This is a genomic window from Candidatus Poriferisodalis sp. (assembly GCF_965198245.1).
Classification (GTDB): Bacteria; Actinomycetota; Acidimicrobiia; order Acidimicrobiales; family Poriferisodalaceae; genus Poriferisodalis.
Genome location: NZ_OZ240249.1, coordinates 4,251,104 through 4,308,774, shown reverse-complemented (window position 1 = coordinate 4,308,774; position 57,671 = coordinate 4,251,104). Strand labels below are relative to the sequence as shown.

General features: G+C 67.0%; 52 protein-coding genes (2 of these 52 running past the window's edge). 33 read left to right on the top strand and 19 right to left on the bottom strand.

Going from position 1 to position 57,671, the window contains the following annotated elements; genetic code table 11:
- The 4 genes in view from ACOCMM_RS19115 to ACOCMM_RS19100 are tightly spaced (at most 51 nt apart) and all read left to right on the top strand, a layout consistent with a single transcriptional unit that may run on beyond the window.
- A protein-coding gene (locus ACOCMM_RS19115; protein WP_419554715.1) for an N-acyl-D-amino-acid deacylase family protein crosses the window boundary here: on the top strand, positions 1-204 show its 3' portion. The gene continues 1,554 nt to the left of window position 1, outside the view; 204 of the gene's 1,758 nt are visible here — the last part of the coding sequence; the start codon falls outside the window, past its left edge; it ends in the stop codon at positions 202-204.
- A gap of 51 nt (positions 205-255) precedes the next feature.
- Positions 256-702: a 50S ribosomal protein L13 gene (gene rplM / locus ACOCMM_RS19110; protein ID WP_419554714.1), complete on the top strand. Its 447-nt coding sequence runs from the start codon at positions 256-258 to the stop codon at positions 700-702.
- A 26-nt stretch (positions 703-728) separates the two neighbouring features.
- Positions 729-1,121 (top strand): 30S ribosomal protein S9, encoded by a 393-nt coding sequence (gene rpsI / locus ACOCMM_RS19105; protein ID WP_419554713.1) that lies wholly within the window; start codon positions 729-731, stop codon positions 1,119-1,121.
- Positions 1,122-1,143: 22 nt separating this feature from the next.
- Positions 1,144-2,538: a phosphoglucosamine mutase gene (locus ACOCMM_RS19100; RefSeq protein WP_419554712.1), complete on the top strand. Its 1,395-nt coding sequence runs from the start codon at positions 1,144-1,146 to the stop codon at positions 2,536-2,538.
- Between the two features lie 34 nt (positions 2,539-2,572).
- On the opposite strand, the gene ACOCMM_RS19095 is transcribed toward ACOCMM_RS19100, so the two are convergent.
- Positions 2,573-3,496 carry a catechol 2,3-dioxygenase gene (locus tag ACOCMM_RS19095; RefSeq protein ID WP_419554711.1) on the bottom strand — a complete coding sequence of 308 codons (924 nt, stop codon included), beginning with the start codon at positions 3,494-3,496 and terminating at the stop codon, positions 2,573-2,575.
- A gap of 116 nt (positions 3,497-3,612) precedes the next feature.
- Here ACOCMM_RS19095 and ACOCMM_RS19090 point away from each other — a divergent pair, with 116 nt between their 5' ends.
- From ACOCMM_RS19090 to groL, 10 genes are all read left to right on the top strand, one after another.
- Complete coding sequence (locus tag ACOCMM_RS19090; RefSeq protein WP_419554710.1) at positions 3,613-7,410, top strand: SIS domain-containing protein; 3,798 nt, start codon at positions 3,613-3,615, stop codon at positions 7,408-7,410.
- A gap of 12 nt (positions 7,411-7,422) precedes the next feature.
- Positions 7,423-7,791: a holo-ACP synthase gene (locus tag ACOCMM_RS19085; protein WP_419554709.1), complete on the top strand. Its 369-nt coding sequence runs from the start codon at positions 7,423-7,425 to the stop codon at positions 7,789-7,791.
- 48 nt (positions 7,792-7,839) lie between these two features.
- A complete protein-coding gene (locus ACOCMM_RS19080; protein WP_419554708.1) occupies positions 7,840-9,297 on the top strand; it encodes an NAD(P)H-hydrate dehydratase in 1,458 nt (485 codons plus the stop codon).
- The gene (gene alr / locus ACOCMM_RS19075; protein WP_419554707.1) at positions 9,294-10,520 is read left to right on the top strand and encodes an alanine racemase; all 1,227 of its coding nucleotides are present in this window, start codon (positions 9,294-9,296) and stop codon (positions 10,518-10,520) included. Before ACOCMM_RS19080 ends, alr begins: the two co-directional genes overlap by 4 nt.
- A 12-nt stretch (positions 10,521-10,532) precedes the next feature.
- Entirely contained in the window at positions 10,533-11,036 is a 504-nt protein-coding gene (gene tsaE, locus ACOCMM_RS19070) for a tRNA (adenosine(37)-N6)-threonylcarbamoyltransferase complex ATPase subunit type 1 TsaE (RefSeq protein WP_419554706.1), read from the top strand.
- Positions 11,030-11,728, top strand: a complete 699-nt coding sequence (tsaB, locus tag ACOCMM_RS19065) for a tRNA (adenosine(37)-N6)-threonylcarbamoyltransferase complex dimerization subunit type 1 TsaB (RefSeq protein WP_419554705.1) — start codon at positions 11,030-11,032, stop codon at positions 11,726-11,728. The genes tsaE and tsaB overlap by 7 nt, the downstream gene beginning before the upstream one ends.
- On the top strand, positions 11,725-12,342 hold the full coding sequence (gene rimI, locus ACOCMM_RS19060; protein ID WP_419554704.1) for a ribosomal protein S18-alanine N-acetyltransferase: 618 nt from the start codon (positions 11,725-11,727) through the stop codon (positions 12,340-12,342). Before tsaB ends, rimI begins: the two co-directional genes overlap by 4 nt.
- The gene (gene tsaD, locus ACOCMM_RS19055; RefSeq protein WP_419554703.1) at positions 12,339-13,346 is read left to right on the top strand and encodes a tRNA (adenosine(37)-N6)-threonylcarbamoyltransferase complex transferase subunit TsaD; all 1,008 of its coding nucleotides are present in this window, start codon (positions 12,339-12,341) and stop codon (positions 13,344-13,346) included. The genes rimI and tsaD overlap by 4 nt, the downstream gene beginning before the upstream one ends.
- Positions 13,347-13,503: 157 nt before the next feature.
- On the top strand, positions 13,504-13,794 hold the full coding sequence (groES, locus tag ACOCMM_RS19050; RefSeq protein WP_419554702.1) for a co-chaperone GroES: 291 nt from the start codon (positions 13,504-13,506) through the stop codon (positions 13,792-13,794).
- 34 nt (positions 13,795-13,828) lie between these two features.
- A complete protein-coding gene (groL, locus tag ACOCMM_RS19045) occupies positions 13,829-15,484 on the top strand; it encodes a chaperonin GroEL (protein WP_419554701.1) in 1,656 nt (551 codons plus the stop codon).
- Positions 15,485-15,597: 113 nt separating this feature from the next.
- Here groL and ACOCMM_RS19040 read toward each other — a convergent pair whose 3' ends face one another.
- Positions 15,598-15,861 carry a hypothetical protein gene (locus tag ACOCMM_RS19040; RefSeq protein ID WP_419554700.1) on the bottom strand — a complete coding sequence of 88 codons (264 nt, stop codon included), beginning with the start codon at positions 15,859-15,861 and terminating at the stop codon, positions 15,598-15,600.
- Between the two features lie 57 nt (positions 15,862-15,918).
- Entirely contained in the window at positions 15,919-16,452 is a 534-nt protein-coding gene (locus ACOCMM_RS19035; RefSeq protein WP_419554699.1) for a RelA/SpoT domain-containing protein, read from the bottom strand.
- A 352-nt stretch (positions 16,453-16,804) separates the two neighbouring features.
- On the opposite strand from ACOCMM_RS19035, the gene guaA reads away from it, so the two are divergent.
- Entirely contained in the window at positions 16,805-18,382 is a 1,578-nt protein-coding gene (gene guaA, locus ACOCMM_RS19030) for a glutamine-hydrolyzing GMP synthase (protein WP_419554698.1), read from the top strand.
- Positions 18,383-18,448: 66 nt separating this feature from the next.
- Here guaA and ACOCMM_RS19025 read toward each other — a convergent pair whose 3' ends face one another.
- The 4 genes from ACOCMM_RS19025 to ACOCMM_RS19010 all read right to left on the bottom strand — a co-directional run bounded on the left by ACOCMM_RS19025 (position 18,449) and on the right by ACOCMM_RS19010 (position 22,287).
- Positions 18,449-19,120, bottom strand: coding sequence for a helix-turn-helix domain-containing protein (locus tag ACOCMM_RS19025; protein WP_419554697.1), 672 nt, complete (start codon positions 19,118-19,120; stop codon positions 18,449-18,451).
- Complete coding sequence (locus tag ACOCMM_RS19020; protein ID WP_419554696.1) at positions 19,117-20,616, bottom strand: AAA family ATPase; 1,500 nt, start codon at positions 20,614-20,616, stop codon at positions 19,117-19,119. The genes ACOCMM_RS19025 and ACOCMM_RS19020 overlap by 4 nt, the downstream gene beginning before the upstream one ends.
- Before the next feature lie 67 nt (positions 20,617-20,683).
- Positions 20,684-20,941, bottom strand: a complete 258-nt coding sequence (locus ACOCMM_RS19015; protein ID WP_419554695.1) for a hypothetical protein — start codon at positions 20,939-20,941, stop codon at positions 20,684-20,686.
- A gap of 62 nt (positions 20,942-21,003) precedes the next feature.
- Positions 21,004-22,287, bottom strand: a complete 1,284-nt coding sequence (locus tag ACOCMM_RS19010; RefSeq protein WP_419554694.1) for an ATP-binding protein — start codon at positions 22,285-22,287, stop codon at positions 21,004-21,006.
- Between the two features lie 417 nt (positions 22,288-22,704).
- Here ACOCMM_RS19010 and ACOCMM_RS19005 point away from each other — a divergent pair, with 417 nt between their 5' ends.
- The 3 genes from ACOCMM_RS19005 (at position 22,705) to ACOCMM_RS18995 (ending at position 28,214) form a co-directional block, all read left to right on the top strand.
- On the top strand, positions 22,705-24,348 hold the full coding sequence (locus ACOCMM_RS19005) for a thiamine pyrophosphate-dependent enzyme (protein WP_419554693.1): 1,644 nt from the start codon (positions 22,705-22,707) through the stop codon (positions 24,346-24,348).
- 128 nt (positions 24,349-24,476) lie between these two features.
- Positions 24,477-25,697 (top strand): bifunctional glutamate N-acetyltransferase/amino-acid acetyltransferase ArgJ, encoded by a 1,221-nt coding sequence (argJ, locus tag ACOCMM_RS19000; RefSeq protein ID WP_419554692.1) that lies wholly within the window; start codon positions 24,477-24,479, stop codon positions 25,695-25,697.
- A gap of 150 nt (positions 25,698-25,847) precedes the next feature.
- A complete protein-coding gene (locus ACOCMM_RS18995; protein ID WP_419554691.1) occupies positions 25,848-28,214 on the top strand; it encodes an ATP-dependent helicase in 2,367 nt (788 codons plus the stop codon).
- Positions 28,215-28,247: 33 nt separating this feature from the next.
- Here the strand turns inward: ACOCMM_RS18995 and ACOCMM_RS18990 are convergent, their stop codons facing one another.
- The gene (locus tag ACOCMM_RS18990) at positions 28,248-28,373 is read right to left on the bottom strand and encodes a hypothetical protein (RefSeq protein ID WP_419554690.1); all 126 of its coding nucleotides are present in this window, start codon (positions 28,371-28,373) and stop codon (positions 28,248-28,250) included.
- Between the two features lie 113 nt (positions 28,374-28,486).
- Complete coding sequence (locus tag ACOCMM_RS18985; RefSeq protein WP_419554689.1) at positions 28,487-28,972, bottom strand: hypothetical protein; 486 nt, start codon at positions 28,970-28,972, stop codon at positions 28,487-28,489.
- 195 nt (positions 28,973-29,167) lie between these two features.
- On the opposite strand from ACOCMM_RS18985, the gene sucC reads away from it, so the two are divergent.
- Positions 29,168-30,316 (top strand): ADP-forming succinate--CoA ligase subunit beta, encoded by a 1,149-nt coding sequence (sucC, locus tag ACOCMM_RS18980; RefSeq protein WP_419554688.1) that lies wholly within the window; start codon positions 29,168-29,170, stop codon positions 30,314-30,316.
- An 86-nt stretch (positions 30,317-30,402) separates the two neighbouring features.
- Positions 30,403-31,287, top strand: coding sequence for a succinate--CoA ligase subunit alpha (gene sucD / locus ACOCMM_RS18975; RefSeq protein ID WP_419554687.1), 885 nt, complete (start codon positions 30,403-30,405; stop codon positions 31,285-31,287).
- 123 nt (positions 31,288-31,410) lie between these two features.
- Here sucD and ACOCMM_RS18970 read toward each other — a convergent pair whose 3' ends face one another.
- The gene (locus tag ACOCMM_RS18970) at positions 31,411-32,727 is read right to left on the bottom strand and encodes a glycosyltransferase (protein ID WP_419554686.1); all 1,317 of its coding nucleotides are present in this window, start codon (positions 32,725-32,727) and stop codon (positions 31,411-31,413) included.
- 145 nt (positions 32,728-32,872) lie between these two features.
- Between ACOCMM_RS18970 and ACOCMM_RS18965 the strand changes: the two genes are divergently transcribed.
- Positions 32,873-33,037, top strand: coding sequence for a hypothetical protein (locus tag ACOCMM_RS18965; RefSeq protein ID WP_419554685.1), 165 nt, complete (start codon positions 32,873-32,875; stop codon positions 33,035-33,037).
- Positions 33,038-33,041: 4 nt separating this feature from the next.
- Here the strand turns inward: ACOCMM_RS18965 and ACOCMM_RS18960 are convergent, their stop codons facing one another.
- Positions 33,042-33,380 (bottom strand): hypothetical protein, encoded by a 339-nt coding sequence (locus ACOCMM_RS18960; protein ID WP_419554684.1) that lies wholly within the window; start codon positions 33,378-33,380, stop codon positions 33,042-33,044.
- A 127-nt stretch (positions 33,381-33,507) separates the two neighbouring features.
- On the opposite strand from ACOCMM_RS18960, the gene ACOCMM_RS18955 reads away from it, so the two are divergent.
- From ACOCMM_RS18955 to ACOCMM_RS18930, 6 genes are all read left to right on the top strand, one after another.
- On the top strand, positions 33,508-34,494 hold the full coding sequence (locus ACOCMM_RS18955; protein ID WP_419554683.1) for a lysylphosphatidylglycerol synthase transmembrane domain-containing protein: 987 nt from the start codon (positions 33,508-33,510) through the stop codon (positions 34,492-34,494).
- Between the two features lie 33 nt (positions 34,495-34,527).
- Positions 34,528-35,799, top strand: a complete 1,272-nt coding sequence (locus ACOCMM_RS18950; RefSeq protein WP_419554682.1) for a geranylgeranyl reductase family protein — start codon at positions 34,528-34,530, stop codon at positions 35,797-35,799.
- Positions 35,800-35,836: 37 nt separating this feature from the next.
- A complete protein-coding gene (locus ACOCMM_RS18945) occupies positions 35,837-36,682 on the top strand; it encodes a bifunctional 5,10-methylenetetrahydrofolate dehydrogenase/5,10-methenyltetrahydrofolate cyclohydrolase (RefSeq protein ID WP_419554681.1) in 846 nt (281 codons plus the stop codon).
- Positions 36,683-36,905: 223 nt separating this feature from the next.
- Positions 36,906-37,499 (top strand): hypothetical protein, encoded by a 594-nt coding sequence (locus tag ACOCMM_RS18940; protein WP_419554680.1) that lies wholly within the window; start codon positions 36,906-36,908, stop codon positions 37,497-37,499.
- An 18-nt stretch (positions 37,500-37,517) separates the two neighbouring features.
- Positions 37,518-38,063 (top strand): PIN domain-containing protein, encoded by a 546-nt coding sequence (locus tag ACOCMM_RS18935; protein WP_419554679.1) that lies wholly within the window; start codon positions 37,518-37,520, stop codon positions 38,061-38,063.
- Between the two features lie 57 nt (positions 38,064-38,120).
- Positions 38,121-39,125 (top strand): malate dehydrogenase, encoded by a 1,005-nt coding sequence (locus ACOCMM_RS18930; protein ID WP_419554678.1) that lies wholly within the window; start codon positions 38,121-38,123, stop codon positions 39,123-39,125.
- 391 nt (positions 39,126-39,516) lie between these two features.
- Here ACOCMM_RS18930 and ACOCMM_RS18925 read toward each other — a convergent pair whose 3' ends face one another.
- The 3 genes from ACOCMM_RS18925 to ACOCMM_RS18915 all read right to left on the bottom strand — a co-directional run bounded on the left by ACOCMM_RS18925 (position 39,517) and on the right by ACOCMM_RS18915 (position 41,890).
- Entirely contained in the window at positions 39,517-39,669 is a 153-nt protein-coding gene (locus ACOCMM_RS18925; protein WP_419554677.1) for a hypothetical protein, read from the bottom strand.
- 129 nt (positions 39,670-39,798) lie between these two features.
- A complete protein-coding gene (locus ACOCMM_RS18920) occupies positions 39,799-40,998 on the bottom strand; it encodes a DUF222 domain-containing protein (RefSeq protein WP_419554676.1) in 1,200 nt (399 codons plus the stop codon).
- Complete coding sequence (locus ACOCMM_RS18915; protein ID WP_419554914.1) at positions 40,895-41,890, bottom strand: SIR2 family protein; 996 nt, start codon at positions 41,888-41,890, stop codon at positions 40,895-40,897. The genes ACOCMM_RS18920 and ACOCMM_RS18915 overlap by 104 nt, the downstream gene beginning before the upstream one ends.
- Positions 41,891-42,004: 114 nt before the next feature.
- On the opposite strand from ACOCMM_RS18915, the gene ACOCMM_RS18910 reads away from it, so the two are divergent.
- From ACOCMM_RS18910 to ACOCMM_RS18900, 3 genes are read left to right on the top strand one after another with little or no spacing between them, the layout of a single operon-like run.
- Entirely contained in the window at positions 42,005-42,127 is a 123-nt protein-coding gene (locus ACOCMM_RS18910) for a hypothetical protein (protein WP_419554675.1), read from the top strand.
- A 40-nt stretch (positions 42,128-42,167) separates the two neighbouring features.
- Positions 42,168-42,368, top strand: coding sequence for a hypothetical protein (locus ACOCMM_RS18905; RefSeq protein WP_419554674.1), 201 nt, complete (start codon positions 42,168-42,170; stop codon positions 42,366-42,368).
- Positions 42,361-42,684 carry a hypothetical protein gene (locus tag ACOCMM_RS18900; protein WP_419554673.1) on the top strand — a complete coding sequence of 108 codons (324 nt, stop codon included), beginning with the start codon at positions 42,361-42,363 and terminating at the stop codon, positions 42,682-42,684. Before ACOCMM_RS18905 ends, ACOCMM_RS18900 begins: the two co-directional genes overlap by 8 nt.
- A gap of 37 nt (positions 42,685-42,721) precedes the next feature.
- Here ACOCMM_RS18900 and ACOCMM_RS18895 read toward each other — a convergent pair whose 3' ends face one another.
- The 3 genes from ACOCMM_RS18895 to ACOCMM_RS18885 all read right to left on the bottom strand — a co-directional run bounded on the left by ACOCMM_RS18895 (position 42,722) and on the right by ACOCMM_RS18885 (position 43,892).
- Positions 42,722-43,147, bottom strand: coding sequence for an IS1595 family transposase (locus ACOCMM_RS18895; protein ID WP_419554672.1), 426 nt, complete (start codon positions 43,145-43,147; stop codon positions 42,722-42,724).
- Positions 43,148-43,261: 114 nt separating this feature from the next.
- Positions 43,262-43,663, bottom strand: a complete 402-nt coding sequence (locus ACOCMM_RS18890) for a type II toxin-antitoxin system VapC family toxin (RefSeq protein WP_419554671.1) — start codon at positions 43,661-43,663, stop codon at positions 43,262-43,264.
- Entirely contained in the window at positions 43,644-43,892 is a 249-nt protein-coding gene (locus ACOCMM_RS18885; RefSeq protein WP_419554670.1) for a FitA-like ribbon-helix-helix domain-containing protein, read from the bottom strand. Before ACOCMM_RS18885 ends, ACOCMM_RS18890 begins: the two co-directional genes overlap by 20 nt.
- A gap of 418 nt (positions 43,893-44,310) precedes the next feature.
- On the opposite strand from ACOCMM_RS18885, the gene ACOCMM_RS18880 reads away from it, so the two are divergent.
- Positions 44,311-54,648 (top strand): Calx-beta domain-containing protein, encoded by a 10,338-nt coding sequence (locus ACOCMM_RS18880; protein ID WP_419554669.1) that lies wholly within the window; start codon positions 44,311-44,313, stop codon positions 54,646-54,648.
- 27 nt (positions 54,649-54,675) lie between these two features.
- Here ACOCMM_RS18880 and ACOCMM_RS18875 read toward each other — a convergent pair whose 3' ends face one another.
- Both ACOCMM_RS18875 and ACOCMM_RS18870 read right to left on the bottom strand, forming a co-directional pair.
- Positions 54,676-55,119 carry a hypothetical protein gene (locus ACOCMM_RS18875; RefSeq protein ID WP_419554639.1) on the bottom strand — a complete coding sequence of 148 codons (444 nt, stop codon included), beginning with the start codon at positions 55,117-55,119 and terminating at the stop codon, positions 54,676-54,678.
- A 47-nt stretch (positions 55,120-55,166) separates the two neighbouring features.
- On the bottom strand, positions 55,167-55,409 hold the full coding sequence (locus ACOCMM_RS18870; RefSeq protein ID WP_419554638.1) for an AbrB/MazE/SpoVT family DNA-binding domain-containing protein: 243 nt from the start codon (positions 55,407-55,409) through the stop codon (positions 55,167-55,169).
- Positions 55,410-55,712: 303 nt separating this feature from the next.
- Here ACOCMM_RS18870 and ACOCMM_RS18865 point away from each other — a divergent pair, with 303 nt between their 5' ends.
- A complete protein-coding gene (locus ACOCMM_RS18865) occupies positions 55,713-56,789 on the top strand; it encodes a DUF917 domain-containing protein (RefSeq protein ID WP_419554668.1) in 1,077 nt (358 codons plus the stop codon).
- Positions 56,786-57,671 carry the 5' portion of a hydantoinase/oxoprolinase N-terminal domain-containing protein gene (locus ACOCMM_RS18860; RefSeq protein ID WP_419554667.1) on the top strand. 671 nt of this gene lie beyond the right edge of the window, so only the first 886 of its 1,557 coding nucleotides appear in the window; it begins with the start codon at positions 56,786-56,788; its stop codon lies off the right edge, out of view. The genes ACOCMM_RS18865 and ACOCMM_RS18860 overlap by 4 nt, the downstream gene beginning before the upstream one ends.

Here is a 57,671-nt window from a genome sequence, read left to right as displayed (position 1 = left end):
CGCCCAATCGAGGTGCGCGAGGACCTGCCCGGTGGTGCGTGGCGGCTCTACGGCGAGGCCGACGGCATCGACACGGTGCTGGTGAACGGCGAGGTTGCAGTCAGCGGCGGCGAGTTCACTGATGCCCGTCCCGGAACCTTGCTGCGGGCCGGCCGCGACACTGTGCCGGTGAGGGCATCTGGACCAGTGACGGCAACTGGCTGAGCGCCGGTAGCCTCTTGAGGTCTCATCGGCGACCCCAAGCGGAGTTCCAGCGTGCGCACCTACGCCCCCAAAGCATCTGAGATCGAGCACGCTTGGTTCGTTGTCGATGCCGAAGGCATGGTGCTCGGCCGCATGGCCACCGAGGTGGCCAGAATCCTGCGCGGCAAGCACAAGCCAACCTTCGCCCCCTACATCGACTGCGGTGATCACGTCGTGGTGGTGAACGCCGACAAGGTCGTGCTGACCGGCGACAAGGCGACGCAGAAGCTCGTGCACCGCCATTCGGGATACCCCGGCGGTCTGCGCAGCGAGAAATACGGCGACCTGCTGGCCCGCCGCCCCGCCGACGCCGTCCGGCGCTCCATTCGGGGCATGCTGCCGCACACCCGTCTCGGCCGGGCCCAGCTGCGCAAGCTGAAGGTGTACGCCGGCCCGGACCATCCCCACGCCGCCCAGCAGCCCCAACTGCTGCAATTGCCTGGCGCCTCGGCGCGCTGAGGCCCCAAACCAAACACGGAGAGTTCGTGCCCGTACAGCTGACGCAGACCACCGGCCGCCGCAAGCGCGCCGTCGCGCGGGTGAGGTTTCAACCCGGCGGCGGCAACATTCGCGTGAACGGCCGCCCGTTCGACGAGTACTTCACGTCGTCGGTGCACCGCATGAACATCACTGAGCCGCTGCGGCTCACCGAGACCACCGAGAGTTACGACGTCGACGCCACCGTCGACGGCGGCGGTGTGGCCGGCCAGGCGGGTGCGCTACGGCTGGGTATTGCCCGCTCGTTGCTGGTGATGGACCCCGAGATGCGGCCGACGCTCAAGTCCGCCGGGATGCTCCACCGCGACGACCGCAAGAAGGAATCCAAGAAATACGGCCTCAAGAAGGCCCGCAAGGCGCCCCAATATTCCAAGCGATAGCACTCCAAGCGCTGAGCCTGGCGTGATACCCACCTTCGGAACCGACGGCGTTCGAGGGCTGGCGTTCCAAGAACTTGACGAGGTGGTCGCGCACGCCATCGGGCGTGCGGCCAACCAGGCGCTCGGAGCCGGTGCCGCGGACGCTCGCTGGGTCGTAGGCCGCGATACGCGCGAATCGGGTCCCGCGCTGGCGGGTGCGCTCATGGCGGGCCTCCGTGCAACGGGTGCCGAGGTCGTCGATCTCGGCGTCGTGCCCACGCCGGTCGTGGCGTTTGGCGCGGGGCTCGAGGGCTCAGCGGGAGCGATGGTCTCCGCGTCGCACAATCCATGGACTGACAACGGCGTGAAGCTGTTCGCGCAGGGCGGCACAAAGCTCGATGATGACGCTCAGTCAGCCGTGACGCACCACCTCGACCGCGTGGGACTCACCCACGGCGACCGCCCATCAGCTGCGAATGTTGCCCGGCGGAGCAGCCTCGCCAGCGCAGCGGTCGGAGTTGCTCCGACCGGCGAGACGGCCCGAGTGTTCGACGCGTACGAGATGTCGCTGCGCGAGGCCATCGATGGGCGCACGCTCAGCGGCCTCCGCCTCGTCGTGGACGGCGCCAACGGGGCCAGCGCCTCGCTCGCGCCGGCGGTCCTGAGACGGTTGGGGGCACAGGTCACGGCGCTGTTCTGTGAGCCCAGCGGTCGCAACATCAACGACGGCTGCGGCTCGGTGAATCCGGCTGCGCTGCAGGTGTCGGTGACCGAGCAGGGAGCGGATCTCGGGTTGGCATTCGACGGCGACGGCGACCGGCTGATCGCCGTGGGCAGCGATGGACGCCTCATTGACGGCGATCGCCAGATGGCGCTGTTCGCGTTGGATATGGCCGAGCGCGGCCTGCTCAAGGGCAACACGCTCGTCGTCACCGTGATGTCCAACCTGGGGCTGCGCCGGGCCATGGCCTCCGCAGGCATCGAGGTGATCGAGACCGCGGTAGGGGACCGTGCTGTGCTTGAAGCGCTGGACACCGGTGGCTACAGCCTTGGGGGCGAGCAGTCAGGTCACGTGGTCTTTCGTCACGAGGCCACGACCGGTGACGGGCTGCGCAGCGCCGTCCATCTGGCCGACCTCGTCATACGCCGCGGTATGGCTGGCTCACCGGTCCGCACGAGCAGTGATCTTGCAGGCGCGGCGATGCAAAGCGCTCCGCAGGTGCTGCGCAATGTGCCAGCCAGCGCAGGGTCATTGTCCGACGAGACCCGCCGCGCGGTCGACGAGATTGCTGCGCAAGCCGGACCCGAGGTGCGGGTGCTGGTGCGTCCGAGCGGCACCGAGCCGGCTATTCGTGTCATGGTCGAAGCGCCGACCGAGAGCGAGGCGGCTGAGCTTGCGGACCGCCTCGTCCAGCTGGTGCGGGCGACGAGCTTCTGAGAACGCCCTAGAGGCGACGTCCCGCCGCGCTTGATCAGGTGTAAACGTTCAGGAACGCCTCGTTGAGCCGGCGGTCCACGTAGAACACGCCCTTGCCAAGCTGTTCGGCATCCCAGGTTCGGCGCGGGTTGTCCGGGAAGTAGATGTAGCCGCCCGAGAACACCTCGTTGCGGTTGCCCGACGGATCCCAGAAGTAGATCGTCTGGCCCCGGGTGATGCCGTGGCGGGTCGGGCCGATGTCTACACCGATGTCGTACCGGCTCATGACGTCGCCGGCGTGGGCGACGTCGTTCCAGCTCTCCAAATAGAACGACACGTGGTGGAAGATCCCCGGGTCGTCGTGGTGAACGAATGCCACGTCGTGGGCTTTGCTGGCACACGTGAGGAACGGCGCTATGTAGGAGCCGTCAGGTGCGATCACCACTTCGGCCAGCTCGAAGCCGAGTACCTCGGTGAACAGGTCGACGGTTTCGGCGATGTTGGGCCCGTACAGCAGGCAGTGGTCCATGCGGGTGGCCCGCATGCCCCGGGGCTCGGAGTCCCACACGTCCGGGTTGTGCGTCGGCGGCGTCCGCTCCGCGATCGCCATCTCGCAATAGAGGTGGATGGTGTGCCCTGCCGGGATCGTGAAGCTGACGACGCGACCCAGTGCGGGCTGCGAGCCCGGCTCGAGGTGGTCGACTGCCACGCCGTGGTTGTAGAGCTTGTCGGTGAGCTCGGTCAGGTCGTCGTCATTGCGCACCTTGAAGCCCATGAAGTCCAGTCCGGGCTTATCGGCGGGCCGCAGGATGACGCTGTGATGGTCGAATTCGTCGTATGCCTTGAGGTAGACACGGCCGTCCTCGCCGGTGTGCACCACGGACAAGCCGACCCGGTCTCGGTAGTGAACGATGCTGGCGTCCATGTCAGTGACGCGAACCTGCACATACCCAGCTCGCATGACGCCGGTAATGGCCATGGCGAAACCCCCCTGTGAGTTGCTGCCACCTATCTAATCACGCAACCCAAACCCCCGCCGCCGGCCGAGAGACACCGGGCGGGGGCGGTGTCGGGGTGCTCGGTACCCTCGCTGGTGTGTGCGGGATTGTGGCCGTCATTGGGCGCCGCGACGACCGAGATGCGCTGGAAGCATCGGCTGTCGTAACGCGGCTGCATGATGCCGCGGATCTGCTTGCTGCGGTAACAACTGGCGACGCCTCGGCCGCCGGTGCTGACAGCCGCGACCTCGCCGAGCAGCTCGAAGCTGCCGCCGTCGTGCTGCACGAGGCCGACGAGGCACTGCGATCGCTGCCGGGAGTCCGCTTGCTGGTTGACGACGCCAAGTGTGTGCTCGACATCGAGGCCGCCCTGGCGACGGTGGATGCGCACATCGCCGGAATCGACGGCGCTGTCGATGCGGGCGAAGTGCTGTCTGAAGCGCAGGACGAGCGAGACGGCGAGCTCGACGGCGCGAGCGATCGCATCGAACGTGTTAACGCCGCCTTGGGCGAATTGAAGGACCACGCCTTCGCGTTGCGACGCGATCGCTCGCGGATGGCCCGGGAGCTTGTCGGGCTGTGGGGCGGCACGCCCCCGCCGACCGCCATCGGCGGACTCTGGTCGATCCAGGTGGCGCTGTCTGCGCTCGACCGGCTCGAGGTTCGAGGGCGGGACTCGGCCGGCTTGCAGGTGTTCGTGCGGGGTGTTCGCCTCGACCCGGACGCCGAAGGCACCACAGCGGGCCCCCACAGCGTGCGACTGGCGGATCCGCTCTTCGGCGCCGGCGCGGTGCGGAACACCCCCGATGGCCTCGCATTCGTCTACAAGACCGCTTCGGAAATCGGCGAACTGGGCGACAACACCGCGGCGCTGCGATCGCAGATCCGCCAGGACAGCCTTTTGCGCTGGGCCTTGTGCGTTGACGGCGCCGAGGTGGTGGTAGTGAGCCACACCCGCTGGGCCAGCATCGGCATCGTCTCGGTCCCCAATACCCATCCGCTCGACGCGTGGACCGGATCGGCCGACCGCAGCCACGTGGCTGCTGTGCTCAACGGCGATGTCGACAACTACGCCGATCTGATCGCGCAGCGTCGCCTGTCGATTGCGCCCGAGATCACCACTGACGCCAAGGTCATTCCCACGATGTTGGGCCAAGCGCTCGCGGCAGGGAGCGGCGGTGCTGGTTCTGAACAGCTCCGGCAAGCCTTCACTGGGTCTGAACAGCTCCGGCAAGCCTTCGCTGATGCCGTCAGCAGCTTCGAGGGTTCGGTGGCGATTGCGGCGCACACCTCGCAGGTGCCCGATGTTGTGGCGCTGGCGTTGCGGGGAAGCGGCCAGGCGCTCTATGTCGGCGAGGCGGGGCAGTCGTACGTGATTGCCAGCGAGCCGTACGGCCTGGTCGAGGAATGCCGCCAGTACGTCCGCCTTGACGGCGAGACGCCGTCCGATCCGGCGAACCCCGTCGGCAGCCGGGGCCAGATCATGCTGGTCGGCACACCGCCTCCCCCAACGGCTGGCGAGCCCACAGCGGCTGAGTTCACTGCCCTGCAACGTTTCTCTTACGACGGCACTGAGTTGCCCGTCGAACCCCACGACATCGTCACTGCTGAGGTGACCACCCGCGACATCAACCGGGGCGACAACCCGCACTTCCTGCTGAAGGAGATCCGCGAGGCGCCCAGGTCGCTCCGGGCCACATTGCGTGGCCGCATTGAGACAGCCACATTGCGTGGCCGCATTGAGACAGCCACATTGCGTGGCCGCATTGAGACAGCTGACGCGTTGCTGCACTCCCGTCTCGGTCCCGACGTGGTGCCGGCTGACGTGCGAGACCGTCTGCGTGACGGCTCCATCCGCCGGGTCGTCGCCATCGGCCAAGGAACTGCGGCCGCGGCCGCGGCGTCGCTGCCGCACTTCTGCGAGACGTTGCTCGAACCGTCGCACACCCAACAAAACCTCGAAACCGTGGCATCGCTCGCCTCCGAGCTCAGCGGTTTCGGCCTGCGCTCGGACCTGTCGGACACGCTCGTCGTGGCAGTCAGCCAATCGGGCACCACCACCGATACGAATCGCACTGTCGACTTGGCGCGTTCGCGGGGAGCAACGGTCATCGCCATCGTGAACCGGCGCGGCAGCGACCTGACCGATCGATCCGACGGCGTGCTCTACACGTCGGACGGGCGCGACGTCGAGATGTCGGTGGCGTCCACCAAGGCGTTCTACGCACAGGTTGCGGCCTGCGCGCTGCTCGCTGGCGCCATTGCCGCCGAGGTTCGCCCCGACGACGCCCAAACGGCGCGTGCCATCAGCGAACTGCTCGATGCACTGGGCGAGCTTCCGGCGGCGCTCGAGGTGGTTTTGGCGTCACACGATGAGATCGCCCGGATCGCTCGTCGCCACGTGGGTACCCACCGCCACTGGGCTGTGGTGGGCAACGGCGCCAACCGGATCGCATCGCGTGAGATCCGTATCAAGCTCTCCGAGGTCTGCTACCACGCCGTTGCCGAGGACAGCACCGAGGACAAGAAACACATCGACCTCTCGTGCGAACCGCTCATCTGGGTGTGCGCTACGGGGCTCAGCGGCTCGGTCGCTGCCGACGCTGCCAAGGAGGTGGCGATCTACCGGGCGCACCGGGCCACACCGATCGTCATTGCATCCGCTGGAACCGGCCGCTTCGATGCGGCGGCAGAACTGCTGGAAGTTCCCGCGGTGCACCCCGCAGTGGACTTCGTTCTCGCGACGGCTGCAGGCCACCTGTACGGCTACGAGGCGGCACTGACCATCGACGCCCTCGCCGATCCGCTGCACGAGATGCGCGCAGCCACCGAATCACTGCTCGCGGCCCCACGCACCGACGGGACTCTGCTGGGGCCCCGAGGCCCCGACGACGATCTGCTCGGCGTGCTGGCGGAGCGACTGCGTCCGGTGGCCAACCGCTTCCGCGACGGTGTGCGCGCCGGAAACTACGACGGCCACCTGCGGGCTGGCACTGCCGCTCGCCTCGGTGCGGTGCTGCGCTACGCAGCAGGGGTGGCGCCGCTCGAGATGTACCAACTCGACATGGGCAAGGTAGGCAGACCCTCGGTCGTCATCGACGACCTCACCGATGCCCTGAACATCGCCATCGACGAGCTCACCCGGCCGATCGACACCATCAAGCACCAGGCCAAGACCGTCACGGTGGGCATCTCGCGAGCCGATGAGACACTGCTCGACTCGATGCTGGTGGCGGCGGCGCTTGAGGCTGGGGCCCCGCGGGATCGGCTGTCGTACGCGACCCTGCGCACCCTGGCTGCCCTGGATCTCGCCGTGGCGGAGGTCACCGGTTGGTCGCGCTACCGCATCGAAGGCGACGTGGCGTCGGCCAGCAGTCCCGAGGTCACGATCTGGCTGACCGACCGCGGCGGCACCGCGCTGGGCATCGAGTCGCGAACGGTGGCCAATCCGCAGCTGCGCGGCAGCAAGCACCGTGCCGCCTACGAGCGGGAAGTCACCGTGGCCCGCGGCAGCGATGGCCGCACGGTGCTCCACCTTCCTGAGACCAAGGACGGCACGGCAACCGGGCTGACGCTGCTGCACTGCCGCTTCGTTCCGCGACTGCGGGCGCCAGCGATGCGGGCAGTGCTGATGAGCTACCGGGGCCGTTACGGTGCGCTTGCCGACGCGGTCACCGAAACGCTGCCATGGTTCCGTGACGACCTGCTCGGAACGCTCGACGTCTTCGATCTGATGACCCGCCCGGTGTATGTGCTCGCAGAGCACTGGCTGGGCCAGCCGGCAACGTCCGCCGGAGGCGGAGCATCAGACACGTCCGCCGGAGGTGGAGCATCAGACACGTCCGCCGGAGGCGAAGCATCAGACACGTCCGCCGGAGGCGGACCGGGTGACTAGGACCGTGATCGGGTGAGCACCGCAATCGGGCTCGACATGGTGGACGTCCAGCGCTTCGCCGATGTGCTCGAGCGACGCAGCGGCATGCGCACCCGTCTGTTCACCGAAGCGGAGCTCTCCTACGCCATGGGAACGGTGGATCCCGACACCCGCCTCGCCGCTCGGTTTGCTGCGAAGGAGGCAGTCATGAAAGTGCTGGGCATCGGCTTGGGCGCTTGCCGCTTCCGCGACATCGAAGTGGCACGCCACCCCGGCGGCCGCCCCGAACTGGTGCTGCGGGGACTTGCGGCCGAGCGGGCGGCAGCCGCAGGACTGTCTGACTGGCAGGTCACGCTCACCCACACCGACTCGGTGGCAGCGGCCATGGTGCTGGCGCAATGAGCGAGCGCCGGTGTGCGGGCGGCTGCGAGCCGGCGGGCAGCTGACGCCATGATCCCGATCGTGACACCGGCCGAGATGGCCAAGATCGACGCGGCCGCGCCCGAGGGCACCGACGTGCTCGTTTCCCGCGCCGGCGCAGCCGTTGCCATCGAGGCCCGCCGGATGATGGGTGGCACGTACGGGCGCCGTGTCCTTGTGGCCGCCGGCAAGGGCAACAACGGGGCAGACGGTCGAGTGGCGGCAACGGCGCTGGAGCGATGGGGTGTTCGCTGTCGCATCGTGATGCCGACCGAGGCACTCGAGCTTGTCGCAGCGGCCAATGCTGCCCCAGGAGCCTCGGCGCCGTGGGACCTCGTGATCGATGCCGCGTACGGAACGGGCCTGCGCGGATCGTGGGGTGCGGATCGCCCGCCGCCTGTGCCCGTGCTGGCAGCCGACATCCCGTCGGGCATCGACGCGCTGACCGGTGAGGACTATGACTGCTGGCCGGCGACGTCGACCATCACGTTCGGGGCGTTCAAGCCAGGCTTGCTGCTGCATCCCGGTGCTGCAGCCGCCGGCGAGGTGCAGCTGGCTCCCATCGGCCTCGACACCAGCGGGGCAACGTCGTGGCTCGTCACCGACGCCGATGCCGACGCGGCGTTGCGGGGCCCGGAGCCGACAGCGCACAAGTGGCGCCGAGCCGTGCGAGTCATAGCGGGTTCGCCGCAGATGCGCGGCGCCGGCCATCTCGTGTGCGCAGCCGCCCAGCAAGCGGGCGCGGGCATGGTCGTCATCAGCTCGCCGGGCCTGCGCGCGGCCGACGTGGCTCGGCCTGCCGAGGCGGTCGCTCGCGACCTTCGACCTGGCAACTGGGCGGAAGCCTCACTCGAGGGCATCGAACGCTTCGACGCAGCCGTCATCGGTCCTGGCATCGGCACCGACCCCACAGCGTCGGCCCAGATAGCTCGCTTCATCTCCGAGTGCCCGGTGCCGTTGGTTGTCGATGCAGACGCCCTTTCGGCTGTTGGGGATCATCCCGAGTGCCTGGGTGCGCGAACTGCGCCTACCGTCCTCACGCCGCACGACGGGGAATTCGCCCGGCTCACTGGTGGCCCGCCCGCGGCTGACCGGTTCGATGCGGTGCGTCAAGCCGCTGGCGCGCTTGGCGTCATCGTGCTGCTGAAGGGGCCGACGACACTCGTGTCTGTGCCCCCGAGCGAATCCGGATCGTCGACTGTGCTGGCTGTCACGTCGGGCACCGAGCGTCTGGCCACCGCTGGCTCGGGAGACGTGCTCTCCGGCGTGATTGCCGCGGTGCTGTCGGGCGAGGTTGCGGGCCTCGATCTCGACAACATTTCAACAGGCGTTGCTGCGGCGGCGCACTGGCACGGCCGAACAGCCAGCATCGCGACTGTGGGGGGAGTCACCGGCTCGATGCCACTGCTTGCGAGCGCGCAGGTTGACCTGCTCGAAGCCGCCAGAGCCGAGTTGACCGACGCGTCGGCGGATCGCAAGCGTCCATGACCATCGACGCAATGGCCGACGCCGCCGACTTGCACCTGCCTCCAAGCGACGCATCACAGATGCGTCCCACCTGGTGCGATGTCGACCTCGACGCGCTTGAGCGCAACCTGGCCACGATCCGTCGACACGTCGGCAGCGCGGAGGTGGTGCCCGTCGTCAAGGCCAACGCCTATGGCCACGGCATCGCGCCAGTCGGGCTTGCGTTGCAGGGGGCCGGCGTGTCCTGCGTGGCCGTCGCGTACGTCGAGGAAGCGCTGGCGCTGCGCGCCGCAGGCGTCACCACCGACATTCATGTCCTCGGCGGCGCCGTCAAGCGGCAGATCCCGCTGTTCGTTACCCATGACCTGATCCTCACGGCACCGTCGGTGGAAAAGCTGCGCCAGATCGACGAAGCAGCTGCTGCCGCGGGCAGCACCGCCCGGGCGCATCTCAAGATCGACACCGGCATGGAGCGCATCGGCATCCACCACTACAACGCCGACCGCCTGATCGAGGCCTCACTGCGCTGTGACTCGGTGCGCATCGAAGGCGTGTTCAGCCACTTCGCCAACGCCGATGCCGCCGATCTCTCGGATGCCCGCACACAGCTGGATCGCTTCAGCGAAGCGGTGAGCTTCTACGAGCGCCGCTCGCTTCCGACCCCGATGCGCCACATGGCCGCCTCCGCAGCGATAGCCCGCTTGCCCGAAGCACATCTCGACCGCGTGCGCCCCGGCATCGCGCTGTACGGGGTCTCCCCGACGCCTGAGATTGCGGCCTCCTTGCCGACCGAACCCGTGATGTCATGGCACAGCGAGGTTGTCTACTTCAAGGTCGTGCCCGCCGGTGCGTCTGTCGGCTACGGCAGCACCTGGACTGCGCCCCAACAGACCCGGGTGATCACCCTGCCGGTGGGATATGCCGACGGCTACGCCCGCTCGCTCGGATCTGGATCGACGGGGGAGGGGGCAAGCGTGCTCGTCGACGGCGTCCCGCACCCTGTCGTCGGCCATGTCTGCATGGATCAGACGATGGTGAACATCGGCGATTCCAGCGCCTACAACGGCGATCGCGTCACCCTCGTGGGCACCCACGGCGACGAGCGCATCACCATCGCCGATCTTGCTCGATGGTCTGGCCGCAGCCCCTACGAAGTGCTCACAGGAATCTCATTGCGCGTCCCCCGCGTCTACCGCCGCACAGATGCCCCCCAATGCGGTCTCGTCACCGGCGAGGCGCGCTAAACAAGCTCCATTATGCGGTTCCGGACGACGAGCGCCGAAGCGACGCGGGAGATCGCCGCAGCGCTCGAGCCGTTGCTGCGCCCCGGCGACGTGGTGCTGCTCTCAGGCGACCTCGGGGCCGGCAAGACCGTCTTCACCCAGGGGCTGGCAGCAGCCCTGGGAGTCGCCGAGCAGGTCACCAGCCCCACCTTCACCTTGGCACAGAGCTTCCAGGGACGGATGCGGCTGCATCACCTCGACGTCTACCGGCTTGACAATCTCGGCGAAGTGCTCGACTTGGACCTGCCCGAGCTGCTCGACGACGACGCCGTGGTGTGCGTGGAATGGGGCGAGGTCGTCATTCCTGAGTTGCCGCGAGATTTTCTGCGCGTACGGATCAGTCTCGCGAGTCCTAGAGAGCACCCGGACATCCGCATGTTCGACGTCGACACTGTCGGTCCCAGTTGGCAGGCACGCGCCAGCGCGCTCGCCGAGGCGTGGAACATGCACGGCCCCTCGGGAGTCGAGACGTGTTAGTGCTCGGCATCGAGACTGCGACGCCCCAGGTCGGCGTGGCCATCGGCGGGCACGAGGGCATCATCGCCTCGTTCCACACCACCCGCGACCGGCGCCACGCAGAGACGCTCGTCCCGGCGATCCAGTTCCTGTGCGAACAGGCACAGATGAAGCTGTCCCAGCTGGGCCTTGTAGCGGTGGACATCGGCCCGGGCCTGTTCACCGGCCTGCGGGTGGGGCTGGCCACGGCGAAGGCCATCGCGCACGCCTGCCGGATCCCGATGATCGGCGTTTCCAGTCTCGACCTCACCGCGTTCCCGGCACGGTTCAGCGATCGGCTGATCGTCTCGACGGTGGACGCCCGCCGCGGTGAGATCTTCTACGCCACCTACCGGCGCGCACCCGGCGGCATCCAGCTCCTGAGTCCTCCGGCAGTCGACCAGCCCGCCGACGTTGCAGGACAACTGATGGCACTCGGCCAGGAGACCCTGATCGTCGGCGATGGCGCCGAGCGCTACGCGGACGAGCTCGGTGCGGTGAGAGGCGCCGAGATCGGCCGGGAAGGCCTGCGCCATCCGAATGCCGGTGCACTGGTGGAGCTGGCGCACGCCCGGGCGCTGCGCGAGGAGTTCGTCAGCCCGTCGGAGATCGTGCCGCTGTACCTGCGTTCTCCTGACGCCCGCATCAACTGGCAGCAGCGGGAGCGTTCGTGAGCATCCGTTCCGCGCCGAACGCTCCAGCCCGAGCCGCTGGGGGAGCGGCCGCCGCCCAACGAGTGCTCATCTGCCCGATGAGCCGCAAGCACCTGCGCGACATCAGGCGCATCGACCAGTTGGTGTACCCGCGGCCCTGGTCGATGTCGCTCTATCTCGATGAGCTGCGCCACGAGGGCGACCGGGTGTACCGCGTGGCCGCCACGGTCGGACCGGGTGGTCGCTCTACCGGAGTCGTCGGCTACGGCGGCTTCATGATCGTCGCCGGCGAGGGACACATCACCTCGGTGGCCGTCCATCCCGAGTGCCAGGGCAGCGGCGTGGGTGCGCGGCTGCTGCTGGAACTGCATCAACAAGCACGCCGCATCAACGGGCTGGAGGCGTTGACGCTGGAGGTGCGGGTGTCGAACGCTGCGGCGCAACGGCTGTACCGCCGGTTCGGCTATGCGCCCGTCGGAACGCGCTCGGACTACTACCGGGACGGACCCGACGGCAGGCGTGAGGATGCCCTGGTGATGTGGTGCCACGACATCGACAGCGCAGAGCACGGCCATCGCCTTGACGCCATCGCGGCCAGTCTGGGTGTCACGACGTCAGGGGCACAGCCGCAATGACGACCATCTTGGGCATCGAGACGTCCTGCGACGAGACGGCTGCAGCAGTCGTCGACGATGGCCGCGAAGTGCGTTCGAGCATCGTCAGCAGCCAGGTGGACCTGCACGCCCGCTACGGCGGCGTCGTGCCCGAGATCGCCGGGCGCGCCCACGAAGCGCTCATCACCCCGGTGGTGGCCGAAGCGCTGGTGGAAGCCGGCGCGGCCGACAGCGACATCGACGCCGTGGCGGCCACCTGCGGCCCCGGCCTCATCGGCAGCCTGCTCGTGGGTGTAGCCGCCGCCAAGGCGCTGGCGCTCGTGTGGGATGTCCCCTACATCGGCATCAATCACCACGAGGCGCACCTGTACGCAGCATTGCTCGACGAACACGACGCCGAGGTCCAGTTCCCGCTTGTCACCCTGCTCGTCTCGGGCGGGCACACGATGCTGGTCACGTTCGAAGGCCACGGGCGCTACCGCCTGCTGGGCGCAACCCGCGACGACGCAGCCGGAGAAGCCTTCGACAAAGTCGCCCGCTACCTCGGGCTGGGCTATCCGGGCGGTCCTGCCATCGACCGTTTGGCAACCGACGGAGACCCCACTGCGGTTCCGCTGACGAGAGCCATGCTGGACGACGGCTACGAGTTCTCGTTCTCGGGCATCAAGACGGCGGTCATCAACTGGGTGCGAGCGCACCCGGAGGTCGACACCGCCGACGTTGCGGCATCGTTCCAGGCCTGCGTGGTCGACGTTCTGACTCACAAGGCTCGGCGGGCAGCTCGCGATGTGGGTGCCGCGGGCATCTGCCTGGCCGGAGGCGTGGCGGCCAACAGCGCTCTGCGCGAACGCACGCTCGACATCTGCATGGAAGACGGCCTCAACGCTTACCTGCCCAGCCGTGCGATGTGCACTGACAACGCAGCGATGATCGCCGCGACCGCCTGGTATCGACTGGCCAGCGACGGCCCGTCAGCCCTCGACAGCGGCGCCGATCCAAACCTGCGGATCGACTTCGGGGACTGAGCAGCGGCACCGCCTTCAGACCCATTGAAATCGGGTGTCTGGGAGGTTGCGGCCCGTTCCTTGGGCTCGTATCGTTAGCACTCGCCCGGTGAGAGTGCTAAGTGCTGCCGGGCAGTCCAATTGGACCCGTCATGAGCCACAGGAGGCACATCCGACCATGAACCTGAAGCCACTTGAGGACCGAATCGTCGTGCGTCCCAGCGACGCTGAAGAGACCACCGCCAGCGGGCTCGTCATCCCCGACACCGCCAAGGAAAAGCCGCAGCAGGGCGAGGTACTTGCGGTCGGCCCCGGCAAGCGTTCCGACCATTCGGGCGAGATCATCCAGATGGACGTCGGCGTCGGCGACACCGTCGTCTACAGCAAGTACGGCGGCACCGAGATCACCGTGGCCGGCGAGGACCTGCTCATCCTGAGCGCTCGCGACGTCCTGGCCGTCGTCGCCTAACTCATTACGCGACGACAAGAAAGAGAACCGACACATGCCGAAGATTCTGAAGTTCAGCGAGGAGGCCCGCCGCGGCCTCGAAGCTGGTGTCAACAAGCTGGCTGACGCTGTCAAGGTGACGCTGGGCCCCAACGGCCGCAACGTCGTGCTCGAGAAGTCGTTCGGGGCGCCGACGATCACCAATGACGGCGTGAGCATCGCCCGTGAGATCGAGCTCAGCGACCCGTTCGAGAACATGGGTGCTCAGCTGGTGAAGGAGGTCGCCACCAAGACCAACGACGTCGCTGGCGACGGCACGACCACCGCGACGGTGCTGGCCCATGCAATGGTGCGCGAGGGCTTGCGCAACGTGGCAGCTGGCGCCAACCCGATGGAGCTCAAGCGGGGCATCGAGGCCGCTGTTGCTGCAGCCGTCGACTCCATGGGGGCCATGGCCATCGACGTGTCCGATGACAAGGACAAGATCGCCAGCGTGGCTGGCATCTCGTCTGCGGACAGCACGATTGGCGAGACGCTCGCCGAGGCTTTCGACAGGGTCGGCAAGGACGGCGTCATCTCGGTCGAGGAATCCAACACGTTCGGCGTAGACCTCGAATTCACCGAGGGCATGCAGTTCGACAAGGGCTTCCTGTCGCCCTACTTCGTGACCGATCCCGACCGTCAGGAGGCCGTCTTCGAAGATCCCTACCTGCTGTTCGTGAACGGCAAGATCGGCTCGGTGACCGAGCTGGTCCCCGTGCTCGAGAAGGTGATGCAGGCAGGAAAGGGCCTTGTGATCATCGCCGAGGATGTCGAGGGCGAAGCGCTGGCAACGCTGGTGGTCAACAAGATCCGCGGCACGTTCTCATCGGCGGCGATAAAGGCCCCCGGCTTCGGCGAGCGCCGTAAGGCGATGCTGGCCGACATGGCCATCCTCACCGGCGGTGAAGTCATCTCTGAGGAGGTGGGCCTGAAGCTGGAGAACACCACGGTTGACCTGCTCGGCACCGCACGCAAGGTGATCATCACCAAGGACGAAACCACCATCGTGGACGGCGGCGGCGAGTCCGGCGACGTCGAGGGTCGTGTGACCCAGATCAAGCGCGAGATCGACGACACCGACTCCGATTGGGATCGCGAGAAGCTGCAGGAACGGCTGGCGAAGCTGGCTGGCGGCGTGGCGGTGATCCAGGTCGGCGCGGCCACCGAGGTCGAACTCAAGGAAAAGAAGCACCGCATCGAGGACGCCGTGTCGGCGACCCGTGCCGCCATCGAAGAAGGCATCGTGCCTGGTGGCGGCACCGTGCTGCTGCGGGCTCGTGCCGCTGTCACAGCGCTGGACCTCGATGGCGATGAAGCCACCGGGGCCCGCATGGTGCACCGGGCACTCGAAAGCCCCAGCCGCCAGATTGCGCAGAATGCCGGCTACGAGGGCGCCGTGATCGTCCAGCAGATCGAGCAGGCCGATGGCAACACGGGCTTCAATGCCGAATCCGGCAAGTTCGAAGACCTGGTTGCCGCCGGTGTGATCGACCCGGCGAAGGTGGTCCGTGCGGCGCTGCAGAACGCGGCGTCGATCGCGGCCCTGCTGCTCACGACCGAGACGCTGGTGACCGACAAGCCCGAGGAGGCTGACCCCGCAGCCGCTGCTGCCGCTGCTGCTGCCATGGGTGGCATGGGTGGTATGGGCGGCATGGGCGGGATGATGTAGCTCCCGCTGCAGCTCCTTACAACTCACGCACAGGGCCGGCGAACTCGTCGGCCCTGTGTCATTTCTGGCGTTCCGCAGGGACTCGCGGTTGAAGCTGGCGACTCTTGGCAGCTCTATCGGACTAGATCCAGGAGTTCGTCGAGCGGCTGGTCGTCGAAGTAGTTCGGATGTGTGACTCGAATGGCTTCCTCAGAGTCAGCGCCGAGCAGGACAACCTCCACTCGTGGATAGTGTTCGTACTCCCGCTCCATCTCGCCGTATGCCACGACTGCGCGAGCACCATCGCTCAAGCGTTGCATCCGGATTCTCTGCCGGGTGTCGTGGTCATAGGCGATCAAGAAGTGGATCGTCCTGCTTCGGCGTGGGACGGCAGTCATGCGCGCAGCGTAACCGGCCGCGGGAGGCCGGGGATTTCGTGATCGAATGTCGCATCCTCAACGACGTACATCGCGCTCAAACAACTGCTCTAGTGCGCCTGCTAGGCCAACGAGGTTCTGATCCTGGCCCGCGAGCGAGTGACCGCTGACATCCCGCAGCGCATAGAGCCCGCCAAGTTCTCGTAGCAGTTCATGGTGCTCGAACGGTCCGTCACCACTCTTGTAGTCGATCCCGGTTCGGCTCGTCAGATCCTCAAGCAAGCGCGCCCAGCGGTGTTGCCATGGCGTCCGCAGTTGCACCTCGATTCGTCGTCCCCGATAACGAGTATGGATGTGGACTGCTCGGTACCCGGAACTGCGGGGCGTAGCTACGTAGTCACGAACGCGGTCGTCCTCTCTGTTGCGGCGGCGGCTGTTAGCGACGAATCGACGCTCGACATGCCGGATTGCTTCCAGAGTCGGCAAGACTGCTCGACAGCCGCCTATGTCTTGCATGCGTGACAGCCGCATGGTCGGCTCCCGCCGAAGTTTGTCTCGAATCGTGCCGCTCCGCTTGAGTCTCTGAGTGATCTGGATTTGGCCTCCGATCACGTATCCCTCGGCTGCGACGCATGGCTGGATGCTCCGAGACTGCGATTTTCCGCACTCTTCACGAATGTCGGCAGTGCCGGCGGACGCCCAGCGACGGATCGACAAAGAAGCGCTTCGGGGCCTGCCGGAGTGGCACTCGGGACATCAAGCGGGCCTGCCAAGCCGGCGTACGCTCGGTCAATCAACAATATGGCGTTCAATCGATCAACAGATTGGCGACAATCGAATCAGCGAAACAGCGTGACGGCCCAGTCCCAGTTGGAGTCGCAGACTCGGAGGTGCGGGACCCGGGGAGAGGGCAGCGATACCCTCGTTGTTTTCCCGAACTTGGCGCAGCTGCGGCGCCGGACCTATGCCCCCACACCCGCCGGCGGCCGGCTCGGTCGCCCATCCAACGGTCCTCGTGGTGGATTTCGGCGCGCAATATGCCCAGCTGATTGCTCGGCGCGTCCGTGAAGCGCAGGTCTATTCGGAGATCGTTCCCCATTCGGCGAGCGCGGCTGAGCTCGCTGAGCGCTCGCCTGCGGCGATCATTTTCAGCGGCGGGCCGGCATCGGTACACGTCGACGGCGCACCTGGTATTGACCTCGGCGTCTACGAGCTCGGCATTCCGATCCTGGGCATCTGCTACGGATCGCAGCTGCTGGCACGTGACCTCGGCGGCACGGTGGACCGCAGCGGTCGGGGCGAGTACGGGCGCACGACGCTCAGCCGCACCGACACTGCTTCGGAACTGCTGGACCGCTCGTCGGGCCGGCCAACGACGGCTGAACCCGTTTGGATGTCGCATTTCGATGCGGTCACGGAGCCGCCTGAGGGCTTCGTGGTAACCGCCGTGACACCCGACAGTCCCGCCGCCGTGATCGAAGACTTCCAGCGGCGCTTCTACGGCGTGCAATATCACCCCGAAGTCGCGCACACCCCCAGCGGCCAAACCCAGCTGGAACGGTTCTTGCACGAGATCTGCCAGATCAACTCCGAGTGGACGATGACGAACGTCATCACCGAAAGCGTCGAGGCCATCCGGGCCCAAGTCGGGGAGGCGCGGGCCATCTGCGGGCTGTCGGGCGGGGTGGACAGCGCCGTGGCTGCTGCGCTGACACAGCGGGCCGTCGGCAGCCAGCTCACCTGCGTGTTCGTGGACACTGGGCTGATGCGTGCCGGCGAGGGCGACCAGGTCACCGACACGTTCCGGCGCACGCAGGGCATCGAGCTGATCCATGAACGGGCCGCCGACGAGTTCTTCGAGGCGTTGGCGGGCGTGACCGATCCTGAGGACAAGCGCAAGATTATCGGCGAGAAGTTCGTGCGCATCTTCGAACGCGCCGCCGGCGGCATCACCGATGCCCGCTTCCTGGTGCAGGGGACGCTGTATCCCGACGTGATCGAATCAGGCTCGCCCACTGCGGCCAAGATCAAGAGCCACCACAACGTGGGCGGGTTGCCAGAGGACATGACCTTCGAGCTGGTCGAACCGCTTCGGAACCTGTTCAAGGACGAGGTACGGGCCGTTGGTGCCGAACTCGGCCTGCCGCCCGAGATCGTGCAGCGCCAGCCGTTTCCGGGGCCGGGTCTCGGCGTGAGGATTGTCGGCGAGGTCACACCCGAGGCTGTCGAGACGGTGCGGGCCGCAGACGTCATCGTGCGCGAGGAGATCGCCAATGCCGGTCTCGCCGGCGAGGTGTGGCAGGCGTTCGCCGTTCTGGCCGACATCCGCAGCGTCGGCGTGATGGGCGACGAGCGCACGTATGCCAAACCCATCATCGTGCGAGCGGTCACCAGCGAGGACGCCATGACCGCCGACTGGGCCCGCCTGCCCCACGACCTGCTCGAAACCATCTCGTCGCGGATCGTCAACGAGGTGCCCGGCGTGAACCGGGTCGTCTACGACATCACCTCCAAGCCCCCCGGCACCATCGAATGGGAATAGGCACCAACGCTGGTGTGGGCAGAGGGATGGGCGTTCGAATGGCCCGAAACCGACAGGAATTATGAGTCACCACTGGAGGCCTCGCAGCTCTACAAAGTAATGCTTGCCGTCTGCGGAGGGATAGTGGTCGTGCACGCAGACGCCCTCGCAGTCAGGCTCGGTTCCTGCGCTGTTCGCTCCGATGAGCGCCTGCGCTGCCTGCGCAAGCTCAACCAACAGCAATTGGTAGCGATGGTCCGTCCACTCGGCGTAGAACCCTTGCGGCGATACCCCGAAGTTGGCGTAGAACCGCTCATCCCACTCACCCTGTGAACGGAAGTAGTCCAATATGGCTTTGCGTCCTCGTGTCGTGTCCAGATAACGCACAGCACACTCGCCGAGCGTGTAATGCAGATTGTCCTCGTGCTTGTCCTCGACGTTGTTCAGATCATTGAATCGCACATCATCCAAAGCGCACTCAGCACCTGGCTCGCCGCCGTACCCGTGTCCGAACAGATCAGCGAACCACTCAGCCACCGCATGGACGCGCAAACGCATCTCGGCGTCACGGTCATGCACAAGGAGACGCAGATCGGTTTCGAGCGCATCCGCGGTCCGCTGCAAGGTGCGTGCAGTCGGACTGGTCGAACCGCGCTCGATGCGGCTGATGTCCGCTTGGCTCATGTCGCCACGCTCAGCCGGCTGCGCCTGGGTCAGACCGTGCGTGTTGCGCAGTTCCCTGAGCCGCGCGTGGTTCAATCGCCTTCGTAGAGACGGTGCAGGTCGATGAGCTCGACGTCGGGACGCGTCGTAGCGGTGCTGACGAGGTCGTTGCTGAAGCCGTCGAGCGAGAACAGCAAGCGTTTCGCGTCGGGGGCGAGCACTACGCCACGCCGGCGGGTGAGCAGGTCGGCGAGGCGGTCCAGGCGAGCCAGGTCGTCGGTATTCAGCCGGCGGGCTTTGGCTTCTCCGAGCAACTGGATTGACGTGGTGCCGTCGTTGCGATCACCCGATCGTCGAGCGACGACATCGAGCTGGAACGATTGGCGGCTGCGAGGGTCGTCTACCTGCAGTGAGGCAGAGCGGTCAGTGCCACCGCCGAGCGTCTCCGCCGACGCGTAGCGATCGGTCCACACGCGGCAGATCGCCTCGAAATGAGGCCCGACGATCCCCGAGCGATAGGTCGCCGAGGCCTCTGACCACACTCGGGGGGCCATGCGGTCCTCCAGGCGGGCACGGTGGCGACGGTTGATGAGATGGTGGAAGCAGACGATCGGGTCGGCCACCCGGTAGGTCGGCCGGCGCGCCCGCAACAGGTCGTCTTGGCGGGTCACGAACCCGGCGGTGGTCATGACGGTCATGTGATGTCCGATGTCGGTCGAAGTTCTCCCGAGCGCCTCCGCGATCCGCACCGGCGCTGTGCGACCGTCCGCAATCGCGCCGAGCAGTGAGTAGTAAACGGCTTCGTCGGTGACGCGAGGGTCCTCACGCAGCAGGTAGTTGTCCTCGCGGAACAGGGCATGGGAGGGGTTGAGCACGGTGGCGCACAGCCACTCGGGCACGTCGTCGAGGCGCGTCGGCGTGCCCGCATCAGCGGTGAGATCCTTGTATCCGGCGGCGCCGCCCACCACCGAATCGACGGTGAAGGCCACAGCCGGGTCGTCGATGTCCCAGAAGCCGCGGGCCACGCGGTAGTCGAACGCCGCCAGCGGCAGGTCCAGCACGGCCCGGCCCCGCAGGGCCGATGTGCCGCTGAGGATGCGTGTCATCACCGACATCGCCGAGCCGCACAAGACGATGCTCACCGGTGCCGTCCAACCGTCAGTCAACGTGCCGCCCGCAGCCTCATCCATCAGGGCCTGCACGGTGGTATCCATCTCCCCGCAGGTCTGCTGCAGGTACGGGTACTCATCGATGACCAGCACCTGCGGCGTCGTGCCGTTCGTGCCCAGCAGGGTCACCGCCTGAGTCAGCGCATCGCCCCAATCGCGAACTGGTGCCGCAGGTACCCACCGCTGCTGCCGACCGAGACTGGCTGCAAACCGGTCCAGCGCAGAGCGGCGTTCCTCCCGCAGTGCCAAGTGGTACACCCCGCCGACGGCTTCCACCAGCCGCCGCAGCAGGTAACTCTTGCCGAATCGACGACGGCCGTACACGATGCCCAAGCGCAGTGCCGCGTGCTGCGGGGATGCGAACCGGATCAGGTCGGTCCATTCGGCCTCCCGGTCGAACAAGCTGTCCGGCTTCGCCGCCATCGTCACTCGCATCCGCCCGTGTTGCTGATTGCAGTTATTGTAATTGGAGTTAGTATAACTCAAGTTCCTATAAATACGCACTTCGCTCCGAGATGAGTCGACGCAGAATCGTGGATACAGGCGAATGCAGGGTGTCGGGACCAGGTCTGCTGAACACCGCTGCGGCACTCAGCACGGCGTATGCCACCAACGCGCCGGTGCTGAAGCGCTGCCCTTGCTTGCCGATGCACTCGGCACCACGCAGGCTGAGCGTTCGCAGTGGCGCGCCGAGTTCGAGCATGCCCGGGCTGATGCGTGCGGGCGAGGGCGACCAGGTCATTGACACGTTCCGGCGCACCTAGGGCATCGAGCTGATCCATGAACGGGCCGCTGACGAGTTCTTCGAGCTCAGGTGGTCCAGAGCGACGAGATCGGCCACATGCTGAGCCGGTCTCCGAGGCTGGAATGGTGTTCGCCCATGTGCAGCAGCACGCCTCCGGTGAAGGTGTCCGGCGCAGTGTCGTCGAGCCGGTCTCGAAGCCATCGGAGGTGGTCTGCGGCCCGTGGCGAGGGCGAACTGCTGGCCTTGACCTCCACCGCGACGATGGAGCCGTCGGGCCGTTCGAGTATCAGGTCAACCTCATGGCGGGCATCTCGGAAGTGCCACAGGCTGATGCGGCTCGCCGAACTTGAGGCTTGGCGGGCAATCTCGGCCACCACGAATGACTCGGTCAGCGGACCGAGTGCTCGCGACGTCGGTACGAGCAACGCATCGGGATCGACACCGAGCAGGTGGGCAGCGAGGCCGGTGTCGGAGATATGGAGCTTGGGTCGCCGGACGGCCCGTGCAGACAGGTTCCGTGGCCACGCTGGCAGTTCGTGAATGAAGAACACCGTGCGGAGCCACTCGAGGTAGGCGACCACGGTGGGCTGGCTGATGCCGAGTCGCCTCGATGCCTCGGCGACGATGAGCTCCTGCGACGTCTGGGCCGCAGTCCATCGAAGCAGCGGATACAGCGCTGTGGCCCGCCGGATGTCGGCGAGCGCTGTGATGTCGCGCTCGACGACTGCCTCGATATAGCTCTCGAACCAGCCGGATCGAAGCCGGTCTGGCAGTCGGAGAACCTCGGGATAGCCACCGGCGCAAATCAGGCTGGTGTAGTCACGGCGGGTCGGCGGAGGCGCCGCGCCGTGCTGGGTGGGCACGCGGGTGGCGCCGGCCCGCTCCATCCACGCGTCGAGCGGCGGAGTCGCGGTTTGGGCGCACTCGGCTTGCGATAGCGGCGAGAGTCGTAGCAGGCGAGCCCGTCCCGCGAGTGATTCGCTGATGGTCGGAACGGTGAGGAAGTGCGAAGAGCCGGTCAGCAAGTAGCGGCCCGGTGTCTGATCGGCATCGACGAGGCGCTTGACCGCCTTGACCAGCCGGTCGCCGGCGACTTGGATCTCATCGACGGCCAGCGGCATCGGCCAGCCCTCTAACAGCGCGATCGGGTCGTCGAGCGCCGATCGCAGGATCTGCGGATCTTCGAGCGTGAGGTAGGTACCGCCTGCGCGTTGTGCCGCTCGCTGCGCCAGTGTCGTCTTGCCCGATTGACGCGCTCCGTGGAGGACGACGACCCGGAATCCTGTGAGCGCGTCATCGACATGGACGCTGAGATGACGGGCGATGTGGGCGACCGCTTCCGTCTCCATGCAGCAAGGCTAGCGTTAAATTGAATTTTGCATGTCTGCTATTGAGAATGTTGCACGCACACTACGTGGACGTCTGCACACGACCGGGCTAACGATCAGGCTCCCATCATTCTCTCCGGTCCGGCTCAGGCGAGTGCCAATTGAAAGTCGAGTTCTCCTCAGCCACTTTCCGCCATGACGGCACGAGGCTGGTTGAGCGGGATCTGTCGGGTCGGCTGCGCGAGGCCACAGCGCCACCTCAATGCCCGAGGGGGTCTGACGGCTTCAGTCTGGCGCCGCAACCGGCGCTCGTCGAAGCGCCCGATCCATCAATCCCAATGAGCACCGATGATCTGAACCTGAGACTCGGGCCGGGGTTGGCTGTCTGAGGCCGGAACAGCGGCGTCGGGTACGGTCGCCTCGGTCCGGAGGGGATCCATGGCGAACACGGTTGCGAGCTTGACGGTCGAGTCGCTCATCGCGAACGGCTTCACCGACTTGTACTGCCTGCCGGGGGTGCAGAACGACCCGTTCTTCAATGCGCTGTACGACCGCCGCGACGCCGTGGCACCGATCCAAACGCGGCACGAGCAGGGCGCGGCCTACATGGCGCTCGGCGCGGCGCTGGCAACAGGCGAGCCCCAGGCATTCTGCGTGGTGCCGGGGCCAGGTCTGCTGAACACCGCTGCGGCACTCAGCACGGCGTATGCCACCAACGCGCCGGTGCTGGGGTTGGTCAGCGAGATTGCGACTGCGTCGATCGGTCAGGGTTACGGCGCCCTGCACGAACTGCCCGATCAGTTCGGCGTGCTGCAGCGGCTCACCCGCCACGCCGAGCGCATCAGCGACGGTGCGGGCGCCCCCGCTGTGCTGCAGCGCGCCATGACCGCCCTGCGCTCGGGGCGGCGAGGGCCGGTCGGTGTGGAGGTTCCGACCGACATCTGGAACGCGACAGTCGAATCCGCACCCGGTGATCTCGTTGCCCCGGTGCGCCCAGGCCCGGAGCCCGACCAAGCAGCCGTCGTCGAGGCGGCGCAGCTCATGGCCGTCGCAGAGCGGCCGATGATCGTCGTGGGCGGTGGCGCACAGGAGTGCTCGGAGCACGTCACCCGACTCGCCGAGCGGCTGTCTGCGCCGGTCGTCGCCTTCCGAAGCGGGCGCGGTGTGGTGTCCTCGGATCACCCGCTGAGCATCACCACGCCGACCGCCTACCAGCTCTGGCCGCGGGTCGACGTGGTGATCGGGCTGGGCACCCGGATGGCCATGCAGCAGTCGGTGTGGGGCGTCGACGACGAACTCAAGATCGTCCACATCGATATCGATACCGATGAGATCGGCCGCTTCGGACCTCCGACGGTGGGCATCCATGCCGATCTCGCCGACGCGCTGCCTTTGCTCTCGGAAGCGCTCGGTACCACGCAGGCCGAGCGTTCGGAGTGGCGCGCCGACCTCGAGCATGCTCGGGCTGGTGCCGAAGCCGCCACCGCCGCGGCGCTCGCGCCCCAATATGGCTGGCTCGGTGCCATCCGGGCCGAATTGCCGCCCGAGGGGATCTTCGTCGACGAGATGACCCAGTGCGGCTATGTGTCCTGGCTCGGGTTCGACGTGTACCGACCGAGGACGTTCCTCAGTGCGGGGTACCAGGGGACGCTGGGTTACGGATTCGCCACGGCGCTGGGGGCAGCACATGCCCGGCGCGACGTGCCGGTGCTGTCGATCGTCGGCGACGGTGGAGCCCTGTTCACCATCAACGAGCTGGCGACCGCGGTGCACCACCGGATCCCGCTGACGACGATCGTGTTCAACGACCATGCCTACGGCAACGTTCGCCGGATCCAGCGGGAGCGCTTCGATGGCCGGGTCATCGCCAGCGATCTCACGAGCCCGGACTTCGTGAAGCTGGCGGATTCCTTCGGCGTCAGGGGCATGCGGGCGAGCACGCCCGACGAATTGCGCCCGTGCCTGCGCGAAGCGTTGAGCTCCGATGAGCCGACCGTGATCGAGGTGCCCTTCGGCGAGGTGCCCTTCCCGTGGCCGCACATCATGCGACCACGGATCCGCGGCCAGCAGCCAGACGGATAGAGCCGATGCCGTTCAACATCAGCTTCTACCAAGACCAGTGAATTGGAAGAGGCTCTCAGCACAACCGCAACTACCTTGGCCCCACAGCCGCGGCCGAGTCGCGGAAAAGCATGCGATGAGGGTTGATCATGACTTCAACAGGGGCCGGAAATGCGGCTGCATCGGTGGACTTGCCGGCTGGCTTCGCCTGCCATGCTGGCAATGTCGGCATGAAGGACGAGTCAGACGACGTGATGGTCTTGGCGGCTGATCGGGTGTCGGCCGCAGCAGGCGTGTTCACCAAGAGCCTGTTCGCCGCGTCGAGTGTGAGGCTGAGCCAGATCAACGTTGCCGATGGGCAGGCACAGGCAGTCGTGGTGGTGTCGAAGAACGCCAACGTGGCAACCGGCGAACAGGGTGAGCGGGACACGGCGAACCTCGCGCAGCGGGTCGCAGAACTGGTGGGTTGCGCGCCCGACCAAGTCTTGGTGGGCTCCACCGGCGTGATCGGCGTGCCTTACCCCGAAGGCGCCGTGGACAAGTACTTCGACCGACTGGCGGAGGAGCCCTCGCAGGCTCTCAATTCCCGGGACGCTACGGCTGCGGCGACTGCGATCATGACCACTGACACGCATCCCAAGACGGCGAGTGCAACGGTCCCGTCTGGCGGTGGCGAAGCCACCGTGGTCGGCATCGCAAAGGGCTCGGGAATGATCGAGCCTGACATGGCCACGATGATCTCGGTGATCACTACCGACGCCGAAATCGCGCCCGACCGGCTCGACGTCGTGCTACGCCGGGTCTGCGATGTGACCTTCAACGCGCTCAGCGTGGACACCGACACCTCCACCAACGACATGGTGGTGATGCTGGCGAATGGAGCGGCTGGCGCGGTTGACGAGGCTGAGCTGGAGTCCGCGCTCGGTGCGGTCAGCCTGGACCTGACGCGTCAACTGGCCTTCGACGGCGAGGGTGCCGAGACTCTCATCGTGGTGACGGCGAACGGCGCCCGTGACGATGCGCAGGCCAAGCGTGTCGCCAAGGCGATCGTGAACTCCCCACTGGTAAAGACCGCCGTGCACGGCCGTGACCCCAATTGGGGCCGGGTCGCGATGGCGATCGGCAAGTGCAGTGACGAGACCGACATCGACCCGGATCGCGTCAGGATTCGCTTTGGCGACCAAGAGGTGTACCCCACGCTCGCAACACCCGAAGCGCTCGCCGAGCTCGAGGCCTATCTGGCATCCGACGAGGTGCTGATCTCGGTGGACTTGGGCATCCAGACGTCGGACGTGGGCGGCTCGTTCACCGTCTACGGCTGCGATCTCACCGACCAGTACGTCCGCATCAACGCCGACTACACAACGTGAAACAACTCGTATGAGCCAACTTGTGCCGGCCCGAGGGCACCGCCGCATCAATATCGTCCTCCGCTCGTATGGACAGTTCGCCCGCATCGCAGTTCGCCCGCATCGCAGTTCGCCCGCATCGCAGTTCGCCCGCATGAACCATTCGCACGCATGAGCACAGACGACGACCCGATCCTTGCGCCGCTGAACGCCGGCCAGCGAGCCGCGGTGCTGCACGGCGAGGGTCCGGCCTTGGTAGTGGCAGGGGCAGGCTCAGGCAAGACCCGGGTGCTCTCTCACCGCATCGCACACCTCGTGCACCACCGCGGCACTCACCCGTTCGGACTTCTGGCGATCACGTTCACCAACAAGGCCGCGCAGGAGATGCGGAACCGCATCGGCAGTCTCATCGGCCCTGTCGCCGAGCGGATGTGGATCTCTACATTCCACAGCGCGTGCGCCCGCATCCTGCGCAGCCACGCCGAAGTGCTCGGCTACCCCCGCACGTACAGCATCTACGACCAGGCCGATGCACGGCGCCTCACCCGCTACGTCGTGCGAGACCTCGATCTGGACCCCAAGCGCTTCGCCGACCGAGCTGTGCACGCGGCGATCTCGACCATGAAGAACCGCCTGATCTCGCCCGTGCAGGCCGCCGAGCTGGCCGAGACGCCCGATGGGGGCGGTCCCCACGCCAAGGCGATCGGCCGCATCTACTCGGAGTACCAGAAACGGCTGCAACGAGCCGGCGCCATGGACTTCGACGACCTGCTGATGATCGGTGTCGAGCTACTGCGGACGCATCCCGAAATAGCCGAGGAGTACCAGCAGCGCTTCGAACACATCCTCGTCGACGAGTACCAGGACACCAACTTGGCGCAGGTGCGCCTGGTCGGATTGCTTTCGGGTCCGCCGCGCAACGTTTTCGTCGTCGGCGACTCGGACCAGTCCATCTACGCCTTCCGGGGCGCGGACATCACCAACATCCTTGAGTTCGGCAGCGAGTTCGCCAACGGCTCGACGTACGTGCTCGACCAGAACTACCGCTCCAGCCAGTCCATCCTCGATGCGGCCAACGCGGTCATCCGCAACAACATGGGCCGGCCGGCCAAGAACCTGTGGACCGATCGGGAAGGTGGGGCACGGCCCATTCGATACCGCGGCGCGGATGAGGTCGACGAAGCCCGCTTTGTGTGCTCAGAGATTCGGCGGATGCATGGAGCGGGCAGCATTGACTGGAGCGACGCTGCGGTGTTCTACCGCTCGAATGCGCAAGCCCGGGTCATCGAGGAAGAGCTGGTCGCCAACGATGTGCCGTACCAGATCATCGGTGGCACTCGCTTCTACGACCGACGCGAGATCAAGGATGCGCTGGCGTTCTTGCGCGCGGCAGTGAATCCGGCCGACGAGGTGTCGCTCAAGCGCGTCGTGAACCTGCCGACTCGAGGCGTCGGAGATCGCAGCATCGCCAGGCTCGACGCGCTGGCTGCACGTGAGGGCGTGTCACTGGCCGAGGTGTTCGATCGCCTCGACGAAGCCGGCGTGCGAGGCGCGGCCCGCGGCGGACTGCTGCGCTTCCGTGAACTGCTGGACCGCGCCGCCGCATGCGTGCCCGACGGACCCGCAGCTGTGCTGGAGTCGGTGCTGGAAGGCTCGGGCTACCTGCAGGAACTGGTGGACGAAGGAACCATCGAAGCCGAAGGCCGCCGGGAGAACCTCGAAGAGCTCGTTGGCAGCGCCGCCGATTTCGAGTCGTGCGACGAGTTCTTGGAGCAGGTGTCGCTGGTCAGCGACGTCGACGAGATGACCGACGCCTCCCAGGTCGCGCTCATGACCCTGCATGCCGCCAAAGGGCTCGAATTCGACGTGGTGTTCGTGACTGGCTTCGAGGACGGCGTGTTTCCGCACTCTCGATCGATGACCGAGCCAGACGATCTTGAGGAAGAGCGCCGGCTGGCCTACGTCGGGATCACACGTGCCCGCAAGCGGCTCTACCTCACGCACGCATGGAGCCGCATGCTGCACGGTCAAACCAGCTACAACCCGCCCAGCCGGTTCCTCGGAGAGATCCCCGAGTCGTTGCTCGATGACCGCTCGCCCGACGTCGGGCGTCTCGGCAGCTCGTGGCGACCGGCGACGAGCGACTGGGGCGCCAATCGCGGTGCTGGCGTGCATAGCGGCAGCGGAACTGGCCCTGCCAGCGAGTACAGCCAGCTCGGCGAAGCGGAGTTCGCCGCTCGGGGTCAGCGACGAGCAGATCCTGCGCGCCATGACGACAGCGCGGCCAAAGGCCGCGAGTCTCGCCGTGAAAAGGCCCGTCGCCGGGTCGCTGCCCGGCAGGGGGAGCCCAAGCCGGCACCGAAGGCCGATCTCGGCTACGGCGTCGGCGACGATGTGGTGCACGACCGCTTCGGTGCCGGTGTCGTCCAGGAGGTGCGGCCTGACGGCGACGACTGGGAGGTCACTGTCCACTTCGCCGACGTCGGCACCAAGACCCTCGTCGCCAGCTTCGCCGACCTCCGCCGCCTCCGCTCCTGACCGGCGGCGATGCTGTCGCCGCGCAAGCCCGGCTCAGGTGAGCGCGTTCGCCGCCAGTAGTACCCAGGTGGTCAGCGTGCATGCAGCCATGGTCAGCCTGAGCGTGCGTGCTTGCTTGGCGAGAGCCTTGCTGATGGCCGTGTCGTCGTCGCTCGACATTCGCTCCTCAAGACCCTGTGGGCTGGCCTTGAGCAGGCAGATGTCGTCCTTGGCAGCGACGTGACCTGTGCTCGTTGGGGAGGGTGCACATCGTGGGCGTGTTGGCGGGCCGCTCAGCTCAGACCCGTTGTCAAGACGGTGACCCAAATGGTGATCATGAAGCCCGCCATCGTGAACATCTGTGTCCGATTCTGTGACACGACCGTCCGCGTCAGTTCGGCGAAATCGGTCTTGGACTCCGCGCGCAACCGTTCTCCCAGTGCGCGGATGTCGGCCTTGGTACCTGCTTCCAGTGCGCGGATGTCGGCCTTGGTACCTGCTTCCAGTGCGCGGATGTCGGCCTTGGTGGCTGCTTGCAGTGCGCGGATGTCGGCCTTGGTGGCTGCTTGCAGTGCGCGGATGTCGGCCTTGGTGGCTGCTTGCAGTGCGTGCAGGTCGGCTTTGGTGGCTGCTTGCAGTGCGTGCAGGTCGGCTTTGGTGGCCACTTGGTCTGCGCCGTCGGGGAGGATGCACTTCATGAGCGTGTTGGCGGGCTGCTCGCCTAGCGTGTTGATGAGCTGCTGCACCATGGCGGTGCGCTCGATCTCGTCGATCGCCATTGGATCTCCTTCAGGGTAGTTCGTTCGGAGCGGGTGCCGGATCACAAGGAGGCGCACCGCATCTGTTGCTGCGGGTGAACCTAGATACGGCGCTCATCGCGCTCCAAGCGCTTTCTTGCGACCCGTGGCGGACACACCGGACCGGCTCTCCGGCTGGCCCGGTATCTCACAGCGCTGGCTCCTATGCTCCCCGCCGTGGACCTCTTCGAGTATCAGGGCAAGCAGTTCTTCAAGAGCTATGACATGCCGGTATCCGACGGCGAAGTTGCCTTCAGCGTCGACGAAGCAGTAGCCGCTGCGCAGCGCCTGGGTACGCCGGTGATGGTCAAGGCGCAGGTGCACACGGGCGGTCGTGGCAAGGCGGGCGGCGTGAAGTTCGCCGCCACTGTCGACGACGCGCGCACGCACGCCGGCAACATCCTGGGGCTCGACATCAACGGCCACATCGTGCGGCGGCTGTGGATCGAACAGGCGTCCGACATCTCCGAGGAGTACTACGCCAGCTTTACGCTGGACCGCTCGGCCAAGAAGCACCTCGGGATGCTGTCCGCCGAGGGCGGTGTGGAGATCGAGACCGTTGCGGTCGAGAACCCCGACGCCATCAGCAAGGTGTTGGTGGATCCTGCCGAGGGACTCACCGCGCAGGCCGCCCGGGCCTGGGTGGAGGGTGCCAACCTCAACCCAGTCGTCACCGATCAGGCCGTCGAGATCCTGCAAAAGCTCTATGTCGCCTACACCGAGGGCGACGCCGACCTCGTCGAGATCAACCCGCTCATCCTCACGCCCGACAACCGGATCCACGTCCTGGACGCCAAGGTCACGCTGGATGCGAACGCGGTGTTCCGCCATCCGGACTATGCCCAGTACGACGAGACGCAGCCGCGCGACGAACGCGAGGAAGCCGCGCACGCCAAGGGCCTGCAGTACGTCGGCCTGGCCGGAAGCGTCGGCGTGATCGCCAATGGCGCCGGACTGGCCATGAGCACCGTCGACGTCGTGAACCAGGTGGGCGGGCGCCCCGCCAACTTTCTGGACATCGGCGGCGGTGCGAATGCTCAGGTGATGGCCAACGCACTCGAGGTGATCAACAACGACCCCGACGTGCGAGCCATCTTCATCAACATCTTCGGCGGCATCACCCGCGGCGAGGAAGTGGCCAACGGGATCATCGGGGCGCTCGAGGCCGTTGACATCGAGGCGCCGATCGTGCTGCGCCTCGACGGCACCAACGCCGCAGAGGGTCGCGAGATCCTCGCCCCCTATCTCAACGAGAAGCTGATGATGGAACCCACCATGCTCGACGCTGCCCGTCGAGCCGTCGCGCTGGCCGCGGCTGCGAGCTGAACGGGAGCTTCAGATGAGCATCCCCCGAAGGGCAATTCGTGCAGATCATCGTGATGCAGTCGCGGCAGCCGTGACAGGAGCGTGACGTGAGCATCTTCGTCGACAAAGACACCAAGGTCGTCTACCAGGGCCTCACGGGCTCCCAGGGGCGCTACTACGGCATGCTGAACCGCGACTACGGCACGAACGTCGTGGCGGGTACCAATCCTCGCAAGGCCGGCACCGACGTCGAAGGTGTGCCGGTGTTCGCCAACTGCACCGAAGCGGTCGCAGCGACCGGCGCCAATGCCTCGTGCATCTTCATTCCCGCGCCTCGCGTACTCGATGCCGTGCTCGATGCCGCCGAGGCAGGCATCAGCTTCGTCGCCTGCATCACCGAGGGCGTTCCGGCGCACGATGAGGCCCGCTTCTTCAACATGCTGCGGCGCGACTACCCCGGGGTCCGGCTGCTGGGGCCGAACTGTCCAGGCATCATCACGCCGGGGGAGTGCAACATCGGCATCACTGCGGGCCACATCGCCAAGCCGGGCGGCCCAGTCGGCATCGTCAGCCGGTCGGGCACGCTGACCTACCAGGCGCTGTACGAGCTGCAGCAAAAGGACATCGGCGTCACCACCTGCGTGGGCATCGGCGGCGACCCCGTGCCGGGCACGTCGTTCATTGATTGCCTCGAAGCCTTTGAGGCCGATCCTGAAACCAAGGCCGTCATGATGATCGGCGAGATCGGCGGCTCGGCCGAGGAAGAAGCCGCCGAGTTCATCAAGAACCACATGACCAAGCCGGTGTCGAGTTACATCGCCGGGGTGACTGCGCCTCCGGGCAAGAAGATGGGCCACGCTGGCGCAATCGTCTCGGGGGGCAAGGGGACTGCTGCGGCGAAGATGGATGCGCTGCGCGACGCCGGCGTGCGTGTCGGGCTGAACCCCACGGAGGCCGGCGAGCTCATGGCCGAAATCGTCGCCGAGCTGTAGCGCTGGCGCTTCCCGGGGCCAGCGGGACCGCCTCCCTGCGCAGGGGGATCCAGCAGGTCCCAACAGCGCAGGCTGGCGGTCCCGCCGACCCCTTGCTCCGTCGGATCCTTCGCCGATCGACTGCTACTTCGCGCTGAGTTCGGCGTAGAGGTCCAAAAGCGCCGCCGCGTGGGCCTGCGGACCGAATGGTGCCAGCACATCGGTACGTGCAGCGAAGGTCACAGCGTCGTTCGAGTGCAGCGCTGTGGCGAGTGCTTCGGCCAGCGCGCGGGCGTCGTCGGGCCGGACCAGGTAGCCGTTGGTGCCGTCGGTGATGAATTGCGGCGCGGCGCCGACCCTGGTTGCGACGACCGTACGGCTCGCTGCGAGGGCCTCGGCGACCACCATGCCGAAGCCTTCACGCCGGCTCGGCACGCACACCAGGCGGGCTCGCCGGTACCACTCGCCGATCTCCGCTGGGGCGACTGCTCCGGCGAACTGAACGGTCACGCCGCGGCGCATGGCCAGTGCTGCGAGCAGCGTCCGGTCGGGGCCGTCGCCGACGATGACCACTTCGGGTCGTTCCGCTGGAGGCATCAGCGCCACGGCCTCGATGAGCACGTCGAAGCCCTTTTCGGCCATCAGTCGCCCGACGGCGACGACGGGTCCGTCGGGGGGCGTGGGCGTCGGCGATCCGAGTCGGTCGGCGCCCACGGGCATGGACACGATCCGCAGCAGCGGGCCGGGGCGCCGACCTTCAGGCTCAGCACTCGGCGGCGGGTGCAGACCGCCACGATGCGGCACGAGTGACGCAGCCCAGTCGCGCAAGTCCTCTGACACGGTCACTACGGCACCGGACCGGCGAAGCACCCGGCGGGCAAGCCAGCGGTGCACTGCGTTGGTGGTGACCGCGGCATCGGAACCGTGGACCTGCACGACGCTGGCCACGTGGCGCCCGGCCGCCATGGCGGCAGCAACAGCCACGAGCCCGCAGGGGAACCACCAGTGGCCGTGGATGACCGGCCCGCTGTGCGTTGGGCTGACCCGACGGGCTGAGTCGCTTGCAGCAGCACTCGGGCGCCGCCGGGCCTGGCGAACAGCGGTCAACGTCAACCGGGCAATCATCGGGATAACCCACAGCGCCGACAGCCCGGAGAACACCCGGTAGCTCTCGCCGAGCGCTACGCGGGCCTCGACCCGCGCAGGAGCGAACCGAACCCGGCACACCTCGACGCCGCCCATCTCGTGGCGGCGCGGGGCGTCCGGATGAGCCGGGCACACGACGGTGACCTCGGCTCCAGCCTCCGCAAGCGCCCGTGCGTGATCGGCGAGGAACGGCTTGTGATGATCGTCGAGCGAGGTCGGAAACCCCGGGGTCACCAGCACGGCGCGCACTTGCGCAGTCTCGCAGCATGTCGGTTCTCGAACGATCCCGTCAGCATCGACAGTCAGAACCGCCACGCAGCTCAATCGGGAACTGCCTGCTCGGTTTCGGCCACGAGCCACTGCGTGATGTGCCGGCTGGGGCTCTCAGCTATCTGAAACATACTGGAAATTAATGAAAATGAAAAAAAATATATGTAGAAGGAGTGCTAGAGTTGTCCCGATGGCTAGAAACGGGCGTAACGAGCGGCGCCGCCGTACCGCGCAGACAGGCGACGCCCGCGCGATTCTGGAGTCGTGGCTGCCGACCGGCCCCGCTGACGTCTCAGGCCTGCTCGCCGACCAGCCGATTGAGCTTGCAGCGCCGGGAGCAAGCCCGCTCGACTGATTCGCTAGTTCGGGATTCCCGCCTTAGGGATCATGAATGCCCACCACGCGAGTTGCACAGGCAAGGACGCCAGGGCGGCGTAACGCACGACGCGGACACGCATGCGCCACCCGATGACGGCGATCGTCGCCATGGAGATGAGCGCGACGGACCAAGCGGCGATCCGGTTCGGCGGGTGTGGATCGTCCCAATCCCCAATGAGGCCCATCCACACCACTACAAACGACCACCACCACACGAAAGCGCTCCAGAGCGCCCACGCCGTGAGCCTGCCGAACTTCGACCACCCGCCGAGTTCCTGAGGCGGCACGTTCGCAGGTGGTGCTGCAGGCAGGGGACGCACATGATCAGTCTCGCGGCGAAGTGTTCGTCGGTTGCGTCATGCTCTAGCGGGTGACCTCTCGAGGCCTCAGTACGCTCAGCGAGATGCTGGTGGGGGGCCATGCGGATGGCCTTGAGGGCCCACCGTCGTGAACGATCGGACCGGACCCAAGGCGCAGCGGACAGTTGGCACGGCCGTGCGGTGGGCGCTCGGGCTGGCGACCGCTGCAGTGATTGTCTGGCTGGCCGTCCGGAACTGGGACGACCTTCGCCAGATCGACTTGAGCGTCGAGGCCGGCTGGCTGATCGGGGCGATCGCCGCGTCATTCGCGGCGACGCTGCTGCTGGCGACCGGGTGGCGCGAGCTGATCGGCGGCTACGGCACATCGCTGGCGTGCCAGCCCGCGCTTCGCATCTGGATGCTGTCCCAAGCCACCCGCTACTTGCCCACTGGCCTGGTGCCCATCGCTGCCCGTGCCTCCTTGGCTGCCCCGTTGGGTGTCAACCGGGCGGCCGCGGGGGCCTCAGTTGTGGTCGAGACCGCCACCCTCGTCGGCTGGGCCGCCGTATTCGCGGCGCTGTGGGCCCCGAGCGACTGGCTGGGCACAGCCGGCGGCTGGCTTGTGCGCATCGTGATCGGAGCCGGCGCAGCAGTCGGCCTGGCGACGCTGCCGTGGACGCTCGCGGGTGCCAGCATGTGGTGGCGGCGCGTCGACCGGTTCATGCGCCGTGTCGTGCTCCTGCGACCGATTGCCGACCGCATCCCTCCCGACGCACTCAGCGCGCAACGGTCGACGGTCTGGCAGGCGACGTTGGTGTATGGCTCCTCGGTGGCGCTGCGGCTCGTGGCAACGGTGCTGCTGGCCCTTGCCGTGGTCGGAGCCGGTACCGGCGATGTCTGGCTAGTCGCCGGCGCAACGGCAGCCGGCGTGCTCGTTGGCATGGTCGGCATCACGCCGGCGGGACTTGGCGTGCGGGAAGTCGTCGTGGCGGCGCTGCTGGCCGACCGCTTCGGCATCGGCGACGCGGCCGCGTTCGCCATCGCCGTGCGAGTGCTGGAATTCACCCATGAGCTCGTGTTGCTGCCCATCGCCGCCGCGGCGGGCCGAGCGAGTCCGCCAGAAGCTCCTCGCTGAGCGATCCGGCGTCTGGGTCGGCAGGCTGTAGCGGTGCCGCACCGGGACATGATCGTGATCGGGGCTGGTCCCGCCGGTGCGGCGGCGGCCATGCGTGCCGCGGGCGCCGGTATCAAGGTGACTGCGTTCGAGAAGGCGCCGCCGGGTCGCGACAAGGTCTGCGGCGACGGCCTGACGCCCCGTGCGGTCGCAGCGCTCGACGAGCTCGGCGTTTCGCTGGACGAAGCGCATCGCATTGCGGGGCTGCGGATGATCGCCGGGCGGCGTGTGCGCGAGCTGGACTGGCCCGCGAACGGGCAGTTCGGCCCGTACGGCGCCGTATGGCCCCGGCGCCGTCTCGACAGCGCTCTGTGTGAAGGCGCCGCTGCGGCAGGTGCCGAGCTGTGCTTCGGCACCGAGGCGCTGCCGATCGTCGAGGACGGCCGTGCGGTGGGGGTCACCGTCGCTCGAGAGCGCTGGACCGCCGATCTCGTCGTGCTCGCCGCCGGTGCTCAAGGCCAGGCCGCCCGCATGCTCGGCGCGCTGCGCGACCCCGCCGAGCCGTTCGGCCTCGCCATCCGCACCTACGCCGAGACACCCCGCCACGCAGACGAATACCTCGAAGCGTGCCTGACGCTGCGTGACCCCGACGGCATGGCGGTGCCCGGCTACGGCTGGCTGTTCCCCGCTGGCGACGGCACGGTCAACATCGGTGTCGGTGCGCTCAACACCATGAAGGGCTTCGCGAATCTCAACCTGAACCGGCTCTGCGACAGCTACCGCGACCTGGTGGCCGACAGCTGGCAGCTCGGCCCGTATCTGGAGCGGCCCCGTGCATGGCGCCTCCCCATGAGCGCCACTCGCCGCCACGGCCCCGGCTGGGTGGCCATCGGGGACGCAGCGGGCCTGATCAACCCGATGAACGGCGAGGGCATCGACTATGGCCTCGAGACCGGCATCCTCGTTGCCGATCTGTTCGCCGAGGACCCGGCAGCGGTTGCCGACACCTACGACCGCATTGTCGCCGAGAAGTTCGACGCCTTCCTGCGCACGGGCCGGCGGTTCTCGTTCCTCATCGGGCACCCGCGCATCCTGCGAACCGGTCTGCGTCTCGCGGTCGGCACCGATGCGATCGCCAGCCTCACCCTGGCTGTGATGGGCAACCTCATCGACAACGAGACCCCCGGCACCGCAGGCCGGGTACTGGCCGCCGCCGACCGAGCTCTCGCTGCCGCGTCGCCTGCGCTGCGTCGCCTCCACAAGCGCCGCACCGCCCGCAACCGCAGCACCGCCTCCCACAACGCAGCCTCCAACGGCACTGCGTGAGGCCCGAGCACTCTGGGGTGGCACTACTGTTCACGCCGTGACGGCAGCGCTCTTGGACGGTCAGGCGCTGGCCGATCAGATCAAGGACAGCTTGCGAGCCAGGATCACCGCCCAGCGATTGGAACCCGGGCTTGGCACGATCCTGGTCGGTGACGACCCGGCGTCGCACAGTTACGTAGGCGCCAAGATCCGCGACTGCGCAGAGGTCGGCATTGACTCGGTACACGAGCACCTCCCGGCTGACATCACCCGAGCCGAGCTCAACGCCGTCATCGAACAATTCAATGCCGACCCGATGGTGCACGCCTACATCGTGCAGCTGCCGCTGCCGCGCCAGCTCGACGAGGAAGCGGCGCTGCTCGCCATCGATCCCGACAAGGACGCCGACGGCCTGCATCCGGTGAACCTGGGCCGGCTGGTGATGGGCGCCGACGGTCCGCTGCCGTGCACGCCCCGTGGCATTCAGGTCATGCTCGAGCACTACGGCGTGCAGATTGAGGGACGCCACGTGGTGGTCGTGGGCCGAGGCCTCACCATCGGACGCCCGATGGCGCTGCTGCTGGCGCTCAAGCGCCCGAACGCCAACGCGGCCGTCACCGTCGTGCATACAGGGGTGGCCGATCTCGGCGCCTACACCCGCCAGGCCGACATCATCGTTGCGGCGGCCGGCGTGCCCGGCCTCATCACGCCCGACATGGTGAAGCCGGGTGCGGCGGTGGTCGGCGGCGGGATTTCGCGCGAGGGCCGCCGGATCCTCTCTGACGTCGACGAATCGGTCGGCGAGGTCGCTGGCTGGGTGACTCCTCGTCTCGGCGGCGTCGGCCCGATGACACGGGCGATGCTGCTGGCCAACACGGTCGACGCAGCGGCTGAGATCGGCTGAGACATTCCGCCTCAGTCATCAGAGCTCCGACAGATTTAACTGTTCGCGTCAGTATGTGATCGCTAGCGATCATATCTGAGCGCGGGCAGGCATACACTGAACTAGTCTTCCGTTGGGTGTACGCAGACAGAGGCACGCGATGACGAAGCATCCGGAGTGGCAAACTGCCCAAGAGTTGTTGGCTGCTGCGACCGCGACCGCGGCCGCAACGAGGAATACTCGATTGAGCAGGTGGGCAGTCGACGACGAGCGCCGCGAGTCCTGGAAGCGCCATTGCGTCAGGCTCGGACTCGAGGTGCTCACCCCGACTGCTTGCGCTTACCTCTACGACCGCAGCCCGACAACGGTGCGAGCCGTGAGGCGAAAGGAACAAGCCGAGGCCGTGGCGTTCACCGTGTGCCTTGGCGGAGAAAGCGAGCGCGATATGCACTTGCTCCGGCTCGCGTGGGCAGAGACCAAATGGCCGCGACCCAAGGACTTCACCGATCGGCTCGCACTACTGCGCGAGCAGGGTGAGGTGATGAGTTTCGGAGGCGGCGTGTCGTATCTCGTTCTATCGCCGACGCCGATTCGCATGGCCGGCGACTCGGAGATCCCTCAGGCCATCGCGAGGGAAGCCGCTGAGCGCAGGGACCGCGCACGACGGGAAATCCTGAAGTCGCGTGGAAAATACCGAGGCGCTTCCGCTTACCTTGATGCAGCACGCAGAGAGGACGCGGAGATCGAACGGCGCCGAGAAGCAGAGCGCGTTGAGCGGCTTGAGCGATCCCAACAACAGCAGCCGCGCTCGCAGTCCACTCCCTCGATCGAGCTGTAGGTGCCGGAACGTCCGCCAGTGGTAGTTCTCGACGCGTGGGTCGTCGTGGGCTTCTACGACGGTGAGGAATTCGCAGCGTCCGAGTTCGGCCGACTGCTGGAGGCAGACGACGCTGCCACTGTCATGAGCACAGTCAATTTCGCTGAAGTGTGCAGCGGTCTGGCGCGTATTCGCGGCTTGGCCTCGGCTTCACGCGACACCGAGTGGTTGCGTGGCTATGTGGTCCTCGATCCAGTGACATCGGACTTGGCTGAGACAGCGGCTCGGATCAAGCTCGGCTTTCACATGTCGCTCGGCGATGCCTTCGCTGCTGCTACCGCGCTTGGGTATGACGCGCCGCTGTGGACCGGTGACGCAGAGTTGTTGTTTGACAACGCGTTGTGGCAGGCGACCGATCTGCGACATGACGAGCGTCGTCAGCTGCACGCCGATCAGATTGAAGACGGCACGAAACAGGCCGGTCGACGTTCCTCTGGGCCGCTGGCCGGCCTTGATTCGGACACGCTGGCCGAGTATGTCACTGCTCCGCTTCGAACAGGTGCGGAAACGGAGACGCTGCGCTAGAAACGCTCGCGCCTAGCGCGATGCAATCGTGCCCGCACGTGACCCATGGAGAACGCCGTGAACGATCCAGCCAGGAAAGAGCCAGTCCGGGTTGCCGTGACCGGAGCTGCGGGCCAGATCGGCTACAGCCTGCTGTTCCGGATCGCCTCGGGAGCGATGCTCGGCCCCGACCAGCCGGTTGAGCTGCGAATGCTGGAGATCCCGCCGGCGATGGGTGCGCTCGACGGCGTGATGATGGAGCTCGACGACTGCGCGTTCCCGCTGCTGGCGTCGCGCACCGGCACTTCGGATCCGAACGAAGCGTTCGAGGGCGCCGACTACGCATTGCTGGTGGGTTCGATGCCCCGCAAGGCGGGTATGGAGCGCAGCGACCTGCTGGCGGCGAACGGCGGCATCTTCACCGGGCAGGGCAAGGCGCTGAGCGACGCTGCGAACCCGGGCGTGCGGGTGTTGGTGGTGGGCAATCCGGCCAACACCAACTGCCTGATCGCCATGCGCAATGCGCCCAACATCGCCGATGGGCAGTTCACCGCCATGACCCGCCTCGACCACAACCGGGCCATTGCCCAGCTGGCCAACAAGGCCGACATGTCGGTGAACGACGTGACCCGCATGACGATCTGGGGGAACCACTCCGCCACCCAGTACCCCGACATCTTCCATGCCGAGGTGGGCGGTCACAACGCTGCGGCGCTGGTGGACGACCAGGCATGGCTGGAGGACGACTTCATCCCGACGGTCCAGCAGCGCGGCGCCGCGATCATCAAGGCACGGGGAGCATCCTCGGCCGCATCGGCAGCATCGGCTGCGGTGGATCACATGCGTGACTGGGCGTCGGACACGCCCGGCGGCGACTGGGTGTCGATGGCTATCCCCTCCACCGGCGACTACGGCGCCCCCGAGGGCATCATCACGTCGTACCCGGTGACGGTGTCAGGCGGCCAGTACCACGTGGTGACCGGACTCGAGCTCGACACCTTCAGCCGCTCCCGCATCGAAGCCACCTGGGCCGAACTCGTCGAAGAACGAGACACCGTCGGCGGCATGGGCCTCCTCGGCTGACCCTACGGTCGGTCTGCGCCGCCACCGCTGGTCTGTCGTGGCGCAACAGTTATCGGCCGCGTGTCGCCCATTCGTGTCACGCCTTCTTTGTGCAATTTTGCCGTCTGTGGCGGCATTTCTGCGCAAAGTCCAAGCCGTCGGGGCTGCCGGGCATGGTCGCCTATCCGCTGAGGCACTAATGCATGGCAAGCGTGTTTTTCTCGTCGAGTCGCTGGTGACCGCCCAGCCTTGGGCCCAGCAAATGGATGCTGCTGCGCGCAATGCAACGGTTGTGAGAGATGCGGACCAAATCGTTACGGCGCTCGAAGCGGACTTAGCCGTCAGCAGCGATGCCGTATTCGCATGAGCGATCTAGACCCGCGGCCCGTACCTTGATCTAGTTCGGCCGGGTCTAGTTCCCATCGCTCGCCCACAGGATGGCGTGTGTCGCACGTGTCGCAGTGGCGCGAACCTCGGCTGGGACGATTGCTACCAGTGCGCCCGCTTCGGTGTTGTCGAGGTGCTTCCGATCTCGATGTCCGAGCGTGGTGGGCCCCTGCATCATCGTCTTCGCCTCTACAAGCGCGGCAATGAGCAGCCGCGCATCGATTGCTCCCTGCAGCTTGGTGCACTCCTGGGGTGAATCACCGCGAGTGTCTTGCGTCTCGGCGGTTGGGGCTTTGCCCCCGGGGGTTCAGCGTGGGGGTGCTCGTGACGGGTCGTTGCTGCTGTTTGGCGGCTGGGTGGGTGGTTGGAGCCGGTAGCGGCTGCCTGGGGTGTCCCATTCGGCGGTGAAGCCTTGTTGGTGGATCTTGTCGTTGTGGCAGTCGGGGCAGACGGTGACGAGGTTGGTGTAGTCGGTGTGGCCGCCGTGCTGCCAGTGGTCGATGTGGTGGTGCTGGCAGCGCTCGGGGGAGATGCCGCACCCGACGCAGCCCTTGTCGCGCAATGCCAGCGCGGCGCGTTGGAGGTCGGTGGCGGTGCGGCGGGTGCGGCCCATGCGCAGGTCGCCGGTGGCGGCGTCGAAGATCGCCGGCAGCACTTCGGCGTCGACGGCGATCTTGGCGATCTCGCCGATCGGGATCGGGGTGCCGTCCGCGAGGCGTCCGTTGGTGAGCTGGTGGTTCGCCATGTCGTAGTCCGCCACGACGATCAGCGACGCGCCCGCGGGGCGCTTGGCGCCGGGATCGCAGATGAGCTGGCTGATCGCGTCGGCCATCCGCTGCTGGGGTGTGCGCCGCGCAGCGGGATCCTCGTCCTTGAACAGACGCCGCTCGGCGGCGGCGATCAGCGTGCCCAGCCGGGCGCCGGTGACGGGGTCGACGACGAGGTTGAGCACGGTCATGCCGTCGCTGGAGCGGGTCACGATCTTGGCGCTGCGCGCCCGGCGCTGCCGCTCCAGCAGTGACGCGCCGTCGTCTCGGCTGACGTCGGCCACATGGCGGGCGACAGTGCGACGGAACTCGTCATAGCCCTCGTGTCGTGCCCGCGCTGCGAGGAACTCGTCGTCGATCGGGGCGTCGCCGGCGGCACGGGCAATCAGCTGCGCGTGGCCCACCGGAACCGAACCCGCAAAGAGCCCCTCACGGGTCGCGTTCAGCCCGCCGAGCCTCACTGCGTCCCTGACCTCGCCGCGCGCCCTGCGGCCCGAGATCGCCATGGCGTCCGTCGCGGCATGCGCAGCGGCGCCGTCGCCGTTGCGGCGGGCGATCTCGCCCAACGCGTCGGCCTTCATCGCCGCGAGCCGCGACTCGGCCCGAGCCAGCACACCCAGCCGAGCCCGCAGGCCCTCACCGCACAGCCCAGCAACATCCACCGCATCCACACGCACCCCACCCGATACCAACGCGCCTGCCGCACCGCCACCACAAGCCGAATCGCCGCCGCCGTTCATAAGAACAACCGTACGGCAGGGGTGTTACAGCCATGTCCAACTCAAGGGCACGAGAGACCTCGGATTCGGTGCCGGGGCCTCCCCCGAGCACTACGACGGCGCGAACGCGCTCTAATGCTGCCGATCTCAGCATGTCGGGCACATCGCCAATGAACTGCATCTGTCCCTGTCGCAATGATGGAGGCCCGACGTCTTCGTCCGCGCGCCGTCTGACCAAGAGGAAACGTCTCGGGTCATACGGGTCGAGTCGGGACAAGTAGCTGTAACCGACTCTGGCGCCGAGTTCGCCAGCTGCAACGACTGAGGGAACTTGTTCGTCCGCAAGGCGGTATCCGAGAACCTCTGCGAAGCGGTCGAGTCGTTCGTTGCTTGCAGCGGTCGGATAGGTGCCGGAACCTGTCGATTCGGCGTCCTCAGGAGTGCGGGCGGAGCCGGACACAAAGAGCCCGGCCGGTCGCGTTCTGGCAACGAGCCGCTGCAGCATCGTCGTGATCTCGGAATAGTTGGCGACCTCGATGAGTTCAACCCCAGCGCGACGGAGATCACCAGCGCGAAAATCGAACATCCCGTCGTCGTCGGACCGCTTCATGATCGCGTAGTGCGGCATCAGCTTGTCCGCGGTGGCAAGCCGGGCGATCCTGAACACCGCTTCGAAGTTCGGGTCGGCCATGGAGAATCCGAGGAACAGGAAACTCGAAGTCAAGAACTGTGCCTGCAAGAGACGCCAAAGTCGTGGATGAGTCCACTCGTAGCGCTCATAGTCGCTGAGACTCAGGACCAATTGAGCGCGCCCACCTTCTGATTCGGCTTCACCATGCGGGATCGAGCCGTGCATCTTGCAAAGGCGCCGTTGCTCGCTAGATGGTTGGTTCCAAGGGGTTAGTGGTGTGATTCACCCCGAGCTTGGACACCCTCACCACACAACCGGCGGACCCGACCCCTTGGAACTAACCATCTAGAGGTAAACCGGGGTGACTCGCGTAGCGCGAACCGCTACGGTGAAGGCATGGCAGCCACCGAGACCGCGAAGCCCGAGTCGGACAAGCAGCCCGATAAGCCGATGATCCCGGACTCGCCTGAGCGGATTGCCCGTGCTGTCGCCACTGCCCCGCCTCGGCCTCGCCGCTGAGGCACGCAGGCCTCCGTCGCAGAACGGCCATAATCCGCGCGTGGACGATTGGGGTGCCCACGGAGCCGCAGCGGCAGTGGCTGTGGCAGCGTTCGGCACGATCTACGCCATCATCAAGAAATTTCTGGGCCAAGCCGCTCACCAATTGGAACGGCTTGGCGACAAAATCGACACGACAAAAGACAAGACATTCGAAGTGCACACCGAAATGCAGCAGGTCAAGAGGCAAGCAGATGGCTGACGCTGATGTCGCCGTCGAGTTCCGCGTGCTGATCAAGCACAGATCGGACGTGGTTCACGACCGGAACTACACGCTCGATTTGGACGCTCCGAACTGGGAGCAGTTCGATCTCACACACTCGGAGTTGCAACGCTGCGAGACGCTCCTGAGCGCAGCACGCGCAATGTGGACAGACAGCGAACGGCTGACCGACCCGAAGGATTTGTCGGAACCAGTGAGGACGCTGCTTGAAGCCGTGATCGAGACCATCGGCGACGCTCTTGTTCGGACGGTGGACAGCAGCTCGTCGCTGAAGTCGTCAGCCACAACGGTCTGACAAGAGACAACCACCCAGCGAACCTCGGCTGACCCGCTCAGCGGGTGAGGGTGGCCCAGTCGAGCCGCTTGCCGTCACAGCCAGCAGCCAGCCCGGCCAGCCGCCCCTTCGCAGCAGTGACCCGCTGGTTGTGGCGAGCCTCGAACTCGGCCACGTACCGGTGCAGGTGCTTGGCCGACATGTGGTGGAACGTCCCCGCATAGCCACGCTTCATCAGCGCCCAGAAGCTCTCGATGCCGTTCGTGTGAGCCATCCCGCGCACGTACTCCCCAACGCTGTGAGCCACCACCTCATGGCGGCGGGCAAGCATCGAGTACGCCGCGTGACCGTCGCTGAACACCAGCGCCCCGCAGTCGGTGCGCTGCTCCACGAACGGCACCAGCGTGGCAGCATCCGCCCGGTCGATCACCCGCGCCGAGACCCGCCCCGTGGCGCGGTCCTTCACGCTCAGCCCGTTTGCCATGCCCCCAACGTAGAGCGGGGGAGCATCACTCGGTCATGACGTCTGAGCCCATGGAAGACACGGCGTCACTCTTACATGGGAACACCGGTGGACATCGGCTGACCTAGCTGCCGTTCAACTCTGCTGGACGTGATGAATGGCGATCCCAAGATTCGGCACTCGCGCGAGTCTGCCGTCGACCGTAATGAGGGGTGCACGCTTGGCGACGGCTACGGCGACATACATGGCGTCGTAGGCGGTGACGCTGTGCCGGTAATGCCATGCCGTCCGTGTGAGGAATCGATGTGAGACGCGTTCGATAGGAAAGGCTGCGAGGTTGTCGAGCAGCGTCTCAGCACGCGCCGCGGGGATGACTCCGTGGGCCACGAAGCGGCGCATGGTCGAGACGATTTCGGCATCGAACATCTCGGGCGCTGCCAACGAACGCCCCGCGATGGTGTCCCCCAGCACGAGTCCTGCGGGGGTCCGGAGCAGGTACTCAATCGCAGCGGACGAGTCAACTACGTAGGCGTCCATAGAGTTCTTCGTCTCGCTCGCGACGCACTTCATCGAGTACCTCCGCAGCGCTGATGCCGAGGTCGATCTCCGGGCTCGACTCCCAGCGCTCCTGCCATTCGGACCACTCGAGTTCGCGCTCGACGGCCTGAAGCACGACCGCGCTCATCGAACAGTTGCGCTGCTGTGCGCAACGACGCAAGCGCTCGTGAAGTTCATCAGGCATGTTCCGGACCTGGAGATTCGCCATTGCATGAACCTAGCATGAAACTTTCATGCTTTACGCTTGCGCCTGATCCGACGGCAGGCGCACCGGCGTCTCGGGGCTGCAGCTAGATCGGCTCTTCGCCGGGCTGCGGACTCAACAGGACGTGGTCGTCCATCACGACCCGTCGGGCGTGTTCTGCGAGAGCAACAGGTTTCGCTCGTGAACCAGCCGACCGATGTCGGCGAGCACCCAGCGATCAAGCACAGCCTTGGAGGCACCAGCGTGAATGTCTCATAGTTTGATGTGAATGACACATAGAGTGGGCCGGCGACGAGGGGGGTATCTGCATGACGCTCGACAGACCGGTCCATCCAGCTGAGACGGGGGACGCAACGATGGTTCCGGCCATCGCTCCTGCGTTCGCGCTGACCCCCCCCCCCCGCGACTTTGGGGGTAGGTCATGACCGCCTCCCGGCGTCTTGTGACGCTCCCGCTGCTGGCCTTGGCGCTGATCGCCGTGCTCCTCGTGCCCGTGCCGCCGCCGGCGGATGCGCAGACGGTGATCCTGGCGACCACCCTGGTCAAGAACACGGGGCAGTCCGCCGGCGTCCCTCGTGGTCTGAGTAGTACCCAGCCCAGGCTGGCCCAGCAGTTCACCGCCGGCACCAGCGAAGCGGGCTACACGCTGAGTTCCATCGGCATCGATTTCAACACCATCTCCAACACCAACTTCGTCGGCGGCCAGCTGACCGTCACGCTGAACGCGAACAGCAGTGGCAATCCCGGCGCCGCTCTGTGCACGCTGAGCGACCCGGACACCTTCTCCGGCTCGGGCGTACATACCTTCGTTGTGCCGGCGACGTGCCCCACCCTTGCGGCGGGTACGGCCTACTTCGTTGTCGTCGAACGGTCGGGCTTCTTTGGCACCGTCACATTCAACTCAACCAGCGCGAACAACGAAGACGCTGGCGGCGCGACGGGCTGGTCAATTGGGAATGACTCCCATCAATATGGCAGCGGTTCGTGGGGATCCTTCGTGCAGTCGCTCAGGATCGAGATCAATGGCTCCGTGTTCGTGCCGCCCCCGCCGGTGCGGGTGACGGGGTTTGACCTGGACAGCGGCAACATTGCTCCTACCGGCATGTGGGGCAACGAAGACACTTTCTGGGTCGCCAACGACGGCGGTTTCTTCGACAACAAGATCTACGCCTACAACCGCTCCGACGGATCCCGCGACAGCGCCAACGATTTCGACAGCCTGAGCGGTGCCGGCAACATTGCTATCGCCGGCATCTGCTCTGACGGCACGACCATGTTCGTGGCGGACAACGACGACGGCAAGCTCTACGCCTACAAGATGTCCGACACCACCCGCGACTCGGCCAAGGACATCGCCTTGAACTCGGCCAACACCGATCCCAGGGGCGTGTGGTGCGACGGCACGACCGTGTATGTGGCCAACGATGGCGCCACCAGCGCCAACAAAATCTTCGCCTACACGATTGCTGACGGCGCCCACGACTCCGCCAAGGACTTCGAGGAGCTGTACGTGTCGACCGACACCGCGGCCCAGAACGCCGAGGAACCGTTCGGCATCTGGTCGGACGGCACCACGATGTTCGTGGCGGACAGCGACGACGACAACGTCTTTGCCTACAAGCACTCCGACGAGTCCCAGGACTCGGCCAAGAACCTCGCCCTGAGCAGCGACAACGACGATCCCACGGGCATGTGGTTCGACGGCCGGGTGCTTTGGGTGGTCGACGAAACCGACGACCAGATCTACGCCTACGACCTGCCCGGCGCTCAGCCCGACAACACCCCCGCCGACGGCGCCCCGGCAATCAGCAGCCCGTTCGCCCACGACGTCTTCGCGGCAACTGTGACGCCGGCGGAAGTGATCGTCGGTTCGTCATTCGAAGCAAGTGGATACGCCACGGCGGAAGCGACTGCGCACTCTCTCGGTTTCGGATCCATCTCTGAGTCGCTGTTCACCGTGGATGGGGTCACGTACACCGTTCTCGCCGTATTCGACGATGAACGCGCCGTCAACTCCGGTGATCTGGTCATTGTGCTGGACAGGGAACTGCCACGCGGGTTCACCTTCACGGTGAACAGTGTGTCTTACTCCTCCGACGACGCCGCTGAGAGCGAGCCGGGCGCAGGCCTCTATCAGTACCAGTGGGCCGCCAGCCCCCTCCACTGGCCCGGCAACGTGACGGTGGTTCTGAGCGTCGAGACGCCGAAGGAGGGCGTGGAGGTGTCCGCCGACGTCTCGGGCATCACCGACTCCACCGACGGTGTCGCGAGCGCCTCCTACGACTACCAGTGGATCCGGGTGGACGGCACCGACGAGACCGACATCGACGGCGAGACCGGCTCTGTGTACACGCCCACCGCCGACGACGTGGGCAAGCACCTCAAGGTGCGGGTGGTGTTCGACGACGACGTGGGCAACCGGGAATACCCCCGCACCAGCCCCCGGCTCGGCCCCATCGCCGGCCCGCCGCCGCGGATCGCATCGGTCGCCGTCACCTCGGACCCGGGCGCCGATGAGACCTACGTCATCGGCGACGACATCGTCGTGACGTTCACCTTCGACAAGGACATCACGCTTACCGACGCCAGCCCACATACACCGAACATCTTCTTGTACTTGGGAATCGGCTTTGCAGATGAGAAGGAACCGAGATGCGCGCTCGGCACGGCGCCGACGAAGGTCTTGGCCTGCACCCACACCGTCGGGGAGGGCGACGAGGACACCGACGGCATCGTGGTGAGCGGCCTCGCCGTGCAGCACTTCAATCGGCTCGTCGGTCCTCTCGGGCAGATAGCGGACGGCAGCCACTCCGGTCTCGCCGCCGACTCGGGCCACAAGGTCGACGGCGTGCGGCCTGAGTTGACGGGGGCTCGGCCGTCGGCGGACAAGTCGAAGATCATCCTCACCTTCAGCGAGGTCATCGGCGCCGCCGACCGCACGAAGATCACCTTCGACTCGAGCGGGACGACCCTGACCACCACGGGGACCGCGGCGATCGACATTGTTAACCAACAGACCGTCACGCTCACCCTGGACACGGCGCTCACCGCCTCCGACACCGACGTGACCGTCGCGCTGGCCGCCGACGCGGTCACCGACGCGGTGGGCAACGGCAACGCCGTCCTGGCGGCCACCGCCATCGTCGACGAGACGGCGCCCGAGCTGTCGGAGACGTCCACGCCGTCCAACACGGAGGTGCTGCTGGCCTACGACGAGCCCCTGGATCCGGATTCGGTCCCGGCGGCGTCGGCGTTCACCGTGGTGGTGAATACCGGCAGGACCGCCCGGACCGTTTCCGCGGCGGCGCTCAGCGGGACCTCGGGCATCGTGCTCACGGTGAGCCCGGCCTTCCGCCCCGGCGACATTCTGACGGTCGACTACACCGTGCCGGGGACGAGTCCCATCCGCGACATCGCCGAAAACGAGGCCGCGGCCCTGGCCATCCTGCTCGTCGACAACACCCTCGATGCCACCGCTCCGGAGGCTGTGACGGGGATGTCGTCCGCGAACACTTCGACGTTCGGCGAGGTGGGTCTCCAGTGGGACGGCGGCACCTGGGCCAACGGCAGCGCCATAACCGGCCATGAGGTGCGCTACCGGACGCCGCCCATATGGTCGGCAACGCTCACGGTCAAGGACCTGGGCTTGAACTTCCTGGGATGCGACACCTCGCAGGGCAACCAAGGATGCGAGCCGAGCGAGCTTCTGACCGACAACACTTTCTCCTTTGACTCAGTGAACCACCGGATCGTTTTAGTAGACCTCATCGGCGGGCAGCTGAGACTCGAAATCAACCGCGCCAGCATCCCCGCGGCGGCGCTCGACGACCTGACGTTCAACGTGGGCGCCTCCTCGTTCGCGTTCGCGGACGCAACCCACTCGGCGGGCAGGCTCACCTGGGCCGGCACCGGCCTGAGCTGGAGCGAGGACGATACGGTCCAGTTGGGGATCAGCGTTCTCTCCGAATGGACCGCGGTCGCGGACAGCGCGCCGGGTGGGGCCAACGAGACCAGCCACACGCTGGAGGGCCTGGTTCCGGGCGCGCAGTACACGTTCGAGGTCCGCGCCGTGAACGACGTCGGCGGCGGCGGTGCGGCCAGTGACACGCTGATGCTGCTCGCGCCGGAGTGGGCATTCACGCTGCGCGACTCTGGCGGCAGCGACGTGACCGGGCTGACCGAGGGCGGCGCTTCGGCAACCGCGACGGTGACCATCACCAACGCCGGCGAGGCCACGTTCGGCGCCGACCAGGAGATCGCCTTGGAGTGGGGCGGCATCCCGCTGAGCAGCCGGATCCGGGGCGCAGGCAACACCTCGGCCATCACCATCGCGGCCGGAGCGTCGAGCGGCAGCCTCGTCGTCAGCGCGCCCGACAACGACCTGAACCCGGTCTATATCCCCGAGACCCACGACCTCACCGCCAAGTGGGCGGGCGCGGTCATCGCGACCATCGAGCAGTTCCGCCGCATCGAGGACGAGAGCCCGCCCGTGGCGCGCATCGTCGACGCCCCGGAGTCGGTGAACGAGGGCGACACGTTCGACATCGACATCGAGCTGTCCGTGCGCTACCCGGCTCCCGGAGCGCTCAAGTTCGCCGTCACCGACAGCGACAGCGCTCTCAGCGGGACGCTGCCCGACAGCACATTGCTGGTCTCGGGCCTTTTGGACGCCACCGTCACGCTGACCGCGGCGGAGAACACGACTCAGAACGACGGCGCCCGCACAGTGACATTCGCCCTCGAGACGAGCACGGATATCCCCTACACCCTCGGCACCGGCGCCGAAAAGACGGTGACGATCATCGTGCGCGACGACGACACGCCGCCGCTGGCGGTGGGGAACCTGCGGGCGCAGGCGGGCAACACCGAGGCGACCCTGAGGTGGAGTGCGCCGGCGGCGCCCGCGCCGGACCACGGCCAGCCCGTACTGCATTACGAGTACCGGGTGAAGGAGGGGACAAACGCCTTCGGCGCCTGGACGATGGTCCCGGGCAGCGACGGCGCCACGACGAGCCACAAGTTCACGGGCCTGACCAACGGCACGGTCTACACCTACGAGGTGCGGGCCGAGAACGTCGCCGGCGACGGGGCCGAGACGTCGGTGATGGTGACGCCGCGGGTCGGCGTTGCGGTCTCGTTCGCCTCGGCGACGGCATCGGTCACCGAGGGCGGCGCGTATTCGGTGGTGGTGCTGCTGGACGAGGCGCCGGCGACGGGGGTGACGGTGGTGGTGCCGATCACCGCGACACGCGGCGCCGGGCTCGGCACGACCGAGTATTCGGGCGTGCCGGCGAGCGTGACGTTCGCCGCGGGCGACACCTCCGAGGTCTTCGCGGTCACGATGTTGCAGGACATGTTGGACGAGGATGACGAGGTGCTCACGCTGGAGTTGGGGACGCTGCCGTCGGGTTACGTGCCGGGGACGAACGACGAGATCGCCATCACGGTGGCAGACGACGACACAGCGCTGTTGGGGCTCACCGTTCGCGATTCGGGGGGCAACGACGTCACCGAACTGGTGGAGGGCGGCGCTTCGGCGACCGCGACGGTGTGGATCACCAACAGCGTGCGGTTCGAGACCGACCAGACGGTAACCCTGGAGTGGGGCGGCCAGGAGATCACCAGCGGGCCCGTCATCCAAGGCGCCGCCGGGAGCGCGACCGTCACCATCGCCGCCGGGCAATCGAGCGGCACGCTCGCCGTCAGCGCCCCGCAGCGCCCGGGCGACCTGTACCACCCGCCGGTGACCGAGACACTGACCGCCGCGCACGGCGGGTCCCGGATCGGCGGCGGCATCGACCTCAGATACGTCGACGACGAGGACCCGCCGGTGTTCACCATCAGCCTGGAGGACTCTTCGGGACGGAGCGGAACCAGAGTCGTCGAGGGCGGCACAGTGCGCCTGGTCGGAACGCTCTCGCGGGGATACGACCTGGGCAACGTCTTTCTGCACGCCTTCGCCATGGGGGCGACGACCAGGATCCCCGCGCTCGGGGCCGTCCCCATCGACGGGCAGCCGAACGCTGTCTTCGCATTTTCATCAACAGAATCCGGCTACGGTCTGACGCCTACCGGCAACTCGGCGGCGGGGGACCACGCCACGGTCACCTTCGCGATCCCGTCGAACCCGGACTACTACACCATCGGCACTGCGTCGACGGCGACGCTTTTGATCCTCGACGACGACGCCGCGCCGGGCGCTCCCCGCAACATCGCCGCGAGGCCGGGGGACACCGAGGCGACGCTGGGCTGGGACCACCCGGCGACCTACGACCAGATCTGGGCCGGCGACTATCAGTACCGCCGGCGCGCCGGGACCGGCCCTTGGACGAGCTGGGCCGCGATCGGGGGCAGCGACGGCGAGACTGTCGGCCACACGTTCACGGGCCTCACCAATGAGGTCGAGCACGCCTTCGAGATCAGGGCGCGCAACGCCAACCACAACGGTGCTGTTGCCCAGGTGCAGGTCACGCCGCGGGAAGGGATAGCGGTGTCGTTCGGCGCGGGGTCGGCGTCGGTGGTCGAGGGCGGCTCGGCTGTGGTGACGGTGACGCTGGGCGAGGCGCCCGGCGCGGGCGCGACAGTCACCGTGCCGATCACGGCGACGCCCGGCGCCGGGTTCGGCGCGAGCGGGTACTCCGGCGTGCCGGCGAGCGTTGTGTTCAACGCGGGCGATACCTCCAAGACCTTCACGGTGAGCACGGTGGACGACACCGACGACGAGCCGGACCGCGTCCTGACGCTGGGTCTGGGGACGCTGCCGGAGGGCTACGTGGCGGGGACCCATGCGACGCTTGAGGTGACGGTGGCGGACGACGATGTGCCGGTGGTCTCGGCGACGTTCGACCCGGCGTCGGCCTCGGTGCCCGAGGGCGCCCAGGTGAGCGTCACGGTGCGCCTGAGCCAGGCGCCCGAGCGCGAGGTGGCGCTGACGCTGTCGGCGGCGCGGGGCGCGAACCTGAGCGCGGACGAGTTCTCGGGCGTGCCCGCCGGCGTGACCTTCGCGGCCGACGCCACCGAGGCGGCCTTCACGGTGACGTTCGGCGACGACGCCGCGGTGGAGGGCAACGAGACCCTGATGCTCGGCTTCGTGACGCCGCTGCCGGGGCGGGTGACGACGGGCGCGAACCCGCGGCTCGTGCTGACGGTGACCGACGACGACGGCCCGCCGGCGGCGCCCGATGTGTCGGTGCAGACGTCGGGGGACGGGTTCGTGGTGCTGTCGTGGGCGCCGGTTGTCAACGACAGCCCGGTGCTGCGTTATGAGGTGCGCTGGCGGCGCACCGACGGCGGGACGTTCAACGCCTGGCAGTCGGTGGGGCTGGTGACGGGCTACCGGGTGGAGGGGCTGACCAACGGAGCAGCCCACACCTTCGAGGTGCAGGCGGTGAACGCCCACGGGTCTGCGAACGTGGCGTCGGTGCCGGGCACGCCGACGGAGCGGCTCACGGGGATCCCGAAGGCGATCCAGGGCCTGTGGGTGCGGGCGACAGACAGCGGTCGTGCGGAGCTGAGCTGGGGCCGGCCTTCCAACGCCACCGACAGGGTCACCGCGAACAGCGCGACGGCGACGTTCTCGCAGATCCAGGGCTACCGGATCGAGGTGTGCCGCACGACGTGCGTCGGCGATGAGGCGGACTGGTATGCGCTGGTGGCGAACACGGGCCGCTTCGAGCACACCTATGTGCATCAGGTGCTGGCGCCGGGTGTGATCCGGGAGAACCATTACCGGGTGCGGGCGATCAACATCAACGGCGTGGCGGGGCCGTGGTCGAACACAGCGACGCTGGATGACACGGTGGTGGAGGGCGTCTATTTGCAGACGCCGGACGACTCGACGCTGTGGGTGCGCTTCGGGGTGCGCAACCCCGACGGCAACCCGCTGTATGTGCGCTACACCGACACCGCCACCGGCGCGGTGGGCTACGCCGAGCCGTACCCGCTGTTGAGGAAGGAGGCGTGGCAGGCCGTGAAGCTGGTGCTGGGCGGTCTGGACGCGGACAGCTGGTACCGGGTGGATCTGGACTTCTCGCCGGACTTCGACTCTCCGCGCCGCCAGACGTACTGGCACGGCACGGCCCGTGAGGGGGAGACGCCGCTGACGAGCCCTTATGCGCGTGACTTGGTGGAGGCGCAGGTGTTCAACGACGGCGCCTGGCACGACGCGTCGACCACCGCGCTGCGGATCCGGATGGGCGAGGAGGGCAAGTACCGGGTGCGCCTCAAGCCGTGCACCAGGAAATACAACGTGAACCCCCAGCGCGTCTCGTCGCCGGCGGGCCGGCTCGCGACGAGCCCGATCGACACCGCCCCGACGCTGTTCACGAACCTGTGGTGCGAGGTGGAGGGCATCGGCTTCCGCACCGATGAGAACGGCAACGAGCTCACCATGAGCGATGTCTACGACATGACGAACTTCCCGGACCGGGCAAACGACCGCATCCCGATCTTCGGGGGCACCCCGAACGACTGGCACGAGGTGACGGTTACCGCGGCCGCCCTGGAGGACTACCCGTGGGACCGGCGCTACGACGCGTTGTTGAGCGCGCCGTTCGAGGTGAAGTACAACCACCGGGTCTCCTACGCCCGCGACGACACCCGCTCGGGCCTGGTGTCGGGCGGCACCGGTTGGGTGCGGATCCTGGTGGACCGCCCCGCCGATGCGGTGCTGGCGGTGCCGACCGGTGTGGAGATCGGCTCGGACCGGGTGATGAGCTGGGACGCGGTGCCCGGCGCGTGGGGCTATCTGGTGGTGTGGCGCCACGGATTGCATTACAGCAACCGGGCGAACCAGGGCCGCAACCTGCAGGCGGGCACGAGCATCACGCTGCCGCCGGGAGCGTCGGGCCGGGGCCCGGTCACTGCCCGGGTGCGCGCCTACAGCAACGCAGCGGTGAGCGGATGGTCGTCTGAGCACACCTGGGACTCCCGGGCGCCGACGCTGAGGGTGTTCGACGCGGCGGCGAACGAGGCCGACGGCTCGGCCGGGTTCCTGGTGACGCTGGACCCGGCTGCATCGGGGACGGTGACGGTGCAATACACGACCACAGACGCCACGGCGGTGGCGCCGGCGGACTACACGGCCACGAGCGGGACGCTGACGTTCGCGCCGGGCGAGACGCGCAAGACGGTGTGGGTGCCGATCGCCGACGACGGCGAGGAGGACACCGGCGAGACGTTCGGTCTGGTGCTGAGCAATCCGGCGGGGCGCGATGCGAACAACGGGGCCGCGGTGATCGGAGACGGCTCGGCGGTGGCGACGATCCTGAACAGCGAGCGCGAGGTGGCGTGGCTGACGGGGTTCACGCTGGTGGACGCGGGCACGAACGCGGACCTGATGGCGCTGGCGGACGGCTCGACGGTGCAGCTCGGCGAGCTGGCGGCGGCGAGCTACGGGATCCGAACGGACATCAGCCCGGGCGTGGTGCCGGGGAGCGTGCGGTTCGCGCTCTCGGGCGCCAAGACGGTGACGCACACCGACGACGCGGCGCCGTACTCGCTCTACGGCGACGGAGCCGGGAGGGTGAACGGGCAGGCGCTGCCGGCGGGTTCCTACACGCTGCGGGCGACGGCGTATGCGGATCCCGGGGGCCAGGGCGATGTGCGGGGTTGGCTGGAGGTGTCATTCACGGTGACCGCGGGCACCACGTCGGTTGCGACGCCCGGCGCATCGGACACGGGCACCGGGAACACGGCGAGCGGGTCGACCCCGGTCGGTGCGGACGACGACGGCGATGCTGACGGCGGCGGCTCTGGCGGCGGTGGCGGTGGCGGCGGCGGCGGTGATTTCGATGTCGGTGTTGCGACGTTTGTGGTGGCGAACGGGTGGAGTGCTGCCGATGTGGGCGTGGCGTCGGTGCTGGCGGCTCGTACCGACGGCGCGGTGGTGGTCTATACCGCGAGCGGCGAGCTGTCCTCGGAGACCAGGGCGCTGTTGAGAGAAGCACTGCCCGCTGAGGTGGTGATCGTGGGCGGCACTTCTGCGGTGTCGCGTGATGTGCGGACCCAGATCCGTGCTGCGTCGCCCGATTCGGGCATCTCGCGGGAGTCGGGGGTGGATCGCGCTGACACCGCGGCGGCGACGGCGCGACGCATTCTGGGTGCGCCCGCTGCGGCGGGTCGGGTCACGCTGATTGTGGCCAACGGCTGGTCGCCGCCTGACATCGGTGCCGCGGCGGCGCTGGCTGCGCGCAGCGGCCGCGCCGCGGTGCTGTACACCGAGGCCGCCACGCTGTCTGAGGCGTCCGCGGCGCTGCTGCGCGACTACGACGTAGCGCGGGTGATCCTGGTGGGGGGCACCGCCGCGATCGGCCCTGACGCGGCCGACGCGGTCGCCGACGCGGCAGACGGAGCCAACATTTCGCGGCTCACCGGCGATGACCGCATCGACACTGCCGCACAAGCAGCACGCCGCGTGCTGGGCAACCCCGCTGCGGCGCCCGCCGACGTCACCTTGGTGATCGCGAACGGCTGGTCCGCGCCCGACGTGGGCGTCGCCGCCGCACTGGCCGCGGCGACCGACAACGCCGCGGTCGCCTACACCGCGCAGGGCATGCTGCCCGAGGCGACAGCATCGCTGATACGCGACTACCGGCCGACCCGGGTGATCATCGTGGGCGGGCGCACAGCAGTCGCCGAAGACGTGCGCACCACCGTCACCCAAACAGCGCCCGACAGCGCCGACATCCGACGCATCACCGGCCAAACCCGCACCGACACCGCCGCACGAGCAGCCCGACGCACCCTCGCTAACCTCTGACTCCGACTCAGCAGCGAAGGCACCTGCTCAGATCTGCAGGCTGCGAATCGGTATTGCGTGGGTGTGAGCCGCGTCGATGAGCGGTTCGTTCTCGTTGGCCTGCGCGTAGCAGATCTCCGCATCCAGAAAGCGAGCGGCAGCCAGTGCTTCGAGCGAGAGCAGGTTGAGGCGGGCCCCGTCTCGTACGAGTTCGCCCATCGGCCAGCCGATCGCGCGAAGCGGCACCAGCTCGATTGATGCCGGCAGCTCGATGACCGCGGCAATGACCTCGGCTGCGACTTCGGGCGACACACCTCCGAGCCGGCGCGACATCGACCCCACGACTGCTTGATCGGAGAGTGCACGGCAGAGACGGTGGTACCACAGCCCCGTCGTGGCGACGCCGCCGCCTCGGGGCCGCAACTCGCGTGGCTCCTCGCCGAGCAGCATCCTCAACAGGATGTGGTCATCCACGAGGACGCCATTGCTCATGGAAGCTGCGGGCTCATGGAAGCTGCGGGCTCATCGTAGAGGTGGGCTCATGCGAGATCCGGCTCGCTGGCAGCGACGCGGCGCGCGAGCGACTGGTAGCCACCGGCCTCCTCGAGAGCCTCGCCGAGCATTGACCGCAGTCCGCCTCTGCCGGCCGGCACTACCACCACCGCAGCGCCGAGATCGGCGATCTCGACTGCTCCTCCAGCAGCGATTCCCCACCGGCGGCGTGTTTCAGCCGGTAGTGCCATCTGACCTCGTTCCGAAACCCGATAGTGCGCAACAGCCATGGCGTCAATCTACAAGGCACACAGACATATTTACAAGGTTGCATGGTCAAGCTGTTTCGTGCCGTGTGCCGGCCGCGTGTGCCGGTTCCGAGAAGTTCATTTGGCGAGTGTGATGCGCACGATCGCCGGGAGCGCGATTGTTTTCTGGGAGCGTCATTCCCGCCGTTCTCAGACACGGGCGCGCGGAGGGCAGAGCGCGCTGTTGGGCGAGCTTGGGGTTGCGATGTGCCCATCGATGGCGCACGCAGTGGCCACATACATTCGCTGGTCAAGCATTGGAGCCCTCCCAGCGGAAGGATGTTCGTGAGAGAGCTGACCCTCGACGACATCGACGACCTCGCGCTGGGAGCGACGCTGCTGGGCACCGGCGGCGGGGGCGATCCTTACGTCGGCAAGCTGCTCGTCAAACAGGCGATTGCAGATCACGGACCCGCCCGGGTAGTGACTGTCGACGAATTGCCCGATGACGGACGGGTGCTGACCACCGCCATCATTGGCGCCCCCACCGTCATCCTGGAGAAGATCCCGGCGGGCACCGAGTTCCGCTCAGGGATCCGGGCACTCGCTGCGTACCTCGGCGAAGACCCCGTCGCCTTGATGCCGATAGAAGTCGGCGGCGTCAACACGCTGGTTCCGATCGCTACAGCGGTCGAGATGGGACTGCCCGTCGTTGACGCCGACGGGATGCGCAGAGCCTTTCCGCAGATCGAGATGACGGTCTTCACGCTGCACGGCCTGCTGGCAGCTCCCATGTCCATCGCGGACGAGAAGGGCAACATGTGCGTGTTCGAGGCGAACACGAACCAGATAGCGGAGTCGTTGGCACGTGCCGCCGTCATTCAGCTCGGCCTTGCTGACGCAATCAGCTGCTACCCGATGACGGTGGCAGACGTACGGCGAGCCGGAATCCATGGCTCCATGAGCTACTGCACCGAGGTCGGCAAGCGCCTCGCCCAGGTGAAGCTCGGAACAGTCGGAGCCTGGGACGAACTCCTCGACTACACCGATGCAGCGCTCGTGTTCAGCGGCAAGGTCATCGACATCGATCGGCGCACCACCGAGGGTTTCGCACGGGGCACGGTCGTGCTGGAGCACCTCGACGATCCCAGCCGAACTCTGCGCGTCGAGATCCAGAACGAGAACCTCATTGCCTTCGAAGACGGCGCCGCCGTGGTCACGGTGCCGGACCTGTTGTGCCTGCTCGACTACGAGTCGGCCGATCCCATCACTACCGAAGGCCTGGCGTACGGACAGCGCCTCAACGTCCTCGCGATGCCGTGTGCGCCCGAATGGCACCGCGACGGGATGCTGGAACTCGTCGGGCCGAGAGCCTTCGGATACGACATCGACTACGTCGATTTCCGGGAGCGAGTGCGATGAAGGACTTGCGGCTCGGCGTGGATGTCGGGGGCACCAACACCGACGCGGTCGTGGTTGACGGAGCGGGCCGCATCGTCGCCGAGACAAAGACCGCGACGACTCCGGAACCCATCGACGGCATCGTCGCCGCGATGACGGCCGTCATCGATCAGCTCGACGACGCCGCGCATCTCGGCAAGGCGATGCTGGGCACGACGCACCCCACGAACGCAATCATCCGGCGCCGCGATCTTGATCGCGTCGGTGTGCTCCGTCTCGCCGCGCCCTCCTCTCTGGGCGTGCGACCGAGCGCCAACTGGCCTGAAGACCTGCGCGACATCGTGATCGGACGCAGCGAGATCACTGAGGGCGGATTCGAGTACGACGGCTCGCCCATCGCTGCGCTGGACGAAGACGCGATCCGGCGGTTTGCAAGCTCCTGCGCAGGCGATGTGTCCGCAATCGCCGTCTCGTGCGCTTTCAGCCCTGCTTGCACCGATCACGAACTCCGGGCGGCGGAGCTCATCGCGGAGGAGTGCGGGGATGACATGCCCGTGTCCCTCAGCCACACGGTCGGGTCACTGGGACTGCTGGAACGTGAGAACGCCACGATTCTCAACGCCTCGTTGCTCACCGTGGCACGACGGGTCGTGAATGGTTTTCGGGACACCCTCATGGGGCTCGGACTCGACGTCGAGAGCTTCTTGACTCAGAACGACGGAACGTTGATGACCGTCGAGGAAGCCGACAGGTACCCGGTGCTCACGGTGGGTTCGGGGCCGACAAATTCGATGCGTGGAGCATGCGCGCTGGCCGGTCTGTCCGATGCTCTCGTGATCGACGTCGGCGGGACGTCCACAGACATCGGCATTCTCATCAACGGCTTTCCCCGGGAGTCCACAG

Bases quoted from the DNA above. Each gene is read 5' to 3' on its own strand.
- ACOCMM_RS18890 (WP_419554671.1), bottom strand. From the start codon at position 43,663: ATGGACGCCTACGTAGTTGACTCGTCCGCTGCGATTGAGTACCTGCTC.
- ACOCMM_RS18880 (WP_419554669.1), top strand. From the start codon at position 44,311: ATGACCGCCTCCCGGCGTCTTGTGACGCTCCCGCTGCTGGCCTTGGCG.
- ACOCMM_RS18870 (WP_419554638.1), bottom strand. From the start codon at position 55,409: ATGGCTGTTGCGCACTATCGGGTTTCGGAACGAGGTCAGATGGCACTA.
- ACOCMM_RS18885 (WP_419554670.1), bottom strand. From the start codon at position 43,892: ATGGCGAATCTCCAGGTCCGGAACATGCCTGATGAACTTCACGAGCGC.
- guaA (WP_419554698.1), top strand. From the start codon at position 16,805: ATGCCCCCACACCCGCCGGCGGCCGGCTCGGTCGCCCATCCAACGGTC.
- groL (WP_419554701.1), top strand. From the start codon at position 13,829: ATGCCGAAGATTCTGAAGTTCAGCGAGGAGGCCCGCCGCGGCCTCGAA.
- ACOCMM_RS19095 (WP_419554711.1), bottom strand. From the start codon at position 3,496: ATGGCCATTACCGGCGTCATGCGAGCTGGGTATGTGCAGGTTCGCGTC.
- tsaD (WP_419554703.1), top strand. From the start codon at position 12,339: ATGACGACCATCTTGGGCATCGAGACGTCCTGCGACGAGACGGCTGCA.
- ACOCMM_RS18965 (WP_419554685.1), top strand. From the start codon at position 32,873: ATGGCTAGAAACGGGCGTAACGAGCGGCGCCGCCGTACCGCGCAGACA.
- ACOCMM_RS19020 (WP_419554696.1), bottom strand. From the start codon at position 20,616: ATGGCGGCGAAGCCGGACAGCTTGTTCGACCGGGAGGCCGAATGGACC.
- ACOCMM_RS18900 (WP_419554673.1), top strand. From the start codon at position 42,361: ATGGCTGACGCTGATGTCGCCGTCGAGTTCCGCGTGCTGATCAAGCAC.
- tsaE (WP_419554706.1), top strand. From the start codon at position 10,533: ATGCGGTTCCGGACGACGAGCGCCGAAGCGACGCGGGAGATCGCCGCA.
- ACOCMM_RS18990 (WP_419554690.1), bottom strand. From the start codon at position 28,373: ATGTCGAGCGACGACGACACGGCCATCAGCAAGGCTCTCGCCAAGCAA.
- ACOCMM_RS18910 (WP_419554675.1), top strand. From the start codon at position 42,005: ATGGCAGCCACCGAGACCGCGAAGCCCGAGTCGGACAAGCAGCCCGAT.
- ACOCMM_RS19080 (WP_419554708.1), top strand. From the start codon at position 7,840: ATGATCCCGATCGTGACACCGGCCGAGATGGCCAAGATCGACGCGGCC.
- ACOCMM_RS19040 (WP_419554700.1), bottom strand. From the start codon at position 15,861: ATGACTGCCGTCCCACGCCGAAGCAGGACGATCCACTTCTTGATCGCC.
- ACOCMM_RS18920 (WP_419554676.1), bottom strand. From the start codon at position 40,998: ATGAACGGCGGCGGCGATTCGGCTTGTGGTGGCGGTGCGGCAGGCGCG.
- ACOCMM_RS18875 (WP_419554639.1), bottom strand. From the start codon at position 55,119: ATGAGCAATGGCGTCCTCGTGGATGACCACATCCTGTTGAGGATGCTG.
- ACOCMM_RS18925 (WP_419554677.1), bottom strand. From the start codon at position 39,669: ATGATGCAGGGGCCCACCACGCTCGGACATCGAGATCGGAAGCACCTC.
- argJ (WP_419554692.1), top strand. From the start codon at position 24,477: ATGACTTCAACAGGGGCCGGAAATGCGGCTGCATCGGTGGACTTGCCG.
- alr (WP_419554707.1), top strand. From the start codon at position 9,294: ATGACCATCGACGCAATGGCCGACGCCGCCGACTTGCACCTGCCTCCA.
- ACOCMM_RS18995 (WP_419554691.1), top strand. From the start codon at position 25,848: ATGAGCACAGACGACGACCCGATCCTTGCGCCGCTGAACGCCGGCCAG.
- ACOCMM_RS19005 (WP_419554693.1), top strand. From the start codon at position 22,705: ATGGCGAACACGGTTGCGAGCTTGACGGTCGAGTCGCTCATCGCGAAC.
- ACOCMM_RS18985 (WP_419554689.1), bottom strand. From the start codon at position 28,972: ATGGCGATCGACGAGATCGAGCGCACCGCCATGGTGCAGCAGCTCATC.
- groES (WP_419554702.1), top strand. From the start codon at position 13,504: ATGAACCTGAAGCCACTTGAGGACCGAATCGTCGTGCGTCCCAGCGAC.
- ACOCMM_RS19010 (WP_419554694.1), bottom strand. From the start codon at position 22,287: ATGGAGACGGAAGCGGTCGCCCACATCGCCCGTCATCTCAGCGTCCAT.
- ACOCMM_RS18895 (WP_419554672.1), bottom strand. From the start codon at position 43,147: ATGGCAAACGGGCTGAGCGTGAAGGACCGCGCCACGGGGCGGGTCTCG.